Origin of the sequence: Actinopolymorpha sp. B9G3 (genome assembly GCF_040120725.1) — a bacterium.
In the GTDB taxonomy this organism is placed as follows: Bacteria; Actinomycetota; Actinomycetes; order Propionibacteriales; family Actinopolymorphaceae; genus Thermasporomyces.
In genome coordinates this window covers 459002-516672 of the sequence record NZ_JBEEAB010000002.1, presented here as the reverse complement: position 1 = coordinate 516672, position 57671 = coordinate 459002, and the positions used below count along the sequence as shown (strand labels likewise).

The window sequence follows — 57671 nt, the reverse complement described above, 5'->3', positions numbered from 1 at the left end:
GCTCGCCGAGTGGGAGGAGCGGATCCGTACCCACGCCAGACTCGACGACCTGGGCTGGCACGGTGGCGCGCTGCGCCTCGCCGTCACCGCGGAGCTCCGTGCCAACAGCGCACCGATGACGTTCACGCACCGTGGAGACCGCGACCTTCTCCTCCCTCCGCTTCCTGCCGAGGCGCTGCAGGGCCTGGCCGAGGACGACCTCGACACCACGGACCGCCTGCCCCATGCGCGGCTCGACGTCATCCTCCGGGCCCGCGGCAACGCTGCCGAGTTCTTCGTTCCGGTGGCGTACTCCGGTGTCCGCAAGGCGGTCGACGAGTCGGCGACCGCGGCCGCCGCCGGACCGTCCAGTGGAGAGTTGGACGAGCAGTTCCGGCTGATCCTGCAGGGCGAGGCTGAAATCGACGTCTCGACCGTCGCCGGTTCCGGCGCCCTGGCCAGCGGTGTCTGGGACGTCACCGTCCGGCTCTCCGGCTTTGGCTGGACGAAGGACACCCGGCTGGGTGCGGTCAGAGCCACCAAGGCGACCGAGAACTGCGTACCCGCGATCCTCGGCGAACCGCCCCGGATCATCACGCCCCACTGGACGAACCACGCCAACCTGTCCCTCGACGTAGGCGACCACGCCATCACGCCTGGCCTGGAGCTCATCAGGAAAACCAGACCAGTCGTGGCGGGGACACCTCCGGAGGCCACTCTCACCATTCCCTTGCGTGCCGTCGTCGCGGAGCCACGTTCCGGCGCGGCGATCCGGCTGGTCCACGACGGCTCGGGCAAGGTCGCGGAGCTCAACGCCGAGCTCGCGCCCGCGGTCACCGACGGGACCGCCCACTCGGAGCTGTGCGCCCCGCTCATCGAGCGGCTGGATCCCGGCCGTTACTCCGTGGCCGTTCGGCTCTTCCGCCCCGGCGCGAGCACAGCGTCGCGGGGAACGAAGAAAAAGAAGGCCAAGAATCGCGTGGCCGACGCCGACGGGTTCATCAGTCTCCCAGCCACGCTCACCGTGCCCACCAGGTCCCGCCCTCCGGTCGTCGACGTCCTGACACAGTCCGGACCGGATGAGACGTTCGACGCGACCGCCGCGGCGCCGCCACCGGTGAGAGACCGGCTCGCGCGGAGAGGGCGTCGTCTGGCCCGGCGGATCCGCCGCCGCCTCGTCCGCCAGCCTGTCCGCCAGCGCTGAACGAAGCGCCCCTACCTAGCGGAGCTTCTTCGCCAACCGCGGAGCACCAGGTAGCCGGCGCAGGAACGGCGCACGCTTCGCCACCTTGCCGAACAGGTCATTCGGCCGCTGCGACACACGTCTCGACGGCCTCGTGGCGCCCGCCTGCTTCGTCGCCGTGGCCGCATGCTGCGCGGTTGACCCGGCGCCGTTCTGGCTCTGGGTGCCCGAGGCCTTCGCGGCGGCCTTCTGGCGGATGGCGGCGACCATCCGCTGCTCGCCGACCGACGCGGACTGGTCGACCTCACAGTCGCGGCCGGCGGCCGGGTCGGGTAGCCAGTCGGAGAGCTGGGGACGCGACAGGTCGGCGAGATCGTGGTCGATCCCGGCAAGCAGCTGCTCGCGGCCGTACGACGGGTCGCCGGCGTCGCGCGCGGCGACCAGCGCGGACCAGAACGGCGCCGACAGCAGCGCCTCCGGCGTCATCGCGCAGCTCCGTTCGACGATCTCGGGCGGGATCTGCTGGGGGTCCTTGAGCAGGAACGTGTCCATGATCTCGTCGTAGTTGTCCGCGAGCACCGTGTTCGTGGGGTCGAGGCCCAGCACCACCATCACTCCGGTCGGCCTCGTGTCCATCACGGCCAGCCGGAGGTCAGGCCGGTAACGCTGCAGCACCGGGATCATCTTGTAGACGTCACCCGTCCATGCGCCGGTGTGGCGGTTGCGCGCCGCCTCGTCGACGTTGCGCGGCAGCTGGTCGTCGAAGACCACGACACTCGACCAGTCGGCGTACTTCTCGGTGTTGATGAAGTCACGCAGGACGTACTCGAACAGGTGCATGCCGTCGATGAACGCCAGGTCGACCTTGGCCTCTCCCAGGTGCTCGAGCGGTTTCTCGCGGGCGAAGAAGTCGTCACTGGTCTCCCGGACCATGTGGAGGTCACACCGGAGTTCCTTCACCACCTTGAAGGCGGGGTCGACGGCGACCGTGGGAACGCGGGACAGAGTGAGACTCCGGCCGTCGTTGATGCCGATCTCGAAATACGTACGCGGCTGGTAGACCGCGTGCAGATTGCGCAGGAACCCGTGGCGGTGCACTTGCTCTCTCCTCGCCCACTCGACGACTCACACGATAGGGGGACAGAGCCGGCGTCTTGGATCGACTCGCCCGCCGTGTTTCACACGATCGTCGCGAAGGCTGACCGCAGAGCGGCCCTCCAGTGCCTGAGTGGGTTGACACCCAGTTCGGCCCACCTGGCGTGCCCGAGCACGCTGTAGGCAGGTCGAGGCGCCGGGCGCGGGAACTTGTCGGTCGTCGTGGGGTGCACCCGCGCCGGATCAGATCCGAGCAGCTCGAACACGTCCTTGGCAAGATCGCACCAGGTTGCTTCCCCTGAGCTGGTGGCGTGAAACACGCCCGTCGCCTCCGGGTTGGCGCCGACGAGCACCAGCCGCTCGGCGACGTCGGCGGTCCAGGTGGGCTGACCCCGCTGGTCGGCTACGACGTCGAGGGTGTCGCGTTGGCCCTCGAGCTTCGCCATGGTGCGGACGAAGTGTGAACCGTGCGCTCCGTAGAGCCATGCCGTGCGGACGACGACACCGCTGTCGGGGAGGGTCTCGAACACGGCCTGTTCGCCGACCAGCTTCGTCCGGCCGTACGCCGTGCGCGGGTCGGGCTTGGCGTCTTCGGCGTACGGCTCCGTCGCGTCCCCTGCGAACACGTAGTCGGTGGAGACGTGCACCAGCCGGGCGTCGGTCGCGGCGGCGGCCTCGGCGAGTACCCGCGGGCCGATGCCGTTGACCAGCAGGGCGGCACCCTCGTGCGCCTCCGCGTCGTCCACCGCCGCCCAGGCGGCGCAGTTGACGACGACCTGCGGACGGTGCGTGGCGAACGCCGAGCGGACTGCCGCGGGGTCGGTGATGTCGAGGTCCCTCCGGGCGAGAGCGGTGACCTCTTCGCCGTGGGCCCGGAGCCGGGCGACGACGTCCTGGCCGAGCATTCCCGCGGCACCGGTGACGAGCCAGCGCATCACGGCGTCCGCTCCTGCTTCAGGCCCTCCCACCAGGTGCGGTTGTCGCGGTACCACGCGACTGTCTCGGCGAGGCCGGTGTCGAAGTCGTGGCGCGGGCTGTAGCCCACCTCGTCCCGCAGCTTCGTCCAGTCGACGGAGTAACGCCGGTCGTGACCCTTGCGGTCCTCGACGTACTCCACACTGTCCCAGCTCGCGCCGCAGGCCTTGAGCAGACGTTCGGTGAGCTCGCGGTTGGTGATCTCGGTACCGCCGCCGATGTTGTAGATCTCGCCGGCCCTGCCCTTCTCGAGGACCAGCGCGATTCCCTGGCAGTGGTCGTCGACGTGCAGCCAGTCGCGGACGTTGAGCCCGTCGCCGTAGAGCGGCACCTTCTGGCCGTCGAGCAGGTTGGTGATGAACAGCGGGATGACCTTCTCCGGGAACTGGTACGGCCCGTAGTTGTTCGAGCACCTGGTCACCCGGACGTCGAGCCCGTGGGTGCGGTGGTAGGACAGCGCGATCAGGTCGCTCGACGCCTTCGAGGCGGAGTACGGCGAGTTGGGTGCCAACGGATCGGTCTCCGGCCACGAGCCTTCGGGGATCGAGCCGTAGACCTCGTCGGTCGACACGTGGACGAACGGACCGACGCCGTGCCGGTGCGCGGCGTCCAGCAGCGTGTGTGTGCCCACGACATTGGTGACCACGAAGTCCGCGGAGCCCTCGATCGACCGGTCGACATGGGACTCCGCGGCGAAGTGGACGACCGCGTCGTGCTCGGCCATTACCGAGTCCACGAGGGCGGCGTCGGTGATGTCACCCTCGACGAACGCGAATCCCGTCCGGTCACGCACCGGGTCGAGGTTGGCCGGGTTGCCGGCGTAGGTGAGCTTGTCGAGCACCGTGACGTGCGCACCGGCGAGAGGCGGGAACCCGCCGGTGAGCAACGTACGGACGAAGTGCGAGCCGATGAAGCCGGCACCGCCGGTGAGCAGGATGCGCGGAGTCGTGTCAGTGGACGCAGGCACGGAGGAATTCCCTTGGGACGGCAACGGTCAGGAGCTGATCTGGATTCTGCTGTGGTCGCCGAGCACCAGGCGGTGCGCCTTCGGCACCCTGGGCGCGGGCGTCACCTGCACATGGTGGCCGATGAGCGACGCCTCGATCCGGCGTACACCCTCGACGGAGGTGTCGTGCTCGACGATGGAGAACTCGATCTCGGAGTCGACGATCCGGCAGTCGTGCTCGACCGAGGTGAACGGCCCGACGTAGGAGTCGGCCACCGTGGTGCCCCTGCCGATGATCGCCGGCCCGACGATGCGTGACGCCGTGACCGTCGCGCCGGCTTCGATGACGACCCGGCCGATGATCTCGCTCACGTCGTCGACGGTGCCCTCGACCTTGGGCTCGAGCGTTTCCAGGATCGTGCGGTTGACCTCGAGCATGTCGGCGACGTTCCCGGTGTCCTTCCAGTAGCCGGAGATCACCGTGGAACGCAGGTCCATGCCCTGGTCGATCAACCACTGGATGGCGTGGGTGATCTCGAGTTCGTTGCGCCAGGACGGCTTGATCTTGCGTACGGCCTCGTGGATGGCCGGTGTGAACATGTAGACACCGACCAGCGCGAGGTCGCTCTTGGGCTGCTTCGGCTTCTCCTCGAGGCCGACCACCTTGCCGTAGGCGTCGAGCTCCGCGACGCCGAGCTGGGTGGGATCGGGCACCTGGGTGAGCAGGATCTGGGCCGCCGGCTGCTCCCTCCGGAACTCGTCGACCAGCGCCTTGATGCCGCCGACGATGAAGTTGTCGCCGAGGTACATCACGAAGTCCTCGTCACCGAGGAAGTCGCGGGCGATGAGGACGGCGTGGGCGAGCCCGCGTGGTGCGTCCTGCGGGATGAAGGTCACGTCCAGCCCGAACTGGCTGCCGTCGCCCACCGCCTCCTTGATCTCCTCGGCGGCGGAGTCGACCCCGACCACGATGCCGACCTCGGTGATGCCGGTCTCGGCGATCGCCTCCAGGCCGTAGAACAGGACAGGCTTGTTGGCCACTGGCACCAGCTGCTTGGCCGACGTGTGCGTCAGTGGCCGCAGCCGCGTACCAGCGCCCCCGGAGAGCACCAGTGCGCGCATGGTCGGACACCTTAGCCGCTCGACCTGATCGACCTGACCACTCCGTCGCCCGGGCGGGTCGGGGATCGCCTCGCCCGGGCCCGGACCCGCCCACAACGATCCCGGACCAGGCTGACGCCCGGGAACGGCGGGTCCGTTTACGCCGTCGAATTCGATCGGGCAACCTACGGGTAGCGGTCGCACGTCACCAGTCCACGACCGCCCGACGGCGAAGGGAGCCGCCGCGTGCGGAACGACGACGAGGAGGCGTTCGATGCGTTCGTCCGGGCCCGAATGCCCGAGTTGTTGAGGTTTGGCCACATGTTGACGGGGAGTCCCGACGCCGCGGGGGACCTGGTCCAGGACGCGCTCGAGCGGACCCTTGCCGCCTGGCATCGGGTACGCAACCGCGACGACCCCGAAGGCTACGTACGCCGAACGATGGTCAACCGGAACGTGAGCATCTGGCGCCGCCGACGGAGGGAACAGCTGGTCGACGACGTACCCGACCGCGGCCACCACGACGATCCGCAGCTTCCGGACCCCGAACTCCAGCGCGCGCTCGCGGCGCTCCCCCGCAAGCAACGCGCCGTCATCGTGCTCCGGTTCGCCGAAGACCTGTCCGAACGCCGGGTCGCCGAGATCCTCGGATGCTCGGTCGGAACGGTGAAGAGCCAGACGTTCAAGGCGCTCGCGAAGCTGCGTGCGCGCCTGCCGGAGCAGGGGCTTGACCAGCCGCCCCGGCGCGAGGTGCCGCCAGCCGTCGTCAGAGAGTCAACCGCCAAAGAGGCGACCGCACCCGCCTCGGGTCCGACCGCCCGCGGAGGCGACCAGGAGGACACGCCATGGACCCGCTAGAGCACCGCCTCCGAGAAGGACTGCGGGGCGACCGGTGGGGGCTCTCCCCTGACGTGGACGTCCTCGACCGCGTCCACGCCGGCGCGGCCCGGAGGCGCAAGCGGCGGAAGGCCGTCATGGCGGCCGGTGCCGTCACCGCGGTGATCGCCGCATTCGGCGGGATCGGCTACGTCGCGACCGGCGGCGGGCCCACGATCATGGTCGCCGACGGGGCCAGCAGCGGGGCCGGCGCGCCGGCGGAAAAGAGCGCCCCCGACGCCACGGACATGGACTCCGACGACCGAGGAGCGGAATCGGCGCCCGGCAGGGACGGCGACTCCGATCGGAGGCGGGAAGAACGCGCCGACCAGTCGCCCGGGTCGGAGCCGGAGCAGCCGAACGTGCTCTCGGAGATCGCCCCGGTTCCCGGCGACTTCTCGCCCGTCTCGATCACCGCGACCGGACCCGAGACCTACTGGCTGCTGGGCACCACCGACGGCGATCGCGCCGCCCTCGCGGCGACCCAGGACGGTGGGTCGACGTTCATCTCGCTGGCGAGCCCTCCGTCCGCTGTCGCGCGTGGAGACAACGAAGTCAGCGCCAGCACGGTGAGTGACGTCCGGTTCGCTGGCGACGGCCGGACCGGCTGGGCGTACGGCGGTGCCCTGTGGGTGACCCGGGACGCGGGTCGTACCTGGGAGCAGGACCGGTCCGTGCCCGGTCTCGTCAAGCGGCTGGAGGTCGGCGGAGGTTCGGCGTACGCGCTGGTCGACAACGGCAGCGGCTGGACCCTGTGGCGGGCCCTTCTCGGCGAGGGCACATGGCAGCAGCTCGGTGTCGAGGCGCAGGCGCCAGAAGACCTCGCCGTGACGGGCCAGCTGGTCGCCGTCACCGACAAGGACGCCGACGGGACGTCGGTCTGGGCGTCGACCGACGACGGTACGACGTTCGAGACGCACCCGACGCCGTGTCACCAGGACCTCGACGCCGGGCGCCTGTCGGCGACGATCGGCTCTCTCTGGCTGAGGTGCGCGACCGGCACCGGCACCACGCTGCACGTCTCGACCGACTCGGGAGCGAGCTGGACCGACGTACCCGCCGGGGAACCGGCGGCACCGGCGACGGCATCGGCACTCGGCGCCCGCGACGCCGGCCGGGCGATCGTCGCGGTGCCTGGGGAGGCGCGGAACATCGGAACCGATGACACGTCGACGACGCCGGTGCCGGGCCTGGGTAGGCCGGCCTTCGCCGGGTTCACGACCGAGGAGATCGGCTACATCCTCGACCTGGAAGGCCACCTCTTCCGTACCGACGACGGCGGCGCCAGGTGGTCACCGGTCAGCATCAGGTGAGCCTGGTTCGCCAGGAAAGTCTGGCCGGCCAGGGCGACCCCCGGCCGGACCCTGAGGCGGAGGCCGGGTGGCGTACCGGCTCTTCCCGGATGTGCGGCGCGGGTTCGGCGCGGCACCGTGGTCCCATGAAACTTCGCGCGGTCACGCTCGCCGTCTCGATGGCGTACCTCTGGTTGATGATGATCCTGCTGGGCGCGATCGTGCTCGAGACGTTCATGGTCTATCCGAACATCTTCGTCGACCCTCCGGCCTCGCTCGAGACGGCGCTGGAGTTCATGAGGGTCACCGCACCGAACGACTTCTTCCCGCCGCTCGGGTTCCTCTCCTGGATCACCGGTGTCGGGGCCGTGGTCCTGGCGTGGCGGATCAGACCGGCACGCTACTGGGTCGCCTTCAGCGTGCTCATGATCGTGTGCGAGGGACTCTTCTCCATGGCGTTCCACTGGCCGCGCAACGAGATCCTGTTCGTCGAAGGCACCGCGGTGCACTCCGATGCCTTTCTCGTGCAGACCGCGCAGGAGTTCCAGCGGCTGCACTGGTCGAGGCTGGTCTTCAACGCCGCGTCGGCGGTCACGATCTTCGTCGGCTTCCTGAAGGTCTACCGCGACTTCCTCGTCGGCCGATCCGGCGCAAGCCTCCCGACGCCCGCGACGAAACATCCGGTCTGACGGATTCGCCGGCCGATCGTCCTGATCCGAGACGGCGGCCATCGCCTTTCGCCGGAGGTGTCGGCGGGCTGCGAGACCATGGACGGGTGCCCGAGGCTCCTGACGTACTTTCGCGGTTCTCGACCCCGACCCGAGAATGGTTCCGGTCCTCCTTCGCCGCGCCCACTCCCGCCCAGGTGGGTGCCTGGGACGCGGTGAGCCGAGGCGAGCACAGCCTGGTCGTCGCGCCGACCGGTTCGGGCAAGACCCTCGCGGCGTTCCTCTGGGCACTCGACCGGCTGGCCACCGCCGATCCGCCGGCCGAGCGGCAGCACCGCTGCCGGGTCCTCTACGTCTCGCCGCTGAAGGCCCTCGCCGTCGACATCGAACGCAACCTCCGCGCGCCGCTCGCCGGCATCCGGCACACCGCCCACCGGCTGGGCCTGACCGAGCCGTCGATCGAGGTGGCGCTCCGCTCCGGCGACACGCCCGCCGACGCCCGCCGCAGGTTCGTGCGTACGCCTGCCGACATCCTCATCACGACGCCCGAGTCGCTGTTCCTGCTGCTGACCTCCCAGGCTCGGGAGGCGTTGCGGGGTGTGGAGACGGTGATCCTCGACGAGGTGCACGCCGTCGCCGGGACCAAGCGCGGCGCCCACCTCGCCCTCTGCCTCGAACGCCTGGACGCCCTCGTCGCCGGCCAGCCCGCCGGCAGCGACGAACCGCCTCGGCGCCCACCGGTCCAGCGGATCGGTCTCTCGGCGACCGTCCGCCCGGTGGACGAGGTTGCCCGTTTCCTGTGCGGCGCCGCTCCGGTGACGGTGGTCAATCCGGCGTACGACAAGGAGTTCGATCTCCAGGTCGTCGTCCCGGTCGAGGACATGGGCGAGCTGGGAAAGGCGTCCGAACCGCACGCGCTGCGCGCCACCGTCGACGACGGTCCGGACGGTCCGGGCGGGGCGGGCCAGCACATCCGTACCGGCGCGGCCGCCGGGCCGGAGCGCCGGGCATCGATCTGGCCGCACGTCGAGGAGCGGGTCGCCGACCTGGTAGAGGCCCACCGCAGCACGCTGGTCTTCGCCAACTCCCGGCGGCTCGCCGAACGCCTGACGGCACGGCTCAACGAGATCGCCTACGACCGTACGCACGACGAAGCCCTTCCGCACGCCGGCTCCCCCGCCGAGATCATGGCGGAGTCCGGGGCGAGCAAGGGCGCGCCCGATGTCCTCGCCCGCTCCCACCACGGGTCGGTGAGCAAGGAACAACGCGCGCTGATCGAGGACGACCTCAAGTCCGGGCGTCTCCCCTGCGTGGTCGCGACCAGCAGCCTGGAGCTCGGCATCGACATGGGCGCGGTCGACCTGGTGGTGCAGGTGGAGGCACCTCCGTCCGTGGCCAGCGGTCTCCAGCGGGTCGGCCGCGCCGGGCACCAGGTGGGAGCCGTCTCGCGTGGGGTGATCTTTCCCAAGTACCGCGGCGATCTCGTCGCCACCGCCGTCGTCACCGACCGCATGCGGGCGGGCCTGATCGAGGCGACCCGGCTGCCCGCCAACCCGCTCGACGTCCTGGCCCAGCAGATCGTCTCGGCCTGCTCGGTCGACACCTGGGACGTCGACGCCCTCTACGCCTTGGTCCGCCGGGCCGCGAACTTCCAGACACTGCCGCGCTCGGCCTATGACGCGGTGCTCGACATGCTCACGGGGCGCTATCCGTCCGACGAGTTCGCCGAGCTGCGCCCGCGCCTCGTGTGGGACCGGGTGGCCGGCACGCTGACCGCACGGCCGGGAGCGCAGCGGCTCGCGGTCACCAGTGGCGGGACCATCCCTGACCGTGGGCTCTTCGGCGTGTTCCTCGTCGGCGAGAAGGCGTCGCGGGTCGGTGAGCTCGACGAGGAGATGGTGTACGAATCCCGCGTCGGCGACATCTTCACGCTGGGAGCCTCGTCCTGGCGCATCGAGGAGATCAGCCACGACCGGGTGCTCGTCTCGCCCGCACCGGGCCAACCCGGAAGGCTGCCGTTCTGGAAGGGCGACGTGCTCGGCCGGCCGGCGGAGCTCGGCCAGGCGATCGGCGGCTTCGTCCGCGAGCTCGACCGGCTCTCTCCCGACGACGCCCGCGCGCGAGTGCGACAGTCCGGCCTTGACGAGTGGGCGGCCGACAACCTCGTGTCCTACCTGGCCGAGCAGAAGCGGGCGACCCGGCACCTGCCCGACGACCGCACGATCGTGGTCGAGCGGTTCCGCGACGAGCTGGGCGACTGGCGGATCTGTGTCCACACGCCGTTCGGCGGCGGGGTGCACGCACCCTGGGCCCTCGCGATCAACGCCCGGCTGCGCGAACGCTACGGCGTCGACGTCCAAGCCGTGCACGCCGACGACGGGATCGTGCTCCGGATCCCCGACACCGAGGACACCCCGCCGGGGGCCGAGCTCGCAATCTTCGCCCCTGACGAGATCGAACGCCTGGTCACCGACGAGATCGGCGAGTCTGCGCTGTTCGCGTCGAGGTTCCGTGAGTGTGCCGCGCGGGCGCTGTTGCTGCCCCGCCGCGATCCTCGTCGCCGGACCCCGCTGTGGCAGCAGCGCCGCCGGTCGGCCCAGCTGCTCGCGGTTGCCGGCAAGTACGCCTCGTTCCCGATCGTGTTGGAGGCGGTCCGCGAGTGCCTGCAGGACGTCTACGACCTGCCCGGCCTGGTGGAGCTGCTCCGCGGCATCGAGGCCCGGCGGGTCCGGGTGGTCGAGGTCGAGACCAGCGAGCCCTCGCCGTTCGCGAAGTCGCTGACGTTCGGATACATCGCGGCGTTCATGTACGAAGGCGACGCACCGTTGGCCGAGCGCAAGGCGGCAGCGCTGGCACTCGACCGGTCGCTGCTCGCCGAACTGCTCGGGCAGACCGAGTTGCGCGACCTGCTCGACCCGGACGTCATCGTGCGTACGGAGGCCGAACTCCAGCGGCTCGACCCTGACCGCAGGTGCCGCGACATCGAGGGCGTCGCCGACCTGCTCCGCCTGCTCGGCCCGCAGTCCAGTGCGGAAGTCGCCGCTCGGTGCGTCGACCCGGAGCGGTCGGGTCACTGGCTGGCGGAGCTGGAGGGAGCCCGGCGGGTCATCCGGGTGCGTGGACCGGCGCCCGAAGGCCACCCATCGGTCGAGGGTGCGGAACCGGTCGAGCGCTGGGCCGCCATCGAGGACGCCGGCCGACTGCGCGACGCCCTTGGCACGCCCCTGCCGGTGGGGATCCCGGAGGTGTTCACGGAGCCGGTCGCCGATCCGCTGGGTGATCTGGTGGCGCGATACGCGAGAACGCATGGACCGTTCCACGCCGCCGACGTGGCTGGTCGGTTCGGCCTCGGCGTCGCGGTCGTCATGGGCACCCTCCACCGCCTGGCCGCCGAGAACCGGGTGGTCGAAGGCGCCTTCCGTGGTTCGGCTCCAGAGTCCGCCGGTGCGGAATGGTGCGACGTCAATGTCCTGCGTACCCTCCGCCGCCGGTCGCTGGCCGCGCTGCGCAGTGAGGTCGAGCCCGTCGACCCGCCCACGCTCGCAAGGTTCCTCCCGAGCTGGCAACACGTCGGCGGACGCCTCCGCGGCACCGACGGAGTGCTTCGCGTGGTCGAGCAGCTGGCCGGCTGCGCGGTGCCGGCGTCCGCGCTCGAACCGCTGGTCCTCGCCGCCCGGGTGGCCGACTACTCCCCCACCATGCTCGACGAGCTGACCGCGTCGGGTGAAGTGGTGTGGGCGGGTCACGGCACCCTGCCGGGCAGCGACGGTTGGGTTTCCCTGCACCTGGCAGACACGGCGGCTCTCACCTTGCCGGAGGTTGATCCGGACTTCGAACCAGGCCCGCTGCACCGGGCCATCCTCGACGTCCTCGACTCAGGTGGCGGGTTCTTCTTCCGTCATCTGGCTACCGCCGTGAGCACCGCATCGATGGAGGGTGGCGCCGGATCACAGAACGACGACGCCGCCCTGGTGACCGCCTTGTGGGACCTCGTGTGGGCCGGTCACCTCACCGGCGACACGCTGGCGCCACTTCGGGCGCTGCTCGGCAGCGGCTCGTCGGCGCACAGGTCACGGTCGCGGACACCGCGGGCCCGGTTCGCCGGCGGACGGGCATCCTTTCGCGGCGGGGGCCGGCCTGCCATGCCGAGCCGCACCGGACCACCGATCGCGGGCGGTCGGTGGTCCCTGCTGCCCGAACGCGATCCGCACCCGACCAGGCGGGCCCACGCGGCCGCCGAGGCACTGCTCGACCGCTACGGCGTCCTCACCCGAGGGGCCGTGGTCGCGGAGCGGGTGCCCGGCGGGTTCGCGGCGGTCTACCAGGTTCTGAAGGCCTTCGAGGAGTCGGGGCGTTGCCGCCGAGGCTATTTCGTCGCCGGGCTCGGAGCTGCCCAGTTCGGTGTGGCCGGAGCGGTCGACCAGCTGCGTGCCGAACCCTCTGGCGCCTCTCCGACGACACTCGTGCTCGCGGCGACCGACCCCGCCAATCCGTACGGCGCCGCTCTTGCCTGGCCCACCCGCCCCGGCCAGGTGACGGAGGAGAAGAGCGGGCACCGTCCCGGCCGGAAGGCCGGCGCGCTCGTCGTCCAGGTCAACGGCGAGCTCGTCCTCTACGTCGAACGCGGCGGGCGCACATTGCTCACCTGGTCCGACGACCCGGCCACCCTGCAACCGGCGGTCGACGCCCTCGCCCTCGCCGTCCGCGACGGCGTGCTCGGCAAGCTCAGCGTCGAACGGGTCGACGGCGAAGCGGTCCTACGCCAGCGGAACCATCCCGAGGGAGTCAGTCCGCTGGCCAGCGCGCTCGAATCGGCCGGGTTCCACACCACCCCACGCGGACTCCGCCTCCGTGGCTGACACCACGCGACGCACGGAGGACGACCGCCAGCGAACGACGCCGAAGCCAGCGCGGTGCCCGCAGGCAACAGGTCTGCGTGAACGCCCTCTCACCCGGCGTGGAGCGACGGTGCGAGGCTGCCGAGCGTCTGGACCGTCCGGGTCTTCTCCTGCGCGGTACCGACGGGAATCACCAGAATCTCGGTGGCGCCCGCGTCGGCGAACCGGCGCAGACCCCGTTCGACGGCGGTCTCGTCACCGGCGACCACGGCGTCTCCGGGCCCTGCCAACCCCTCCCGGTCGAGCACCGCCCGGTAGCTCGGAAGCTCCCCCGCCCGGCCGAACGTTTCGTTCACCCATCGGCGCGCTCCATCGGGATCGGCGGTGACGCACACGCACACCGATGCCACCACGGCCGGCGAACGTCGTCCTGCGCCCGCGGCCGCCCGCTCCAGCGCGGGCCTGACCATGTCGTCGATCGTCGGGGGTCCCGCCCACGCGGTGATCGTGCCGTCCGCCAACTCGCCCGCGACCCGCAGCATGACCGGGCCGAGCGCGGACACCAGGACCGGGGGCGCGTCGGCGCCCGCCACCCCGATCCCACCTACGGCGGTCCAGCTCTCACCGTGGTACGCCACGGACTCGCCACGCAGCAACGGCGTCAGGGCGGACAGGTACTCCCGCATGTTGCGCCCTGGAGCCGAGAACGACTGGCCGTACTCGTTCTCGATGATCGGTGCGTGGCTCGGCCCTAGGCCGAGGACGAGGCGGTTCCCCGTCGCTGCCTGGACCGTCAGAGCCTGTGCGGCGAGCGCCAGCGGGTGCCGCGGATAGGTCCGGACGATCGCCGTCCCGACCTCGATCTCCCGAACGTGCCGTCCCACCACTGCGAGCAGGGTCAGGGGGTCCCAGCTGCCGACTTCGCCGATCCACGCCCGTGCGTAACCCGCCTCGGCCGCCGCGCTCACCTGCCTGACCACCTCCTCGACAGGTGCCCCGAGTTGTCCCTCGATCCACAGCCCGACCCGCATGCGTACTCCCTCGTTTCCTCATCGTTCTCGCGCCTCACCACCTGACGCCGGCCGGTCCTTCCCCGCACCCGGCGGCCGTCCACGCCTGTCCACCAGCCAACCGGTGGGAAGCTCCGTGACCAAGGCGCGGTTGACCTGTGCAGCGATCAGGAATCGTGATGGCTGCGGGATGACGGGAGGCGGACGTGGAACTCCGGCAGTTGCGGTACTTCGTCGCCGTGGCCGAGGATCTGCACTTCGGCCGGGCCGCGCAACGGATGCACGTCGTCCAGCCCGCGGTGAGCCAGCAGATCGCCAGGCTAGAACGCGAGTTCGGCCTCCAGCTTCTGGACCGTACGTCGCGGACGGTCCGGCTCACCGATGCCGGTGAGCGGCTCCTCTCCGAGGCTCGCAAGGTCCTCGCGGCCGCCGACCACGCCAAGGCGGTGGCCTCGCAGCTGGCGACGGCTGGCACCCGGTTCCTGCGGATCGGGACCAGCCCGGGGCTGGCCGCCACCCTCGAATCCGCCCTCGACGCGCTGAGCCGGCTCGCTCCTGGCCTTCGTACCGAGCTGGACGGTCGACCAGCGCACGACCAGCTGGCAGCCGTGCGCCGTGGCGAGCTGGACCTCGCGCTCGTCCGCGCGGCACCTGCCGATCCGGACCTGCGGACGATCGAGCTGTGGCAAGAACAGGTGTACGTCGCCGTACCCACCTCCCACCCCGCCGCCGGACAGCCAGCGGTACGGCTCGAGCAGCTCGCCGACCTGCCACTCCGCCTTCCGGAACCGGGGTGTGACCGGCTGCTCGGGGACCTGGTCCTGGGCGCCTGCCGTCGCGCCGGATTCGAGCCGCGCACCGGCCGACCGGTGTCGAGCGTGACCAACGCTCTTGTGGAGATCGGATCCGGAGTCGGCGAATGGACGGCGATCTACGCCGACGCGGAGCGCGGCAGTGCACCCAGAAAGGTGGCGGTCCTGCCGATCGACCCGCCGTTGACCGCACCGGTCGCACTCGTCGTACCGGTGACTCAGACGTCGACCTGCGTGGCCGCTCTGTACGAGGCCTTCCGACCCCATGCCCCTGCCGCCGCGGGCCTGCCAGAACCGAACGGCCAGCCCGAACCGACCGGCCAGCCCGAACCGACCGGCCTGCCCGAGCCCGTCGGCGCGGCCGTCGGTTCAGCCCAGGGCGCGGCCGACGGCTAGCTTGCGGGTGTCCGGAGCCAGCAGGCGTTCGGCGTCGGCGCTGAGATCGTCGGGCTTGGTCTGAGACTCACGCTCCGCGGCGACCCGCGCCTGGTAGACCTCCACCTCGTTCCGGATCCGTGCCTTGTCCCATCCGAGAACGTCCGCCACCAGGGTCGCGACCGACTCGGCGGTCTCGGTACCCCGGTGCGGCACCTCGATGGAGATCCGGGTACGCCTGGCGAGGATGTCGTCGAGGTGGACGGCGGCCTCGTGACTGGCGGCGTACCGCGCTTCGACGCTGAGGTACTCACCCGCGCCGGGCAGGGGTTCGAGCAGGCTCCGGTCCGCTTCGGCGAGGTCCAGCAACTCATCGACCAGCGAGCCGTACCGGTCGAGGAGCCGCTGCATCCGCCAGACCGGCAGCCCGTAGGTGTCGGCGAGCGCGTCGACCTGGTTGACCAGCGCGTGATAGCCCTCGGCGCCCGCCAGCGGAACGTGTTCGGTCACCGATGGCGGGAGGGACTGCCCGAGGTCAGGGCGGGCCGCGTCCACCGCATCCTTCGCCATCACGCGGTAGGTGGTGTACTTGCCGCCCGCGATCGACACCAATCCGGGCAGCGGCCGGGCAACGGCGTGTTCGCGGGAGAGTTGGCTGGTCTGCTCGGACTCCCCTGCCAGCAACGGGCGTAGCCCGGCGTAGACACCCTCGATGTCCTCGCGGGTGAGGGGTACGGCCAGGACCTCGTTGACATGCGAGAGGAGATAGTCGATGTCGGCGCGACTCGCCGCCGGGTGGGCGAGGTCGAGGGTCCAGTCGGTGTCGGTGGTGCCGATGATCCAGTGGTTGCCCCACGGGATGACGAAGAGCACCGACCTTTCCGTGCGAAGGATGAGGCCCGCCTCGGACGCGATGCGGTCCCGCGCGACGAGCACGTGCACGCCCTTCGACGCCCGGACCTTGAACCGGCCGCGTCCGCCGGTCAGCCGCTGGATGTCGTCGGTCCACACGCCGGTGCAGTTGATCACGACCTTCGCCCGGATCGTCGTGGTGTCGCCGGAGTCGACGTCACGGACCTTCACGCCGACGATCCGGCCACCCTCGAGGAGGAACTCCGTCACCTCCGAGGAGTTTCGTACGACCGCGCCGTAGCGGGCGGCGGTCCGGATCACGGTGAGGGTGTGCCGGGCGTCGTCAGCCTGGGCGTCGTAGTAGCGGATCGCACCGACGAGCGCGTCCTGACGCAGCCCGGGAACGAGCCGGAGCGCTCCGGTGCGGGTGAGGTGCCGGTGCGGTGGGACAGAACGTCCGCGCGCCATCGCGTCGTAGAGCAGCAGCCCTGATCCGACGTAGGGCCGCTCCCACATCCGATGCTTCAGCGGGTAGATGAACGGCACCGGCTTGACCAGGTGTGGTGCGATCCGGGTGAGCATGAGGTCGCGCTCCCGGAGCGCTTCGGCGACGAGGCCGAAGTTCATCTGCTCGAGGTAGCGCAGGCCGCCGTGGAAGAGCTTGCTGGACCGGCTGGACGTCCCACTGGCGAAGTCGCGCGCCTCGACCAGGGCGGTGTCGAGTCCTCGGGTCACGGCGTCGAGCGCGGTGCCGGCACCGGTGACACCACCACCGATGACCAGTACGTCGAAGGTGTGCTGGCCGAGCCGGGACCAGGCGTCCGCACGTTCCTGCGGACCCAGCCTCGCAGAACTCCTCACAACTCTCGCCTCGAATTCGCCCGGTATGTACGTACGTCTCGACGTCCCCAGCAGATGATCAATCTACTAGAAAGGATCGGCATGCGGAGGCGTGGTGAAACGCCGCCCTGGACGGCCATTCGTGAACGGTTCGACAACGCCGCGAATCCTGTGGAGGGCCCACCGATAGGAGTCATCGCCCTTACCACAACCTGCCAGGTCGTGACTCTCGAATTTCCGTCAGACCCCATTCGGGAATATGCCGGCCCGCCGGCCGATCCCGCGGAGGCGGGGAGCCTTGGCAACGGCCATTGTCCGGCACGACACAGCGAATTTCGTTCCACACAACGTGATGCGCCGCGGCGAGAAGTCGCTCGACACTTGCCATACACCCTCCCCTGCACCTCGCGCCGCTTCGTACGCTACCTGCAGACTCATCGGCCAGCGGAGTGGGAGTGCACATGACCGAACGCAGTGAGGTCATCGACAAACACAGCACCACGGTCATGGGACCGACGAAGGAGGTCACATGACCGAACGCAGTGAGGTCGCCGACAAGCGCAGCAGCACGTATGTCGCTGCCATCGACCAGGGCACGACGAGCACCAGGTGCATGGTCTTCGACCACTCCGGCCGGGTGGTGAGCGTGCATCAGCTCGAGCACGAGCAGATGTTTCCGCGGGCGGGCTGGGTCGAACACAATGCCGAAGAGATCTGGACCAACACCCGCGAGGTGACCGCGGGCGCACTGGCGCGGGCGGACATCAGTGCCGCCGACATCGCCGCGGTCGGCATCACGAACCAGCGTGAGACGGCCCTCGTCTGGGAGCGCGCGAGCGGCAAACCGGTCTATCCAGCAATCGTCTGGCAGGACACCCGTACCGACCGGATCTGTGAGCGGTTGGGCGCGCTCGGAGGCGGCGCGGATCGCTACAAGGACAGGGTGGGGCTCCCGCTCGCGACGTACTTCTCGGGGCCGAAGGTGACCTGGATCCTCGAGAACGTCGAGGGTGCTCGGGAGAAGGCCGACCGTGGCGAACTGCTCTTCGGCACGATGGACACCTGGTTGCTGTGGAACATGACCGGTGGCCCCGCCGGCGGTCTTCACCTCACCGACGTCACCAACGCGTCCCGCACGATGCTCATGGACCTCGCGACCCTGCGGTGGGATCCCGAGATCGCCGCGGACATGGGCATTCCGCTGTCGATGCTCCCGGAGATCCGGCCGTCGTCACAGGTGTACGCCGAAGTACGCAGGGGCGGTCTGCTCCCCGGTGTACCGATCGCGGGCGACCTCGGCGACCAGCAGGCGGCGACGTTCGGGCAGGTGTGCTTCGACGTGGGTACGGCGAAGAACACCTACGGCACCGGCAACTTCCTGCTCCTCAACACCGGTACCGAGCGGGTCAGGAGCGAGAACGGACTCCTCACGACCGCCTGCTACCAGATCGGCGACGAGCCTTGCGTCTATGCCCTGGAAGGCTCGATCGCGGTCACCGGCGCGCTCGTGCAGTGGCTGCGGGACAACCTGGGACTGATCAGAAGCGCGTCGGAGATCGAGGAGCTGGCACGTTCGGTCGACGACAACGGCGGGGCGTACTTCGTTCCCGCGTTCTCCGGCCTCTTCGCGCCGTACTGGCGGTCGGACGCCCGTGGCGTCCTCGTCGGCCTGACCCGCTATGTCAACAAGGGGCACATCGCCCGTGCGACTCTGGAGGCGACCGCCTATCAGACCCGCGAGGTCGTCGATGCGATGAACGCCGACTCCGGCGTGGACCTCACCGAGCTCAAGGTCGACGGCGGCATGGTCGTGAACGAACTGCTCATGCAGTTCCAGGCCGACATCCTCGACGTGCCGGTGATCCGGCCGCAGGTCGCGGAGACGACGGCGCTGGGAGCCGCGTACGCCGCTGGTCTCGCGGTCGGCTTCTGGTCCAGCCAGGACGACCTGCGTAGCAACTGGCAGGAAGACAGGCGCTGGGCACCCGCGATGGACGCGAAGGTCCGCGAACGCGACTACGCGAGCTGGAAGAAGGCGGTCACCCGCACCTTCGACTGGGTCGCTCCGGAGGGATAGCTCGCCTGGATCGATCCGGAGGGGTAGCTCGACTGGGTCGATCCGGAGGGATAGCTCGCCTGGTCGGCCAGGCTTGCGTACGCCGGGACGGGTGTTGACGCCTATTCACGGTTCCGCGGCCCTGCTCAGCGTGGTCATTTGCGGGGAGGGCGCTTGGTCTCAGGTCTCCCAAGCCCGCCGGTAGGGGCCGGTGGAGACCGCTTGACAGGCCTGGTCAGCCTTCGTAGCCTCGGCGAACCGTGAATCGTTTCACGGTGAATGGGGGAACCATGCGACGCGCGAAGCTCCCTCGACCTCGTCGCGAGGGTTGGCGTCACCGCGAGAACTCCGCGGCCTGGTTCATGCTTCTCCCCGCGTTCCTTCCCTATGCCGCGTTCGCACTGGTTCCCATCGCCTGGCTCATCTACTACAGCTTCCACCGGTGGAACGGCTTCACCGAGCCGACGTTCGTCGGTCTTGACAACTACGCCCGCGTCGGTCGGGACAGCCAGTGGTGGGAATCCGTCGTCACGACACTGCAGTTCACCGGAGGACGCCTGGTGCTCGAGGTGCCGCTGGCGCTGGCGCTGGCGTATGCCTTCTTCCGCGGCGTGCGTGGTGGCACGATCCTGCGCACGATCTACTTCCTGCCCTACGTCCTCTCCCCCGCGATCATCGGAATCGTCTTCGGGTTCCTCCTGCGCCACATCGGCGGGCCGTTCAACCAGGTCCTGCTGGCGACCTCGCTCGTCGACTCCCCGGTCAACTTCCTCGGCGACGCGACGAACGCCCTGCTCAGCCTCATCGGCGTTGGCGTGTGGGCGCATGTCGGCATCAACATGCTGTTGTTCTTCGCCGGCATGATGACGATCCCGACCGAGCTCACGGAGAGCGCCGCGGTCGAGGGGGCCGGCGAGTGGCAGACGTTCCGGCACATCGTCCTGCCGATGCTCATGCCCGTCGCGCGGATCGTGGTCCTCATCTCCATCATCGGCATCCTGCGGTCGTTCGACCTGGTCAAGACACTCACCGACGGCGGCCCGGCGCGAGCGACCGACGTGATGTTCACCTACATCTACCGGTTCTTCTTCGAACCGACGGCGATCCCGCAGATCGGGTACGCGGCCGCACTGGGCGTGTCCGCGAGCGTGGTGGTCGGCGTCGTCTCGGTGGCGTACCTGCGTCTGGTCAGGAGGCACGAGGCATGAGCGCGAGGACCGAGGCTCCCGCACGCGAGGAGCAGCAGGTGTCCGCCGGTGCACACCGAGTCCCCGGCCGGCGACCACGACGTACGCCGGCCGGATGGGTGCGGGTGAGCGTCCTCTTGATCCTGCTGACAGTGCTGGCCGCCGGCATGCTCACCCCGCTGGTCTTCGGACTGCTCGCATCGTTGTCACCGCTCGACCAGATCATCTCCACTCGCCCTGGACTCCTTCCGCGCACCTGGGAATGGTCGAACTATCTCGATGCCTGGACACGGTCCAACTTCGCCCGCTACTTCCTCAACAGCGTCCTCGTCACCACGGGTGTCGTCGTCTTCGACACGTTCGCCTCCAGCATGTCCGGCTACGTGCTGGCGCGTAAACGCCTGCCGGGCCAACGGATACTCGAAGCGGTCTACATGGCGACGCTGTTCATCGGCCTCACGACCGCGATGCTCTATCCGCAGTACAAGATCGCCCGCGCGCTCGGCATCGACAACCTGCTGGGCATGACGTTCGTGGAGTACGCCGGAATCATGGTGATCCACGTCTATCTCGTCAAGGCGTTCGTCAGCGGTCTCGGCACGGAGATAGAGGACGCGGCCCGGGTCGACGGTTGCGGCTTCTTCGGCACCTACCGCCGCGTCGCCCTCCCCTTGATGGCACCGATCCTCGTGACCACCATCGTGCTCGGCTTCCAGGCGTCGTGGAACAACTACCAGGTGCCGTTGGCCTTCTCTCTCGCCGCGCCCGACCTGCGCACACTGATCGTCGGAGTCTCGGCACTGCAGTACGACGCGGTGGAAGGAATGGCGGCCTACAACGTCGTGCTCGCCGGTGCCAACATGGCGCTGATCCCGATCGTGGTGGTATTCATCGTCCTGCAGCGCTTCTTCGTCCGCGGCTGGACCGAGGGAGCGGTGAAGGGATGAGCGGGCTTTCGGACCAGGGGGATCGACGGATGAGCGGGCTCCTCGCCGTCGACGGTCTGCCCTACCGCCTACTCGCCGGCTGGGTCGCTCTGCTCCGCGCCAGCGTGGTGTGGCTGCTGCTGTGCCTGCCGGTGGTGACGGCACCCGCGGCCACCGTCGTGTTGGTGCGTACCGTCACGACGATCGCGGACGGAACCTCCACGCCGACCCTCGCCGAGAGCTGGGGGGAGGCCCGCGCCTGCTTCGCTTCGGCCCTGCGCCTCGCCCTTGTCACCGTCGCGGGTTCGGTCGTCACGGCGTCCGCGCTATTCGGTCCCTCGCCCGGTGGCAGCTGGGGCGCCGTACTGCCGATGGTCGTCGTCCCGGTCTCCGTGACCTGGTTGATCGCCGTCCAGTGGAGTTTCCCGCTGCTCGCGGTACGCGGGAACGGCGCGCGTGATGCGCTGCGTTGTTCGTACCTGCGCGCGATCCGGCGGCCCGATCTCGCCGCCCTGTGCGCGGTGGGGACGGCCGCGCTCCTCGTCGTCGGAGTCCTGCTACCGACCACGGTCTGGGTTCCGTACTGGCTCAGCGTTCCGGCGCTGTGGGCCTGGCTCGCCACCGTCACCAGCGGGCGCGCCACTCCACGCCCGGACGCGACCGTCAACGAGTTTTCCCAACGAAGGGAGACAACATGAGATTGCGCAGTGCTGCGGCGCTGACCGCGGCCGGACTCGTCGCGGCCCTCCTGGCCGCCTGCGGAGGTGACGGCGGGTCGACCGGCGACGGGTCCGACGGTGGGGACGTCAAGACCGTCGTGGTGTGGGACCGAGCCGGCGCCGAGGCGAGCGCGCGCCAGGCGTTCTTCAAGAAGTGGAACGCGAAGGAAGGGCGCGAGCTCGGCATCAAGGTGCGGTTCGAACCACAGGCGACCGAGAAGTACGAAGAAATCGTCCGGCTCGGCTTCCAGACAGAACGGTCGCCGGACATCTTCCACGCACCCAGCGCGCAGATGGGTGGCTTCGTCGCGGCGGGCTGGGTGCAGCCATTGGACGGCCTCGTCAACGACAAGTTGCTCGAAGACGCCGATCCCTACCTCCAGGACACCAGCGAGCTCGTGTGGGGCGGGCGGCCGTACGCGATCCCGACGACGACGTTCACCGTACGGCTGGCCATCAACCGTGAGCTCTTCGAGAAGGCAGGGCTCGATCCGGACGACCCACCGACGACCTTCTCCGAGGTCGAGGAGGCGGCACGGGCCATCACCAAGGCCGGCGGCGGCGATGCATACGGCGTCGGTCTTCCGATGGGCTGGGTCGGCTTCCAGGGATGGACGCTCGACCTGCCGATCCTCTCCGCGTACGGTGACCTGGCGCAGAACGGCCTCTTCAACAAGTCCACGGGGAAATTCGAGTCCGAGAAGTACGCATCGAGCGTCGAACACTTCCGCACCCTGATCAAGGACAAGACCGTCTATCCCGGTGCGGAGACGATGGACTATGACGTCTTCCTCTCGTCGTTCGCCGAGGGCAAGGTGGGCATGGTTCTCACCAGCGGGAGCATCGTCGGCGGACTTCAGCAGCTGGATTCGAAAGTCGACCTCGGCACCGGCCCGATTCCCGTTCCCGACGGCACGACCCCGGTCCGGTCGCCGATGAACGCGGGCTTCCCCGTTGCCATCTCCTCCAGGACCGAGGAACCGGAGGCCGCGGCGACGGTGTTCGGGGTGCTGGTCGGCCCGGAGATGCAGGAGACGCTCGCCAAGAACGGCATCCCGCCACTGAGCGAGGAGGCATGGGACTCACCGGTGGCCAAGGAGAACGCCTCTCTCCAGCTGTTCCGGCCGACAGACAACGACCAGCAGTGGCCGAAGAATCCCGGCTCCGTGCTCAGCCTCGAAGGCAAGGACACCGCGACGACGGTCATCGGGTTGATTCTCGAGCCCGACACCGATGTGGACGCCGGGCTGGCCGAGCTGGCCACGCGGTACCAGAAGGCATGGGAGACCGGAGTCGAGAACGGCGAGATCGAACCCAAGGAGTTCGGCCGCTGACCTCGAGTCCGACCGAGGGCACGGCCCCGGCTTGTTGGAGGTATCTCGCCTTCTTTGGCGAGATACCTCCAACAAGGAAGAGGCGGCTACCAGTGACCGCGGTGGACTACGTGGTCGGAGCTGCGGCGGCCGCGTTTCAGTGACGGTGAAGGCCGGTCCGGCGCCCGATGGCCGAGCGCCACGACACCGATCGGCGTGTGGTCCTCGGGTACGCCGAACTCCTTCCGGAAGGCGGCTGTGCGCTCAGGCGGGATCCCGAAGAAGCAGGCGCCGAGACCCTCGTCGGTGACGGTGAGCAGCATGAGCAGGGCAGCCATGCCGGTGTCGATGTGCCAGTACGGCACCGGCCACCGGGTCTCGCCGCGATCGGTCCAGCCCTTGTCGGTTTCGGCGTACCGGTCGAGGTATGCCCGTTTGCACGACAGCGCCACCACCAGCACGGGCGCCCGTCGCATGCCCTCCGACCACGTGTCCGAGCCGCCGCCCGGCGGTGTCGTCGCGGCCCAGAACCGGTCGATCCCCTCTCGAGTTTCCAGCACGAGGAAGGCCCAACCCTGGCTGAACCCCGCCGACGGCGCGCGGACCGCATTGTCGAGGATCCGCTCGACGGCGGCGGGATCGACCGGCCGGGAGGGATCGAAGTTTCGGACCATCCGGCGCTTGCGTACGACCTCGGAGAACTCCATACCGACCAGCCTGCCCGAGCCACACCCAGCGGTGGTCCCCAGGCCTCGTGTCGCGATCACCCGAGCACACTGGTGCGGTTCGTCACAGCCCGGCACCGGTCGCCAACAGGCCGCGCCGCGCAGCACGGGCATGACGGCGCCGGCACGCATCCGCCTGTGGGGAGAATGGCGCATGGCCGAAGGCGTTGGACAGCATGCCCGAGGGTGACACCGTCTGGCTTTCTGGGCGCAGGCTGCATGCTGTCCTAGCCGGGCGTAGGCTCACGGCCGCTGAGCTGCGGGTGCCCCAGCATGCGACCGACGATCTCACCGGCCGCCTGGTACGCGAAGTAGTGTCGCGCGGCAAGCACCTGCTGACCCGGATCGAGCCCGATCTGACCCTCCACACCCATCTCGGCATGGAAGGGACGTGGCGGATCGAACGGGCCGGCGCGCGATGGCCCGGCACTCGCGAGCCGGTGCGGGTGATCCTCGCCAACCAGGCGGCGGTCGCCATCGGGCGACGGCTGGCTCGGGTGGACCTTCTCGCCACCGCCGCCGAGGCGACGGTCGTCGGCCATCTGGGGCCGGATCTGCTGGGAGGTGACTGGGACGCCGACGAGGCTGTCCGCAGGCTTCTCGTCGCACCCGACCGTCCGATCGGCGAGGCCGTCCTCGACCAGGGAAACCTCGCCGGCATCGGAAGCCTCTATCGCACCGAACTGCTATTTCTGCGCGGCGTCCACCCGCTGACACCGGTGCGCGACGCCGGCGACCTGTCGCGGATGGTGCGCCTGGCCAGACAGCTGCTCTGGACCAACCGCGACCATCCCGAGCAGGCGACGACCGGCAACCTACGCCGGGGACACCAGCACTGGGCATACGGACGCGCCGGCGAACCCTGCCGCCGATGCCGGACACCGATCCGGCGCGGCGAGGTCGGCCCGGCGGGCAAGGAACGCGTGGTCTACTGGTGCCCGTCGTGCCAACCCGCCCGATCGCAAAACAGCGCGGGCCCTTCGGAGTAGGTCGAGGGATCCACGGCGGTTCCCGACCAGCGTCAGGCGGCGACCACCACGGCGCGGTGTGCGTTGGCGGCCTCGACGGGGGTGTCGTCGATCTGTCCCGATTCGATCCGGGCCTTGTCGACATGTGCCGGCTCGATCCGGGACTTGTCGATTCGGCGGGTCTCGATCTGGCTCGTCTCGATTCGACGGCCCTCGATTCGCTTGCCCTCGATGAGCTTGGCGTCGATCTGGGACGCTTCGATCCGCTTCGCGGTGACCTTTGTGATCGTCGACGAGGGGACGGTCGCCGGGACCAGCGGGGTCTCGATCTTGTCGATCTCGTCGCTGACCTCGCGGAGCACGTCGGACAGGGGCACCTCGAGAGCGGCACAGATCGCGGCCAGGAGCTCGCTCGAGGCCTCCTTCTGCCCGCGCTCGACCTCGGAGATGTAGCCCAGGCTCACCCGGGCGTCGACGGAGACCTCGCGGAGGGTGAGCCCCTGCCGCAGGCGCTGGCGGCGTAGAACGCCACCCAGCAGGTGACGAACCAGGACCATGGGCGCTCCCCTCTCATCTCCAGGCCGGAAGCCCGAAACCGTCGCAGACGCGGCGCGACCGGACGTGTGCACTTCCCCAAGCTGCACCCACCGTACCCGGGATCGGTTCGCCATGACGACACCGCACCGCCTACGGTCCGCTCAGATGCGTACGCTCATGGCGTAGATCACGACCTTGCGTTGTCGCGCACCACGGTGTCGGCGAGCATCTCCAGCGCGGCCGCGACGGCGGATCCGCGGATCGTGTCCCGATCGCCGGTCAGCTGGTACCGGCGTACGACAGGCCCTCCGGGTCCCACACAGCAAACGTCGACGGTGCCAACAGGCTGCTCGCCATGAGCCTCCGGTCCAGCTACCCCGGTGGTGGCGATGCCGTAGTCGGCGCCAAGTCGGTCCCGCACGCCGACCGCCATCGCCTGCGCCGTGGCCGGATGCACCGGACCGTGCCGCTCCAACACCTCGTCGGGTACGCCGAGCAGGGCCGCCTTCAGGTCGACGGAGTACGCCACCACGCCGCCGCGGAAGACCTTCGACGAGCCCGCCCGGGACGTGAGGGCGGCAGCCACCAGACCACCGGTGAGCGACTCGGCGGTCGCGACCGTGGCACCAACCCTGTCCAGCAGGCCATGACAACGGCCGGCCAGGTCACCGACTGGCGGGGTGCTCAACTCCGCCCACTCTGCCGGAGCCGGAGCGCGCGGATGACGTAGTCCAGGCCGGTGATGACGGTCAGCGCGACGGCGAGCCCCATGGTCAGCTCGGCCAGCAGCCTGGGCAGACCCTCCAGCGGGAGCAGATACAGGCTGATCGCGACCGTCTGCAGCAGAGTTTTCGCCTTACCGCCGGGACTCGCGGAGATGACGCCGTAACGGATCACCCAGAACCGCAGCACCGTGATGCCGAACTCACGGGCCAGCACGAGCGCCGTGATCCACCAGGCGAGCTCGCCGAGTAGCGACAGCCCGACCAGGGCCGCGCCGACCAGAGCCTTGTCGGCGAGTGGGTCCGCGACCTTCCCGAAGTCGGTCACCAGACCGCGACGCCGCGCCAGCTCCCCGTCGAACTTGTCGGTGAGTGCCGCGAACACGAAGACGCCGAAGGCGACATAGCGCAGGGAGGCGTCGCCCGGCTCGGCGCTGGTGAAGAGCAACCAGCAGAAGATGGGTACGAGGGCGATCCGCAGGACAGTGACGGCGTTGGCGACGTTCCACGCGCTCACACGGCGTTCAGACACCTGAGTCACCCGCGATCTCCTCCAGCCGGCACCGAGGCCAGTTCCGCTTCCGGATGACCGTCGTCCGGCGGCAGGGCCGACGCGATCAGGTCAACCCCGTCGGTGTCGACGACGCGGGCACGCACCAGCTCACCTACCGTCGCCGACACCACACCGTCGAGGCGGGTGGTGCCGTCGACCTCGGGTCCCTGGTGGGCGGCACGCCCTTCGACACCACCGTCACCGGCGCTCTCCACGAGCACGTCGACGAGCTCGCCGATCCGGTCCTCCGCCCGTTGCGCGGTGAGCTCCTCGGCCAGCTCGGTCACCCGCTGGACCCTGGACGCGATCTCGTCCTCGTCGAGCTTGCCGGAGTATGTCGCCGCCTCGGTGTTGTCCTCGTCGGAGTAGCCGAAGACCCCCACGACATCCAGCCGCGCCGCCTGGAGGAACTCGCACAGCTCGTCGAAGTCCTCAGCAGTCTCGCCGGGAAAGCCGACGATGACATTGCTGCGGACGCCAGCGGTCGGGTGGGCGGCCCGGATCTGGTCGATCAGCGCGAGGAACCGTGCGGTGTCGCCGAAGCGCCGCATCCGCCGCAGGATCGTGGGGCTGGCGTGCTGGAACGACAGGTCGAAGTACGCTGCCACGCCAGGCGTCGAGGTCATCGCCTCGACCAGTCCGGGCCGCATCTCCGCTGGCTGAAGGTAGGACACCCGGACCCGGGAGATCCCCTCGACGGCGGCGAGCTCAGGCAGCAGGTGGCTCTCGAGGAGGCGGAGGTCGCCGAGGTCCTTGCCGTAGGACGTGGAGTTCTCGCTCACCAGGAAGAGCTCGCGGACGCCTTGCCCAGCGAGCCAGCGGGCTTCGGTGAGGATCTCGGTGGGTGGGCGGGAGAGGAAGGCACCGCGGAACCGAGGGATCGCGCAGAACGTGCACCTTCGGTCGCATCCGGACGCGAGCTTCAGCGGGGCCAACGGGCCGGTGCCGAGGCGGCGGCGGTACACCCGTGGCCCGGCCGCCGGTGCGATGCCGTCGGGCAGGTCCGGTCCCGTGCCGACATCTCCCGTGCCAACGGCTGGCGCCGAATAACCGCGGGTTCCCGAATCACTGTCCGGACGTACGACGGCATGCCCGGGCACGGCGACTCCCCCGGTCGCGGCTCCCCCGCGCGCGGCCGGGGTGAGCGGGAGCAGCTTGCGGCGGTCCCGGGGCGTGTGCGGCACGTGCGAATCGCCGGCGAGAACGCCTCGGAGCCGGCTCGCGATGTCGGGGTAGTCGTCGAAGCTGAGGACCGCGTCGGCCTCGGGCAGCGCCTCGGCAAGCTCCTCGCCGTAGCGCTCGGCGAGGCAGCCGACGGCGACGACGGCCTGCGTACGCCCCGCGTCCTTGAGGTCGGCAGCCGCGAGCAGCTGGTCGACGGAGTCCTTCTTCGCCGCCTCGACGAAGCCGCAGGTGTTCACGACCACCGCGTCGGCGTCCGCGGCGTCGTCGACGAGAGCGAACCCCGCCCCCGCGAGGCGGCCGGCCAGCTCCTCGGAGTCGACCTCGTTGCGGGCGCAGCCGAGAGTCACCATGGCGACGGTGACCGGTGCCACCGTCGTCGGGGTCGTCGTGCCCTCCGCGGTGGAGGTGGCGCCGGGACGAGTCATCGGCGCCCATCTTTCCGTACCACCGCTCGTGCGGCTAATCCCCAGTCCACCCTGCCTCACATATCGGACAAATCGAGCTCCGCTAAAGGCACCCGCGCTCGCTCAGCGCCCGATGCTCTCCAGCATCCCGCGGATGTAGCCGAGCGCGAACAGTCGTCCGTAGAGGGAGTAGCCGGGATGCGCGTTGCTGTCGCCCTCGACCGTCGGCACGTGGTCGGGACGCATCGGCCCGTCGAAGCCCACCTCGTGATAGGTACGCAGGCACTCGAGCAGGTCAGTCGGCCCGTCGTCGTGCCAGGTCTCCACGAAGTCGACAACCGTGCCGCGGACGTCGCGGAAGTGGACGAAGAAGATCTTCTCCTGCCGGCCGAACTTCTTGATCACTGCCGGAATGTCATCGGTCATCAACCGGAAGTTTCCCTGGCACAGGGTGATCCCGTTGACCGGACTGGGCACGAGGTCGAGCAACCGCTGGTAGTTGTCGACGCTGCGCATGATCCGGCCGACGCCGCGGATCGGCGAGAGCGGCGGGTCGTCGGGGTGCATGGCAAGCTTGACGTTCGCCTGCTCGGCCACCGGAACGACCCGGCGCAGGAAGTACTCCAGCGTCTCCCAGAGCGTCTCCTCGCTGAGCGGCCCCGCTTCGGCAGGCGGAGCGGCCTGCATCAACGCATGGTCGTAGCCGCTCACCAACGAGCCACCACGCGACGGGACGGCGGTGTTCGTTCGCAGCCAGTTGAAGTCGCTCATCCACTCGTAGCACCAGACCGGGATACCGAGCCGGCCCATGTTCTCGATCAGCGTGCAAACAGCGTCGATCTCCTCGTCACGGCCCGGCAGCCCTCGCTTCGCCTTGACCAGCGGCGGTCTGGCCTCGATGGCGGCGAGCCCCAGCCCTGCACTTTCGTACCGCTGCTTCATCGACAGCAGCGGCGCGAAATCCCAGGGCTGGTCCGTGCCCCGCCGGTCCGGTCCGTTGGTCTGCGGAAGTCCGCCGATCGCCCACTCGACTCCCGCCTGGACGACGAGCCGGCGCAGTGTCGACGAGTCCGGACCGGGTGGAACCATCTCCGCGAGCTTCATGGCGTACTCCTCGTTCTGCAGGTTCGGCAGGACTTCGGAGGTCCGGCAACCCTGGCGGACCCGGGGCGGATCAGGTGTCGTGGGTCCAGCCGAGGAGTTTGGCGGCCTTGCCGCAGTCGTAGAACCCGGCGTGGCCTTCCAGGGACCGACGGAGTGGAACGTCGGGGTAGAACCGTGACCGCAGCTCCGCCGACGGCACCGACGTCGTGGTTGTGGGCGCGACGACGAAGAACGCCTCGTGGCCGGTGAAGTCGGCGGTCAACGCCGACAGGAACGCCCTGGCGACGGCATGGATGTCGACCCAGCCCCACAGATGCCGCGCCTCCGTCCGAAGCCGGTCCTCGGTGGGTTCCTCCTCCGCGCGCGGCCGGATCCTCGGGTGCTCGGCCCGGGCACCGTGCAGGCGGATGCTCGCGATCGAGAGGTCCGGGTGGAGGCGGGCCATCGCGTCGGCCTGCTGCTCGCCGAGCCACTTCGACAGGCTGTACGCATCCTCGGCGTAGCTCGGATGGTCCTCGTCGACCGGGAAGTAGTCGAACCTCGGCGCCCGGCTGTAGTAGCCGCCGATGGCGTTGATGCTGGACGCCCACGCCACCCGGCGGATACCGACCTCGGCAGCGGCCAGAAAGGCGTGGTAGCTGCCGAGGACATTGTTGGCGTGAACGTCGGCTGCCTGCCTCCCCCACGGACTCGGGATCGCCGCGAGGTGGATCAGCGCGTCGCAGCGGTCGATCTGCGCGGTGAACGCCTCGAGATCGGTGACGTCGAGCCAGGCGACCGGCGCTGCGGCGTCGGTCGTCCCGTCCGGCGTGACGAACGTCGACGGGGGCACGGGGGTGGCATCGGCGGCCGGCCCGGGATCGGGTGGTGCCGCTGTCGCGCGATCAAGGGCAACGACCTCGTGACCACCGGCGAGCGCGGCCGCCACCACCGCGGTTCCGATCCTGCCGCTCGCACCTGTGACGGCGATCCGCAAGCGCTCTCCTCCATGATCATGGTCCCGGTCATGTCGTCGTCAGGGACTCTACAGCCCGACAACCCCGGCGTTTTCTTCGAAGGCGGACGGGCGGACACCGACACCCTGCCGCGTGCGGCAGCCCGCTCCGGCGAAGGTCCTACGACGGTGGCCGGATGTCCTGGCGCAGGTATCCAGAACGCCCTCGGCACGGAGGACGAATTCCCCCGTCCGCCGGTCCCTCGAAGGGGGCACTGTTGACGACGGGTAGCCGCGGTCCGGCGCACCGCCCGCCACCCGGCCCTCCCCCGAATTCGGCGCCAGAGGTGTTCCGATCGTGACGCCATACTCCTTCAGGCTCTATGTGGCCGGACAGACCGAACGGACCGAGGCGGCGGTCCGGGACCTGCGCTGGTTGTGCGAGTCGGCGCTTCCCGGTCGCTACGAACTCGAGATCATCGACGTGGTCGAACGCCCGGACCTCGCCGAGAGCGAAGGCATTCTGATCGCACCGACCGTCGTCCGGTTGATGCCACTGCCGCAGCGCTGGGCGTTCGGAGACCTCTCGGACCGGCACCGCACGGCGGCCGCCCTCGGATTTCCCGTCATGGAGGAGGCCGGATCGGGTGGTGACCGCAGGTGAACCAGGACCCGCGCCACCTCGCTCGTGTCCCGACAGGTATCAGCGGGTTCGACGAGCTTGCCCTCGGCGGGCTCCCCGCGGGTCGTTCCACCCTGGTGACCGGGACCGCAGGCAGCGGCAAGACGCTGTTCGCGCTGGAGTTCCTTGCCCGGGGAATCCAGCGATTCGACGAGCCCGGGGTCTTCGTCACCTTCGAGGAGAACCCGGACGACGTCCGTACCAACGCGGCGGCGCTCGGACTCGACGTCGAGACGTGGGAGAAGGAAGGGAAGTGGGCGTTCGTCGACGCCTCCCAGGACAAGACCAGGCGTGCCGCCCACCTGGGCCCCTATGACTTCGGACCGCTGATCGCCCGCATCGAACATGCCATCCGCAAGACCGACGCCCACCGGGTGGCGCTGGACTCGATGGCCGCGATCCTCACCCGGTTCACCGACGTCGCTGACGTCCGAGACGAACTGTTCCGCGTCGCCTCGGCGCTCGACGACCTCGGTGTCGTCACGGTGATCACCGCGGAGAAGTCCGAGGAGTACGACACGACGTCACGTCACGGCGTCGAGGAGTTCGTCCACAGCAACGTCATCACGATGCGCAACGTGCTCGAACACGAGCGGCGCCGCCGCACCATCGAGATCCTCAAGTTCCGTGGCGCTCCCCACCGCACCGGCGAGTGGCTCTTCGCCATCGATCCCAACGAAGGGATCCTCGTCCTCCCTCTGGCCTTCGTTCCCGCCCGCCACCGCGCCTCGCGGGTGCGCATCTCCTCCGGAATCCGGGAACTGGACGTCATGTGTGGCGGCGGATTCTTCCAGGACGCCCTTGTGCTGCTCACCGGTCCGACCGGCGCGGGCAAGACCCTGACCTGCCTGCAGTATGCGAGTGCCGCTGTCGAGGCCGGCGAGCGTTGCCTTTTCTACACCTTCGACGAGACCCGTGAGCAGCTTGGCCGCAGCGCCGCCAGCTGGGGCATGGATCTCGATGCGATGGAGAGGTCGGGGAAGCTGAAGGTGGTCGCGAAGTACCCGGAGATGTCGTCGCTGGAAGACCACTTCAGCCAGCTACGGCATGCGATCGCCGACTTCGATCCGGCCAGACTCGTCATCGACACCCTGTCGGCGCTCGAACGGGTGGCCACACCGCGCACCCTGCTGGACTTCCTCACCGGACTGGGCTCGGTCCTGCGACAGCGCGACATCACCACGCTCCTCACCGCGCTGCCTCCTGACCGTGCCCGGCTCATGACAACGGGTTCAGCCGCGATCGAGGTCGCGGGTCTCACCGACGTCACGATCCGCCTGCACTACTTCGAGGCCGCCGGGGAGAACCAGCGCACCGTCAGCGTCGTCCAGGCACGTGGCACCGCCCACGACGAACGCATCCGCAGGGTCACGATCGACGAGACCGGCCTCCACATCGGCCGACCGGTGAGCGAGGAGTCCGGGTGGGTCGACGCCGACAGCGGCCGAGGCGTACGCACCGACGGAGACGAGGACGCGGTCCAATGAGCGGCATCAGAGACCGGCGACCAGACGTGCCGCAGCCCGCGGCCCAGCCGACGCCCGGCCCGGATCAGGCGCATCGGGGGCCGCACCCGCCTGACGAGGCCGCACAGGTGGTCGAGGACAGGATCGACGAAAGGCTTGCCGAAGGGGCCGAGGAAGGGCTCGCCGAGACGATGCCGACGGCTACGGTGGACCAGGACGCGGGACAGGTGGCCGTGACTGCCACACCGGACGGAATCGTCGCGATCGGTCCGGACGGCATCATCCGGTTCTGCAACCCCGCGGCCGCGACGTTGCTGGGCCGCCGGGTCCACGATCTGATCGGCGCTCCGGTCGGCTTTCCCATCGTCCCGCACGGGTCGAGCGAGATCGACGTGGTGAGGCCCGACGGTCGGGCCTCCGCCGTCGAGATCCAGATCACCACCACCGCCTGGGGCAACGAGTTGCTCTACATCGCGGCGATGCGTGATGTCACCCATCGCCGGCACGCGGTACGGACCCTCCAGGCCGCCCTCGACCAGCGCGATGTGGTGATCGCTGTGACGGCCCACGAACTCAATGACCCGCTCTACGCCATTGCCCTGTCCCTCCGGCTCCTGCGTACCGCCAGCGGCAAGGACGAGCGTGACGAGCTCATCGACCGCATCGCCGAACGCACCGAACACCTGCAGACGCTCGTCAACAAGCTGCGGACAGCCTCGAAGATCGACGCGCAGACCTCGCAGGTGAGCGCCGAGCCGGTCAACGTGCTGGAGTTCGTCCTCGAACGGCTGGGGGCGTTCGACCGGCGGTACCAGGACGTCGAGCTGGCGTGCAGCCCCGACACCGTGATCCTCGTCGACCGGCACACCTTCTCGGAGATGCTCGCCAACTATCTCGACAACGCGCTCGCCTATGGGCAGCCACCCATCGAGGTGGAGGTCAGCGAGGAGGGCGACGACGTGGAGATTCGCATCCGCGACCACGGACCGGGTGTGCCCAAGGAGTTCGAGCCCCACCTCTTCGAACGCTTCAGGAGGGGGCCGGAGGCTCGCCAGCACGCTGACGGCACCGGGCTGGGGCTGTGGATCGTGCGCAATCTCGCCCAGGCCAACGGCGGCGAAGCGTGGTACGAGCCGGACGACGATCGCCCGAGCTTCTGTCTCCGGCTCCCCCGGGCACCAGGTCAGGAGTCAGCGGAGCCGACTCCGCAGCCGGGGCGGAGAGAACGCGTCAGTCGGAGTCGCCGCGCAGGGTGAGGAGGAACTCCTCCAGGTCGTCGGGCTTGACCAGGACGTCGCGCGCCTTCGACCCCTCGCTCGGCCCGACGACCCCCCGACTCTCCAGGATGTCCATCAACCGCCCAGCCTTGGCGAACCCGACCCGGAGCTTGCGCTGCAGCATCGAGGTCGACCCGAACTGGGTCGACACGATCAGCTCCGCGGCCTGGACGACGAGGTCCATGTCGTCGCCGATCTCGTCGTCGAGCTCCTTCTTGGCCCCAGGTGCTGCGGTGACGTCCTCGCGGTAGGTGGGCGTGAGCTGCACCTTGCAGTGGTCGACGACCTTGCGGATCTCGGCTTCGGTGACCCAGGCGCCCTGGATCCGGATCGGCTTGTTCGCGCCCATCGGCAGGAAGAGTCCGTCGCCCTGGCCGACCAGCTTCTCCGCGCCGGGCTGGTCGAGGATGACCCGGCTGTCGGCCATGCTGGACGTCGCAACCGCCAACCGGGACGGGACGTTGGCCTTGATGAGTCCGGTCACGACGTCGACCGAGGGCCGCTGGGTGGCGAGCACCAGGTGGATGCCGGCGGCCCGGGCGAGCTGGGTGATGCGGACGACGGAGTCCTCCACGTCGCGGGGAGAGACCATCATCAGGTCGGCGAGCTCGTCGACGATGACGAGGAGGTAGGGGTACGGCGTGAGTACCCGTTCGCTGCCGGGCGGAGGCTTCGCTTTCCCCGTGCGTACGGCCTTGTTGAAGTCGTCGATGTGCCGGAACCCGAACGCGGCCAGGTCGTCGTAGCGCCGGTCCATCTCCGACACGACCCACTGCAACGCCTCGGCGGCCTTCTTGGGATTGGTGATGATCGGCGTGATGAGATGCGGGATCCCGTCGTACGCCGTCAACTCCACCCGCTTCGGATCGACCAGGATCAACCGCACCTCGTCCGGCGTCGACCGCATGAGGATCGAGCTGATCATCGAGTTGATGAAGCTCGACTTGCCGGAGCCGGTCGCTCCCGCCAGCAACAGGTGCGGCATCTTCGCGAGGTTCGCGACGACGAAGCCGCCCTCGACGTCCTTGCCGAGCGCGACCACCATCGGGTGGTGGTCACTGCGTGCGACGCTCGAGCGGAGTACGTCGCCGAGGCTGACGATCTCCTTGTCGGTGTTGGGGATCTCGACGCCGATGGCGGACTTGCCGGGGATCGGCGAAAGGATCCGCACCTCGTTGCTCGCCACGGCGTAGGAGATGTTCCTGGTGAGCGCGGTGACCTTCTCGACCTTGACGGCGGGTCCGAGCTCGACTTCGTAGCGGGTGACCGTCGGCCCGCGGGTGTAGCCCGTCACCTGCGCGTCGATGTCGAACTGTTCGAGCACCTCGGTGAGTTTGTCGACGACCTTGTCCGACGCCTTCGAGCGGGCCTTGTGCGGCGAGCCGGGCGCGAGGACGTCTCCGGCGGGCAGGACGTAGGTCACGTCACCGGAGAGCGCCAGCTGCTCGACCCGCTGCGGCAGCGGGCTGTGTGCGGGTGCCTCGCCGGACTTGCCGCCGGACTTGCCGGCCTTGCCTTCGCTCATTGACTCGGCGGTCGCGGCGGCTGGCTCGCCGTCGGCGGCAGGGTCGGTGTCGTCGGCGGTGGTCGCGCCCTTCTTTCCGCGTTTGGCGACCTCTCGGCCTTCCAGGACCGGACTGTCGTAGGGCTTGTCGCCGGTCTCGTCGTCGCCATCCGCACCGGAGCTCGACTTGGCCATCGCGGCGATCCGGCGGCGCGCGGACCGGGACCGGCGCAGCGGCTGGGTCTGCTTGGCGTCCTCGTCGATGCTGGTCTGGTCGCCGGCGCTGTCCCCGGCCTGCGCGGCAGCAGCCTTGGGGTTGACCTTCGCCCACAGTTCCCGGCTGCGCTCGGGCAGGGCGTGTACCGGCGTACCACCCAGCACCAGGAGCCCGAAGAGCGTCAGGAGCACGAGCAGGGGCACGGCGACGTACGGAGTGAGCAGGTCGGAGGGTACCGATGACATGACATAACCGATCGCGCCACCTGCACCGACGAGGTCTTCGATTCCCTTCTCCGGCCGCGGAATGCCGTGCTGGATGTGGACGAGGCCGAGGACGCCGCCGAGGATCGCGACCCAGCCGATGAACTGCCGCCCGCCGGGACCGTTGCGGTCCGGGTGGCGCAGCGTGCGCCACGCGACGAGCAGGAGCAGGATCGGGATGGCCCAAGCGAGTGAGCCGACGCTGCCGGACACGACGACCCGGATGCCTTCGCCGACGTCGTTCGGCATGTTCCACCACACGGCGGACGCGACGACGATCGCGAGGCCGACGAAGAACAGGCCCACACCGTCGCGTCGCAGTCCGGGATCGAGCTCGCGGGCACTGGAACCGATCCGCCGGACGATGGCGCCGATCAGGTGCGCGATGCCGAGCCAGATGCCGGCGACCAGCCGGACCAGCGCCGTGGCGGCGCGCCCGAGGAGGCTCCCCTGGCGGGCGGGTGGGCGGCGGGACTGGGTCATCCGCGTCCTGCCCTGTCCCCTGCCGCGTCCCTTGTTCGCCTTCGCACGGGAACGGGACGTGCTCGCCGAGCGTGCCTGAGCACGTCGTGGGGGCGAGGACGTACGGGGAGACATAGAGAGTCAGGGTACGGGATGGCGGCGCCGGGGACCTGCTATTACACGCCGCCCAGAGCGACTGACCGAGGTCCTCTCGGTGACCTCCCGGCGTCCTACCGAGGGTCCGACACTGGTTCGGCGACGCTCCGGATCGGCCCGATCACCGCCGAAGGTGCGACAGCGCGCGTGCGTACAGTCCGATGGCCGGTGCCGCCAGCAGACCGGTCGTGACCAGCGCGATGCGGATCGTCAGCCGCTCGCCGACCAGGCCGACCGGCGGGCCGCCGAGGATCTGGCCGGCGGCGTCGACCTGTCCGGCGGCCGAGAACACGGTCGCCCGCGTCCGGGGTTCGGTCTGCGCGACCATCCACGTGGACAACAGCGGCTGGCACGCCGACCGCAATAACCCCACGACGAGGCACGCCGCGACGGCGATCCAGAACTCCCCCGCAAGCGCGAAGACCACGATGCCGCCGACCACGACGACCTGTGCCAACACGAGTATCCGGCCCAGCCGTACCGGCCGGAGGGCGTCGATGTGCCGGCGGATGACCTGGGTGAGAGCGATCGATCCCACCAGGCTCGCGACACTCATCGCCCCGAACCACACCACGGGCGTCCCGAATGACGGGAAGTTCAAGTCGTCCAGAAAGTGCGCCTGTTGCAGGCGGTCCCAGCCTTCACTGCCCAGCCCCAGGAAGAACGCAGCCGCGAGCAGGCAGATCAGCACTCCCCGCCCGCGTACGGCCCGGGCGCCGTCGACCACCTGGGCGCGCATGGCGACGAGCGACCCGAGCTCGCGCGACTGCGCGGGTACGAACGCCCGCTCCGGCATGACCGCGACGAGGACGCCCACCAGAAGGAGCCAACAGACAGCGCCGAGGAGGAGCGGGAGACTGAGGTCCACGCCGGCAAGTGCGACGGAGGTGCCGATGCCGAGGACGGTCGCCGCCTGCCCCACCTGGGCGCCGCGGGTGAACGCGTCGCCGACCCGGGCGTCGCCGATCTCGCCGCTCACCCACGCCTCCTCGGCACCGTCGACGCAGACCGCACCGATCCCCCAGACGACGTTGCCGACCACGATCGCGGCGAACTCCGGGACGAGCGCCTGGAGCAACACGCCCAGTCCGATGAGCAGGTACCCGACGATCACCGACAGGCGCCGGCTGTAGAGATCGGCGATGATGCCGGTCGGCACCTGCGCGGCGAACGCGCTCACCTCCATGACCGTGCCCACCAGGACCAGCTCCAGCGGGCCGAGGCCCACGGTCTCGATCTGGTAGACGAGGTTCAGTGTGAACGCGACAGCGGCCGCGAAGGAACCGATGGCACGGATGAGGAGGAAGACGGCGTATGCCTGCATGAGTGCGGACGACCTTAGCCGCGGCCCCACCGTCGGCTCCCCCGATTTACATCTGGGGCCCAGATCCCTGCGAGCCTGACCAGTTCAGAGGCCCCGAACAGCCCTCGTGCTCTGGTTGGCGGGATCTCACCCTGGCTCTGGTGCGTTGTCCAGGTGTCGAAGGTCCAGGAGTTCTTGTGAAGGAGGGCGAATGCCCGGAACGACCAGACCCGCACCGCTGGCGCTCGACCCGAGCTTCTTCACCGATCCGTACGCCGTCTATGCCGCGCTGCGACACGAAGGACCGGTACGCCGGGTCATGCTGCCGAACGGGTGGGACGTCTGGGTCGTGACGAGGTACGCCGAGGCGCGGGCCGCGCTGGCCGATCCACGGTTGCGCAAGGACCCGCGTGTCCTGACCGAGCAGTTCGACGACGACGCCATGCGCGACGACGAGATCGTCGCAGCGTCCCTGCGGGCCCACATGCTCAACGCCGACCCCCCGGACCACACCAGGCTGCGCAAGCTGGTGACCAAGGCGTTCACGGCCCGAAGGATCGACGGGCTCCGGCCCAGGATCGAGGCGATCACCGACCAACTCCTCGACGATCTGGCCGCGCGCGTCGGCGACGGACCCGTGGACCTGCTCGACACCTTCGCCTTCCCACTGCCCATCACGGTCATCTGCGAACTTCTCGGCGTACCCCCTGCCGACCGCGACGACTTCCGCGCCTGGTCGACGACGATCGTGTCGGACGGCACGGACGAGGAGGTACAGGTCGCGTCGTATGCGATGGCCAGCTACCTCGACCGGCTCCTGGCCGACAAGCGGGCCGACCCGGGCGACGACCTGCTGACAGCCCTCATCCACGCCCGCGACGACGAGGACCGGCTGGACGAGCACGAGTTGGTCTCGATGGCGTTCCTGCTCCTGGTCGCGGGGCACGAGACGACGGTCAACCTCATCGGCAACGGCACGCTCGCCCTGCTCCGCCATCCCGACCAACTGGCCCACCTCCAGCGAGATCCGTCCCTCCTGCCTGGAGCGGTCGAGGAACTGCTCCGCTACGACGGACCGGTCAACCTCGCGACGATGCGGTTCACCGCAGAGCCGGTGGTGCTGGGCACCGACAACGGGACCCGTGATGGCGACGGAGCGACGGGCGTGGAGATTCCGGCCGGAGAGTTCGTCCTGGTGTCGCTCGCCTCCGCCGACCATGACGGGTCGCGGTTCGCCGACCCGGACCGGCTCGACCTCACGCGACCGGCCGGAGGTCACCTGGCGTTCGGCCACGGCATCCACTACTGCCTGGGCGCTCCGCTGGCGCGGCTCGAGGGCGAGATCGCGTTCACGCGCCTGCTTGGCCGCTTCCCAGGGTTACGGCTGGCCGGGGCGCCTGCTGAGTTACGGTGGCGGAACAGCAGCCTGATCAGAGGACTGGAACGCCTGCCAGTCCATCTCGCCTGAGGTCGGAGTGTGCGCCTCCGCGAGGGTCCGCCGCGTGGCGAAAACGCCTCGGCATGGCGGGCGAGGACGCCGGGGTCGCCGGGATGAGAGACTTGTGCGCGCGTGCAGCCGCGCGAAAGTCCTGCGGAGCGAACGGCACATCCACCTCCGCACGGGTCGGGGCCGATGCGGGGTTGGGAGAGGAGCCGATGCGGGTTGCCGGCATCGACGTGTGGGTTGTCAACGTCCCCTTGACAACGACGTTCGCGTCGAGTTTCGAGGCCAAGTCCGCGACCACCCGGACGGTCATCCGGGTCCGCACGGACGACGGCCGGGCGGGCTGGGGCGAGACGATGCACGGCCGCCCGACGGCCACCCTCGTGAGGAAGCTCGCCGAGGACTTCGTCGGCGTCGATCCCCGCGCGAGCGCCGAGGTACGCCGCCGCTGCGCCATGGTGCCGTTCTTCTACGGCTACCTCGGCTACTGCGCACTCGCCGGTCTGGAGATGGCGTTCCTCGACCTCACCTGCCGGGCGGCGGACGTCCCGCTGCACCTTCACCTCGGTGGCGCCGCGCGTGCCGTCGTACCCATCACCGCCCTCGTCACGCCCGCCGCCGTGGGCGACGTTGCGCCGGCCGAGCTGCCCAAAGCCCTTGCCACCAAGGCCGCGGAGATCGTGGCGGCGCAGGGGTTCACCGCACTGAAGCTCAAGGGATCCGCCGACGCCCGCCACGACGTGTCACTGCTGCGGGCCCTGCGGGAGAAACTGCCCGACCTCGCGCTGCGCGTCGACCCCAACGCCGCCTGGTCCGTGACCGCCTCGATCTGGGCGGGTCACGAGAGCGACGCCCTCGGACTCGAGTACCTCGAGGACCCGTGCGCCGGGCTGGAGGGCATGGCCCGGGTCCGCGCCGAGATCCGCACGCCCCTGTGCACGAACATGTGCGTCGTCACGCTCGACGACCTCGCCCCTGCCGTACGCATGGGTGCCGTCGACATCGTGCATGCCGACGTACACAAGTGGGGCGGCGTAGGACCGACGATGGACCTCGTAGGAATCTGCCGGGCGTTCGGACTCGGGCTGAACTTCCACAGTGGCGGCGAGCTGGGCATCTCCACCGCCTGTCACCTGCACGTGGCCGCCGCGCTCGACCGGCTCGACCATGCGATCGACGCGATGTACTACCTCACCGCCGACGACATCCTCACCGAGCGGATCGCGATGCGCGACGGCGCACTCGTGGTCCCGCAGGGGCCTGGTCTGGGCGTCGATGTGGACCTGGACCGCCTCGCCCACTACGCCCGGCGCAACGAGGACGAAGGAGACCACACCCAGTGAGCCCCCGTTCGTCGGCAACCGCGGCGAGTACGTCGCCCGAGGCCTTCCTGCGTGCCGCCCGCGACGACAGCGTCTTCTCCGGAGCGGCCTGGTCGGTCGGCACCACGACCGGCCCCACCTTCCGTGGCGTCCTCGGGACCCTGGCGTGGGACGGCGAGCCCGTGGCCGAGGACACTCTGTGGGACCTCGCGTCGGTGACCAAACCGGTCGCGGCACTCGCGGCGATGGCGCTGCTCGAACGCGGCCAGCTCGCGCTGTCCGACCCGATCTCGGCGTACCTCCCCGACTACGCCGGGAGCGACAAGGCCGACATCTCGCTCTGGCATCTGCTGACGCACACGTCCGGGATCCCCGGCCAGCAGCCGTTGTACCGGCGGCACGCCGATCGAGACGGCATGCTCACCGCACTGCGCCAGCTGCCGCTCCGCCACCCGCCAGGCACAGAGGTGGCCTACTCCTCCCCCGGGTTCATGATCCTGGGACTCGTCGCCGAGGCTGTGGCCGGCCAGTCCCTCGACGCTCTTGTGCGGGAGACCGTCACCCGGCCGGCGGCGATGTCCGACACCGGTTTCAACCCGCCGGCGCAGGACCGGGCCCGCGCGGCCGCCACCGAGGACTGTTCCTGGCGCGGCCAGGTCGTCCAGGGCACGGTGCACGACGAGAACGCCCACGCGCTCGGGGGCGTCGCCGCCCATGCGGGACTGTTCGCGCCGCTCGGTGACGTGGAGAGGCTCGCGCTGGCACTGTTGCGCGACGGCGCTGGCGAAGCGGGGCCGATCCTCGCACCACGGACGCTCGCCGTGATGACCCGCCCGGCCACCGATCACCTCAACCTGCGGAGGTGCCTGGGATGGCAGGGCACCCAACCCGCCGGTGCCGGGGTCGGTGACCTGTTCAGCCCCCGTGCGTACGGACACACCGGGTTCACCGGAACCAGCGTCTGGGTCGACCCGGACCTCGGCGTCTATTCGGTCCTGCTGACGAACCGGGTCCATCCGCGCCGGGGATCCTCGGCGATGGCGCGGCTGCGACCAAAGTTCCACAACCTCGCGCTCACCCAGCTCCTCCGGCCACGGTGAAAGCCCGCCGAGCCGCTGGCCCGGAACCGATACTGGGAACGTGCGCCACGGGGGAAGGCGAGTGTCTCGCGCGAGAATCCTGGTGTCGTGCCTTGGCGTGGTCGCGACACTGGCGAGCATGCTGTCCGGGTGCGCCGAGAAGGATCCCGGCCGGAACTGTCCTGGCAAGGGGTGGCGGAATCTGTCCCACCGGGAGGTCGACGGTTCCGAGCTCATCGAACGCCGTCTGCACTGCGCCAACCTCGAGTGGTCCTCGCTGGACGAGCTACGCCTTCAGGAGGTGAAGCTCAGCCGGGCCAACCTCCACGGGGCCAGCCTGCGTAGTTCCTGGTTGAGCAACGTCGACCTGTCCGGCGCCGACCTGAGCGATGCGGTGCTGGAGGGGGCGACCCTGGACGAGGTGGACATGGCGGGGGCGGACCTGCGGGGCGCCTCCCTCGCCGGCGAGGCGACACTCACCGACGTCGGACTGCGCCGGGCCCGCCTCGTGGACGCCGACCTGAGCTCCGCGGTGGTGAAGCGCTCCGACCTCGCGCGGGCCGACCTCACCGGCGCCAACCTCTCCGGCGCGTCGCTGATCAACTCCAGCCTCCGAGGCGCCCGCCTCGACGGTGCGGACCTGACGGACACGTTCTGGTCGAACTCCGTCTGCCCCGATGGTACGAAGTCGCGCGGAGCTCCCGAGACCTGCGACGACCACCTCACGCCCGCGCGTCCGTGAAGTCCGCGTCCGCCGGTGAGATCCGCATCGGCCGGTGAGATCCACGTCGGCCGGTGAGATCCACGTCAGCCGGTGAGATCCGGCTGACGGACAGATCACTGCGCCACGGCGCGGAACGTACGCCACAACGAGTGCACCTGCCAGCCACCGAGCACACAGGTGGCCGCACCGACGATCGGAACCAACGCGGACGCGCCAGCCACCCGGAGAGCGAAGCTGGGGTCGAGCAGGTTCATCGCCGTCGAGCAACCCATCGTGACCGCGAGGACCGTGGCGCCGACGACCACCTGACCGGCGATCACCGGACGCAGGAAGCGCCGCAGCCGACCCGACCACATCAGCAGACCCAGGGTTGCGAGACCGCTCACGCCACCGGCCATGCCCGCCAAGTCGGTGACCTGCGAGAGGAAGATGGCGAGCCGCGGGTGATCACTGGTCAACAACGACGGGACCTCCCGGACGCCGATGGTCCAGGCGAGTGTCCACGCGAGCACGGTCGCCGGCATGGACAGCGCGAAGAGCATGGCGGTGCGCCGGCTCTGCGCGGCGATCAGCTCTGCCCGGTAGGCCGGTGCGATCTCGGCGATCCGGCCGCAGTCGCCGACCGCCTGCGCCTCGGCCTGCCGAGGATCCATCCCGGCCCGGACGTACGCGTCCGCCGCGTCGTGGAGTCCGTCGGCCAGCTCACCCAGCAACTCGGTACGCGTCCGGCGCGGGCCCGGCAGCGCCCGGGCGAGAGCGCGAAGGTATCCCGCGATCGAGTCAACCTGTGGTGCGGCGGACGGATCCGCACGCTGGGTAGGCCTGGAGGGAGCGGCCCGCCGCCGCCCGGCCATCCGTGCGACGAACGCCGTACCCACGGGGAGGGTCATCGCGCCACCACGTCGTTCCACACTCACGCCTGCTCCCCCAGGACGCCACCGATCGCGCTCGTGAACCTGGTCCAGTCGGCGCGCTCCCGGGCGAGCGCCTGCCGCCCGGCCCGGGTGAGCTGGTAGGTACGCCGGCGGCGGCCGCCGACCATGCTCCATCGCCCGCTGACGTAGTGCGCCCGCTCGAGTCGGCGCAGCGCCGGGTAGACGCTCCCGGTGGGAAGGTCGAGGACGCCGCCGCTCCTCGCCTGGAGTGCCTCGATGATGGCGTAGCCGTGCAGCGGGCCGTCCTCCAGCGAGGCAAGCAGGAGCGCGTCGAGGTGTCCCCGGACGATGTCGACCTTCACGAGTAGACAGGCTACCTGTGGCGGCCCCACCCCCGACAAGCGCGCGACCGCGATCTTCGGGTTCTCTCCAGGGTCCCAGGACCTCAGTCCAGGGTCATCCCTGATTCATATGTAGGCAGCCGACATATACAGTCGGGCTGGTTGAGCGACTCTTTCAGGAGGAGATCCGTGCCACCCACCGTTGACCTCGCGGCCGGGACCGCCGGCGCCGCGCCCCCAGCCCGGCAGGTCCCCGGCAGGCGGCCCGGCGCCTCCTTGTGGACCCTGCGGGGCGTCGCCCTCGTCCATGCCGCGGCGGTGGTCGGTCAGCCGCTCCTGGCCGGAAGGTACCTCGGTGGCGATGTCGACTCCCTCGCCGTCCACGGTTTCAACGGCAGCCTGTTGCCACTGCTCACGATGCTCCAGGGCGTGGCCGCGCTGGCGTACGTCTGGCCCGGGGGCGGACGGGGGTGGCCGTTCCTCGTGACCTTCCTGTTGTTCTTCGCCGAGGGGATCCAGATCGGCTTTGGCCACACCCGTGAACTCGCGATCCACCTTCCCCTCGGCGTGGGGATCGTGCTCGTCCAGGTCCTGCTGACGGTGTGGTTGTTCCGGGGCGGCGCTCGTCGCCCCCGTCGCCCGCGTCGCCGGACGCGGGTTCGGCAGGCGGGAGACAGCCATGGCCGCTGAGCACCCGGTCACGCCGGGCCCGCGGACGCCCACCACCGAGCGCCTCTCCGGCGACCTCACGACCGACACGGTGCCGCCGGCGCGACACCCACGGGCAAGCCTGTGGGTCCTGCGCGCCATCGCCGTCCTGCACTGCGGCGTGATCGCGGCCCAGCCTGTCTTCGCCGGCATCTTCCTCACCGGCGATGTGGACGCGATCGCCGTCCACGAGATGAACTCGCACATCGTCAGCCTGCTGGGCTGGTCCCAGATCATCGCCGCCCTCGTCTACGCCGCTCGCGGTCGTGGGCGGTGGTCGCCGATGTGGTTCAGCCTGACCCTCGCCATCGCCGAAGAGGCGCAGAAGGTCCTCGGCTATCTCCGCCTCGCCGATCTCCACATCCCCATAGGCGTCTCACTCATCACCATCCAGGTCCTCTTCACGGTCTGGTTGTTCCGCCCCGACCTGCGTCAAGCCCGGGTTGACAAGACTCGTGGGGGTGGGCGGGCGGCCAACCGAGAGCACCGAACCTCGAGGGAGCCGTACGCATGACCCTGTACAGCCACCGCCCACTCGGCAGGCCCGGTCGGTCGAGCCGTTCGTACGGAGGACCAGGAGCCCTGTCCAGGCGCGGGTTCCTCGGCCTGGTCGGCGCCGGCGGTGCCGCCGCGGCCCTCGCCGGCTGCGGGATCGGCGGGCTGATCGGGCAGACGGCGGAGTTCCTGCCCAGCAGGGCGCCCCTGCCCAAGCCGTTCGGCGTACCGCTGCCGATCCCCCCCATCAAGCGTCCGGTACGGACCGACGCCACCACCGACTACTACGAGGTCGTCCAGCGGGTCGCGAACGCCGAGATCCTGCCTGGCATGCGCACCCCCATCCTCGGCTACGACGGCATCTTTCCCGGACCGACCCTCGTCACCACCAGCGGCCGGAGGACGGTCGTACGCCACCGCAACGAGCTACCCGTGCCCGTCTCCGTGCACCTGCACGGCGGGCACACGCCCGCGGAGAGCGACGGTGGTCCGCTCGACCTCATCCTCCCGACCCGCGGCTGGACCCGGCCTGCCCACGCGGGGCACAGCGGCGCGGCCCCGATGCGCGGAGACGAGTCCGACGGGCAACGTGACTACGTCTATCCGATGCGGCAGCGCGCCGCCACGCTGTGGTACCACGACCACCGGATGGACTTCACCGGACCGCAGGTCTACCGCGGCCTCGTCGGCATGCACCTGGTGCACGACGACGAGGAACGGGCGCTGCCGCTGCCCGACGGCGACCGGGACATCCCGCTGGTGATCTGCGACCGGTCGTTCGAAGCCGACGGGTCGTTCCGCTATCCCGCACTCGACCGGACGCTGCGCACCACGCCTGGCGTCACCGCCGACTACATGGAAGGCGTCGTCGGCGACGTCATCCTGGTCAACGGCGCGCCGTGGCCGGTCTGTGAGGTCGAGGGTGCGAGGTACCGGTTCCGGATCCTCAATGCGTCCAACGCCCGCCGCTACGGACTCACGCTCGACCCCGCACCCCGCGAACGGCCGGCGTTCGTCCAGGTCGGCAGCGACGGCGGGCTGCTGGAGACGCCGATCGAACACGCCCGGATCGACATCGCCCCCGCCGAGCGCTTCGACGTGGTCATCGACTTCTCGGCGTACGCACCAGGCACGGAGGTCACGCTGGTCAACCGGCTCGGCAACGACTCCACCGCACAGGTGATGCGGTTCCGGGTCACCCGCCGGGTGAAGGACGACTCCCACGTTCCCGCGAAGCTCTCCACGATCGAACGCCTGGATCCGGCCAAGGCCGTGCGCACCCGCGTATGGCGCTTCCGGCGCGGCGACATCGGTGACCGTCCCGGCAGCGCCGGCGTGGCCGCTCGACAGGAGCGTGACGGCGATGGCGGGGGCGAGCACAACGGCTGGACGATCAACGACAAGGCCTACGACCCGCGGCGCGCGGACGCCGACCCGGCCCTTGGCGAGATCGAGATCTGGCGGTTCATGACCGACGTCCACCATCCCGTGCATGTCCACCTCGACCCGTTCCAGGTGGTGAGCCGAGGCGGCCACGGAGTCGGTCCGTACGACCACGGCTGGAAGGACACGGTGGACGTCCGGCCGGCGGAGCATGTGGACGTCGCGGTGCGCTTCACCGACTACCGCGGTCCGTACCTCCTCCACTGCCACAACCTCGAGCACGAGGACATGGCGATGATGGCGACGTTCAGGACCACCTGAGCGGTAGGCCGCGCGGCCTGCGGGCGCCGCGCCGTACTCGCCAACTACCAACGATGCATGCCGGATTCGCCGCGCATCGTTGGTAATGATCACGCATACGTGATCATTTTCGCTGGCGCGGCGACGGCGTCAGATCCCGCCGAGGACGCTGGACACGCTCACCCGGGTCCCGCCATCCTCGGCGGAGAGGACGCCCGCTCTCAGCACGGCCAGCAGTTCGAGGGTCTCCTCGGGCGCGATCGGGGGCTTGCCGGTCCGGGCCATCTCCACGGCCGCGCGGACCTGCCCGGCGTAGAAGCCGTCGAAGTCCTTGATGTGCACGGCGTGCCGGCCCTCGCTGCCGTAGGCGGTGAGGTGGAAGGCGTACTTCGCGTCGCGCAGCGTCTGCACGACCGCGCTGGGACCGCCGTCGGCGTAGGACAGCACGGCGATGTCGCGCTCGGGCCAGGTGAACCGCTGCACCCACTCCACGCCCGATCCGGCCAGGGCGAAGAGCTGTTCGACCGCATGGACGCCGTAGTAGTACCACTCCCCCGGGCCCACGCTCACGACCGACGACAGGGTGCCCAGCGCGGCGAGCTGGTCGCGCTCGGCTTCGAGCTCGACCGCGAACCGCAGGGCCGACGAACTGGTGACCGGCGTGCCCTTGTCGGCGGCGAGAGTGAAGAGACCGCTCGCCTCCACCAGGTCGACCGCCATCGGCTTGTCGACGAACGTCGGCACACCCGCCGCCACGAACGCCCGGGCCAGTGGCACGTGGTTCGCGCCCTGTCCGGTGTCGTCGACCACCAGCACCAGATCGGTCTCGGACAGCATCTCGGTGGGCTCGCTGGCGACGTGCGGGATGTCGTAGGTGCGCGCGAGCGTGGTGGCATCGGGTTGGCCAGGGCGCAGCTCGCCACCCCACACCCACGTGATGCGTGCCCCGTCGGCGACGGCGCGCTCGTTGAGCAACCGGGCGAACGCTCCGGCATGGGAGGTGTTGACGCCGACCAGGCCGACGCGCAGGGTGCGCTCGCCGGCATCCGTTCCTTCGCTGCTCATCTTTCGTCCCTCTGCTCGCCGTGGCCCGGATGGTAGGTGAACCTCGGGCAGGTCGTGCCGCACGAGGGGCCGAACTCCCCTTAGTTTAGGGCGTTTCTCCCCCTATCACGGTGTCGAACGTAGACATGCCGTCGTACCGCGTCAATGACGCGCCCACCATGCTGGCCGGCAACGGGTGCGGGTCGTGACGCCCCATACCCGGCCCGACCCTGGCAGACTCGGCGAGCGTGACCGGCGTCGCTTCCCACCACGACGACACCTGCGCAGACCTGCGCGACCTGCTCCGCGGTCGGCTGGTCGCGGCGGCGCTCACGCCGTTCCACCGCGACCGAACAGTCGCGCGGGAGGCGGTCGCGGGCTACGCGGAGGCGCTTCGCGGCGGCGGCTGCGCGGCCATCGCCGTGGGCGCACACACCGGGCGCGGCGCGCACCTGGATGCCGGTGAGCTGCGCTGGCTGGTACGGGAGTTCGGGTCCGCGTCGAGCCTGCCGATCGTGGCCGGAGTCGGCCCAGGGCCGGACCGGAGTGTCAGCGATCTGCTGCCCCTCGCCGCGGGACTCCGCGACGCGGGTGCGGCAGCCCTCCTCGTCGCTCCCGTCCGGGGCGCGTCGCGAGCCGAGATCGTACGCCTGCACGAGCGGCTCGGCTCCGAGGTCGGCCTGCCGCTGCTGGCGTTCGTCCTGTACGACCGGGCCAGCGGGTGCCAGTACGACGCCGACACGGTGGCCGAACTCCTCACCCTGCCCTGGGTCTGCGGCGTCAAGCTCGCCCTGCTCGACGACGCGATGGGTTGCCAGGACATCCTTGACGCGGCCCGGACGGCGGCCCCCGATGCCCTGCTGCTGACCGGCGAAGACCGGATGTACGGGCCCTCGCTGATGTGGGGCGCCGAGGCGAGCCTGCTGGGACTCGCCGCTGCCCTGCCGGACTGGTCGGTGGCCGTCCTCGAGGCGTGGACACGGAACGACCTCCCGGCCTTCGTCGCAGCGTCGGCGCGGGCGGATGCGCTTGCCCGGTTGACGTTCCTGGCACCGATGGAGGCGTACGTCCAGCGGATGGCCTGGGTCGCCGCCTGGCAGGGCATCCTCCCCGACGCGGTCGCCTTCGACCCGTTCGGCCCGTACGCCCAGAGCCCGCCGCCCGGCGAGCGCGACCGGCTGATCTCCGCCCTCCCCACCCTGTCCCGTGATCATGATCGTGATCATGAAACCTCCGCGTAGATATCGCCCCGTTTCACTTCACAGACCGGTTCGCCTTCATGATCACCAGGCGGCGACCATCCCCGCCACAGACCGGTTCACCTTCATGACCACCAAGCCGCGACCATCCCCGCGGGCATGGCTCACGTGGCGCTCCCGGCTCTGGAAGGCCCAGCGACGCCGATACCCGCCGTGATCATGACGGTGATCATGAAGCGAAACCGGACCATGAAGCCGAACCGCGTCTATCGCCCTCTTTGCGTTCATGATCACGATCATGATCACGGGCATGCGGGCGGGTGGCGGGCCGGCGCGCCCGGGTCATGGGCTCAGATGTAGCTGGGGCGTGACTCAGACCTCGACGACCACCGGGATGATCATCGGGCGGCGGCGGTGGGAGTCACTCACCCACTTGCCGACCGTGCGCCGGATGATCTGCTGCAGTTGGTAGGTGTCGTCGATGCCTTCCCGGCCGGCCCGGTCGAGCGCCTCCTCGATCAGCGGGCGGACGGGATCGAAGACCCCATCGTCCTCGGCGAACCCGCGCGCCTTGATCTCAGGGCCTCCGGTCACCTTGCCGGTCACCGAGTCGACGACCACTATGACGGAGATGAAGCCTTCCTCGCCGAGGATGCGGCGATCCTTCAGCGACGTCTCGGTGATGTCGCCCACCGTGGAACCATCGACGTAGACGTAGCCGCAGTCGACCTTGCCGGCGATCCTGGCCACGCCATCGATCAGGTCGACGACCACGCCGTCCTCGGCCACCACGACCCGCTCCCGCCGTACGCCTGTCGCGATGGCAAGGTCCGCGTTGGCCCGCATGTGCCGGATCTCGCCGTGCACCGGCATGACGTTGCGCGGGCGGACGATGTTGTACGCATAGAGCAGTTCGCCCGCCGACGCGTGGCCCGACACGTGGACCAGGGCGTTGCCCTTGTGCACGACGTCGGCACCCCAACGGGTGAGGCCGTTGATGACCCGGAAGACCGCGTTCTCGTTGCCCGGGATGAGTGAGGACGCGAGCACCACCGTGTCGCCGGGCTCGACCCGGATCTGCGGATGGTCGCGTCCGGCGATTCGCGACAGGGCCGACAGGGGCTCACCCTGGGATCCGGTCGAGATGAGAACGACCTCGTTCGGCGCGAAGTTGTCCAGTGCCTTGAGGTCGACCAGAGTGTTGGGCGGTACCCGGAGAAAGCCGAGGTCTCCGGCGACCCCCATGTTGCGGACCATCGACCGGCCGACGTAGGCAACCTTGCGGCCGTGCTCGACGGCGGCGTCCATCACCTGCTGCACCCGGTGGATGTGCGAGGCGAAGCAGGCCACGATCACCCGCCGCTCCGCCCGCGCGAAGATCCGGTCGATCACCGGGGTGATGTCGCGTTCTGAGACGGTGAAGCCCGGCATCTCCGCATTGGTCGAGTCGACCAGGAAGAGGTCGACACCCTCCTCGCCGAGCCGGGCGAACGCCCGCAGGTCGGTGAGCCGGCGGTCCAGCGGGAGCTGGTCCATCTTGAAGTCACCGGTGTGCAGGACGACACCGGCGGCAGTGCGGATGGCGACCGCGAGAGCGTCGGGGATCGAGTGGTTGACCGCGATGAACTCCAGGTCGAACGGACCGAACTGCATCCGCTGGCGTTCCCGGACCACATGCCGGGGAACGTCCTTCAGCCGGTGCTCGCGCAGCTTGGCCTCCACAAGCGCGAGCGTGAGCTGCGACCCGACGAGCGGGAGGTCACGCCGCTCGCGGAGAAGGTACGGCACCGCGCCGATGTGGTCCTCGTGCCCGTGGGTGAGCACGACGGCCTCGATGTCGTCCAGGCGGTCCCGGATCGGCTCGAAGTCGGGAAGGATCAGGTCGACGCCCGGATGGTGGTCCTCGGGGAACAGGACACCGCAGTCGACGATGAGCAACCTGCCCTCGTGTTCGAACACGGTCATGTTGCGACCGATCTCGCCGAGGCCGCCGAGGGGGATGACGCGGAGGGCGCCGGGCGGGAGCGCGGCGGCTGGTCCGAGCTCGGGGTGAGGGTGGCTCATGCGCGTTCTCGCTTCGCTGCGAACCCGCAGGAGCCACCACGCGGGCTGTACTGACTGAGTCGCTCGCTTGGGTCGCTCATGGGGCGAGACCGGCCTCCTGCAAGTCTGTCCGTAGTTGCCGTATCTGATCTTCGGTGGCCGGGATGAGCGGGAGGCGGACGGCGCGGCTCGGCACCAACCCCCGCAGCTCCAACGCGGCCTTCGCCATGATCGCACCCTGGGTGCGGGTCATGATCGCCTGGTACGCAGGAATGAGCCGCCGGTCGATCTCCCGCGCGGCCGCGAGGTCACCTGCGTCGACGGCTCGGATCATCGCGGCGTACTCAGCCGCCGCCACGTGACCGACCACGCTGACGACGCCGACTCCACCCATGGCCAGCAGGGCGAGGTTCCACTCGTCGGCGCCGCTGTAGATCGCGAGGTCGGTGCGGGCCAGCACCTCGGTCGTTCCGGCCATGTCGCCCTTGGCCTCCTTGAGGGCGACGATGCGGCCGTGCTCGGCAAGTCGGACCAGCGTGTCGGTCGCGATCGGGGTGCCGGTGCGCCCGGGGATGTCGTACAGCATCACCGGCAGCCCAGTGGAGTCGGCCACCGCACGGAAGTGGGCGAGGAGGCCAGCCTGCGGAGGCTTGTTGTAGTAGGGGGTCACGACCAGAAGGCCGTGCACACCTGCCTTCTCCGCCTGCTGCGACAGTTCGATCGCATGCTTCGTGTCGTTGGTGCCCGTGCCGGCCATGACGGTGGCCCGGTCACCGACCGCCTCGAGGACGGCGTGCAGCAGGGCCTCCTTCTCGGCGTCGGTGGTGGTCGGCGACTCACCAGTCGTCCCGCTGATCACCACGCCGTCTGCGCCTGCGTCGACGAGGTGGCTGGCCACCCGCTGAGCGGCGTCGAGATCGAGGTCACCCGCCGGTGTGAAAGGCGTGACCATGGCGATGAGGTTGCGCCCGAACGGGGCGCGTGCCCGGTCGTCGGGCGTTGAACTTGGACCCATGGGACCTCACGGTACCGGTCTGAGCTCCGATCGTGACGTCGCATCGCGATGCCTCGGCCGAACGTTCCTGGCCTGGCCCGGGCTTGGTGGGTGATGGCTGGACGGGAAATGGCCGGGAGGTCGGCGAGGAGGACCGGTTAGAGTGGGAGACGTGATTCTTGCGCAGGCCAGGTTCTGGCACACGACGACGCCGCACGTCGCTTCCGGCGACGCGAGCGGCCTGTCGTCGATGACCTGACCCGGCCGTACGCGCGATGGCCCCGGGAGCGATCCCGGGGCATTTCTGCGCCTGGGCTCGCTCCTCCCTCTTTCGAAGGAGCACACCCGATGTCCGTTTTGGCCCAGCCCGCAGACGAGTCCCCACCCTCAGGCCAGTCCCAGGCGATCGACCAGTCCCCAGCGATCGACCAGTCCCCAGCGATCGACCGGTCCCAGGCAGTCGACCGGTCCAGTCCGGCGGAGAGTCCACATGACCATCGCCGTCTCGGACGCGACCTCGACATCTTCACCTCCGACGAGCTCGCCGGAGCGGGCTTCCCGCTCTGGCTCCCGAACGGTGCGGCGATCGTGGCCGAACTGGAGCGGTACATCGTCGAGGTCGAGCGCCGGTCGGGCTACCAGCACGTGCGTACCCCTGCGGTGGGCAAGCGGGAGCTCTACGAGCGGTCGGGGCACTGGCAGCACTTCGGACCGGACATGTTCCCCCCGATGCCGCTGGGCCGTGGGGACAACGACGCCGACGCCGACGCCGATGCCAAGGCCGGCCGGGACGAACTCGTGCTGCGTCCCGTGCTCTGCCCCCACCACGCACTTGTCTTCCGGTCGCGGCTGCGCAGCCATCGCGAACTGCCGCTGCGGATCGGCGAGGTCGGCCCGCAGTTCCGGATGGAGCGTTCAGGCGTCGTGAGCGGACTGACCCGCGTGCGCGGCATGATCCTCAACGACGCCCACGTCTTCTGCCCGTTGGACCGGGCTGCAGAAGAGGTCGCCGCGGTCCTGCAGATGATCGACCAGGCGTACGACGTCCTCGGGATCCAGGCCGCCCACCACAGTCTCTCGCTACGCGGACCGGCCGAGGCCGGCAAGTCGTACGCGGGCAGCGAGGAGATGTGGCGGCAGGCCGAGGTGGTGCTTCGCCAGGCACTCGACCTCCGTGGAGTGGAGTACCGCGAGCAGCCCGGCGAGGCAGCGTTCTACGGGCCGAAGATCGACGTCCAGGTGTACGACGCACAGGGCCGGGAGTTCACCCTGTCGACCGTCCAGGTGGATCTGTACCAGCCTGAACGGTTCGACCTGGAGTACGTCGCGCCAGACGGCAGCCGGCAGCGACCGGTGATCGTGCACCGGAGCGTTCTCGCCTCGATGGAACGCATGGTCGCCTACCTGCTGGAGGCCTACGGCGGAGCCCTCCCGGCGTGGCTGTCGCCGCTCCAGGTGAGGATCCTTCCCGTCGGACCCGACGAGCGCGACGCAGCCCGGAGGGTCGCGCAGCTCGGCCTCGAAGCCGGCCTTCGGATGGACGTCGACGACCGGGACGAGAGCCTCGGCGCACGTGTCCGCAACGCGCAGCTGCGCAAGGTGCCGTACGTGGCAGTGGTGGGTGCGCGCGAGGCGGCGGGCGAGTCGGTCGCCGTCCGCCTGCGCGACGGGCGGCAGGCAGGGGTGGTGGCGGTCGAACGCTTCGTCAGCGGCGTAAGGCATGCCGTCGAGTCACGTACCAGCGACCTAACCCTGCCGAAGTGATCACGCGCGACGGCTCAGGGACTCAGGGCGCGACGCGGCCGTTGCGTTCGAAGGCGGCGTGGCTGATCGGCATGAGTTCCGCCCAGGCGGCTTCCATCTTCTCCGCGACCATCTCGATCTCCCGCTGCGGGAACGACGGGAAGGTGGAGTCATCCCGCCTCACCCGGAGGGAGAGGAAGTTCATCAACGACCGCGCGTTGACCGTGACGTAGGCCGTGGAGTAGATCGTGAGCGGCAGAACGATCCGAGCGACCTCGCGGGCGATTCCGGCGTCGAGCATCCGGTGGTAGCTCGCGTAGGCCTCGGTGCACTGCCGCCGCGTCTCTTCCTCGACGAGCTTGTGCTGGTCAGGCGTACCGTCGACGAAGTAGTAGCGCCCGGGCTTGCCCTCCTGCACGAGCTTGCGGTCAGGCCCGGGCACATAGAACACGGGCCGCAGCTCCCGGTAGCGCCCGGACTCCTCGTTGTAGGACGCCATCCGGTGTCGCATCATCTCGCGGAAGACGAAGATCGGTGCGTGGACGTGGAAGGTCATCGAGTTGTGCTCGAACGGTGACCCGTGTCGGCTCCGCAGTAGGTAGTTGATCAGGCCCTTGGACCGCTCGGCATCGGCTTCGACGTCCTCGATCGACTGCTCGCCCTTGGTCGACACCCGAGCGGCGAAGAGCACATCGGCGTCCCGCGCGGCCGAGCGCACCAGCTCCACCGTGACGTCCGTGCGGAACTCGACCGGCCCGGCCGCCTCGCCCAGCGCATGCTCATCAGGCTGACCGCCCACGGCCGGCTGCTGCCCACCCATCACATTCCTCCCGCTTGTTGCATGTCGCGATCCTCGCGTGGCACGTCCATTCGCCAGCGTAGACCCGGCCCCCGACAGGACCGGTGCGGTGCCGGCATGCGCCTGCCTGACCGGATGAGCTGGCCGGATGAGCTGGCCGGATGAGGCCGGTCGCGCACGCGGGGATCGATGGCACGATCAGTGCGACCGTCCGGCCCCCACACCCCCGACGGGTCCGACGGCCGACCCAGGAGGAACTCATGCCCGAGAGCCAGCAGGTACGCGACGTTCGCGGGTGGGAGGTCGTACGACTGGAGAGTGCCGAGCTCGCCGTCGACGTCGTACCCGGCAAGGGCGGCGACATCACGTCGGTCCGCTGGCTGGCAGGCGACGTCGAGCTGATGTGGCAGTCACCGTGGGGGCTGCGGCACCGCGGAGCGCTCTTCGTACCCGGTGAGACCGAGGCGACTCTGATGGACGCCTACCCGGGCGGCTGGCAGACCGTCTTTCCCAACGCGGGCGACGCGGTCGAGGAGCACGGTGTCCTCTGGGGCATGCACGGTGAGGCGTGGCTCGCGGCGTACGACTGGGAGCCCACCGGACCCGCCGAGGTGACGCTGCGGACGCGCCTGGTCCGCAGTCCGTTCGAGATCGAGCGTCGCATCGGCGTCGTCGGCGCCGACCTCACTGTCACCGAGACGGTACGCAACGCCGGCGGCGTCCCGGTCGAGGCGGCGTGGGGGCATCACGTGGCGTTCGGGCAGCCGTTCCTCGACGGGAGTTGTCGCCTCGACACGCCGGGAGCGACCGTGGTGGTCGACGACGAACGCGACGAGCCGGCGTCCGACCTCGTGATCGGATCGCGGTTCGCCTGGCCCGAGGGACTCGACCGCGCGGGCGGCGTCGTCGACCTGCGCCATGTGCCGGGCCCCGATCCGGCGCGGCCTGTCGAACGCCTCTACTACCTGGTCGACCTGGCTTGCGGCGAGGTGTCGCTCACCAACCAGCGGCTCGGCGTGCGGGCCGCCCTGACGTGGGACACGTCGGTGATGCCGCAGACCTGGATGTGGTACGAGATGCACGCAGGTGCGGGTTTCCCGTGGTACCAGTCGGTGTACGTCCTCGGCATCGAGCCACACTCGAGCTACCCCGGGCAGGGCCTGCACGCGATCAGGCGCAAGACCGGCACTCAGCTGCACTTCGAGCCGGGCGGGTCGCGCACCGCGACCACCACCCTCAGCGTCAACCGGGAGCACTGAGGGTCTTCGTCCGGCACGGCACGCGGATCCGGGTGTTACGGCGCGAGCCCGGCGACGACGTCCAGCAGGCGGTCGACGTCGGAGCGGTCGTTGTAGTGGACGAGTCCCGCCCGGACCGCTCCCCCACCGTCGCGCAGGCCGAGTGCTCCGGTGAGCTCCCAGGCGTAGCTGTGTCCGCTCCACACGTTGATCCGGTGCGCCGCGAGGTGTGTGGCCACGTCGCGCGGGTGATGGCCTTCGACCCGGAAGTAGACGGTCGCGGTCCGTCGGGCCGGCCTGCCGTACGTCGTCACGTGGGGCATCGCGTCGAGTCCGTCCAGCAGCGTCGTGAAGAGTTCCTGTTCGCAGGACTCCACGGCGGCCATCGAGGCGAGCACCCGGGCGCGACGGGTACCGCCGGCCACGGCCGAGCCCAGGTCGGCGAGGTGCTCGACGGCGGCGGTCACACCGGCCAGATCGGCGAGGGGCGCCGTGCCGGTCTCCATGCGTACCGGGATCTCGTCCGGCGCGGGCAGAAGCTTGTCGGGCCGCAGCGTCTCCAGGACCGCAGGATCGGCGGCGACCGCTCCCACGTGCGGACCTGACCACTTGTACGCACTGGTGGCGTAGAAGTCGGCCCCCAGCGCGGCGACATCGACCGGTCCGTGCGGGGTCGCGTGGACGCCGTCGACGTAGGTCAGTGCGCCGGCAGCATGGGCTTTCGCCGTGATCGCCGCGACGTCCGGCCTGGTGCCGAGGATGTTGCTCGCCGCGGTCACGGCGACGAGTCGCGTGCGCGCGGTGAGCAGGTCGTCGTACTGCTGGACCGGGAGTTCGCCGGTCGAGAGGTCCACTTCGGCCCAGCGCACGACGGCGCCCGCGCGCTGCGCGGCCTGGACCCAGGGGCGGAGGTTCGCGTCGTGGTCCAGCCTCGACACGACGATCTCGTCGCCAGCGGCCCAGTCGGCCGCGAGAGTCGTCGCGAAGCGGTAGGTGAGCGTCGTCATGTTCGGCCCGAGCACGACACCCGCCGGATCGCCGCCCACGAGATCCGCGACCGCGTTCCGGCACTCCGCGACGATCGCGTCCGACCGCCCGCTGGCCGGGAACGTCCCGCCCTGGTTGCCGAGCCCGGCACGGTAGGCCGCCACGATGGCGTCGATGACGGACTGGGGCACCTGGGTGCCGGCCGCTCCGTCGAGATAGGCGTACCCGTCGGCGAGCGCGGGATAGCCGGCGCGGACCTTGCTCACGTCGTACCTCACGACACCCCACCGTAGCCGCACCGCACCCGGCGGTGGTCGCTCCCGTGATCATGATCGTGATCATGAAGAGAAAGCGGCCTATGCGTACGAAAAGCCCTCATGATCACGATCATGATCACGGAACGGCACGCGCATTGCCCGGATCGGTGGGACAGCGTCGGGGGTCAGCGCGGCTTCGTGGGGTCAGTGGGAAGTCAAGCGTCGTAGTCGACGACGAGTCGGTCGCTGGTGGGATGCGACTGGCAGGTGAGGACGTAGCCTCGCTCCACCTCGTCCGGTTCGAGGGCGTAGCACCGGTCCATCGTGACCGTTCCCTCGCGGACCTTCGCCCGGCAGGTGCCGCACACCCCGCCCCGGCACGCGAACGGCGCGTCACTGCGTACGCCGAGAACGCCTTCCAGCACCGGCGGTCCGGCCCGGTCGAGCAGAAACGTCGAGCGCCGACCGTCCATGATCGCCGTCACCTCGCAGGCGGCCGCTGAACCGGATGCCCCAGCCGCAACCGCCGACCCCGCCTCGACCGGCAACACCGCCTCGGCCGGCAACACCTTCCCAGCCGGCGACACCGTCTCGGCCGGCGCAGTCGAGTTCTTCGCAGTCGAGTTCGTCGCCGGCCCGACGTGGAAGAGTTCCGAATGCACCCGCTCGCGAGCGACGCCGTGCGCGCGAAGGACCCGCCGCAGTTCGTCCACCATGGCGTACGGCCCGCAGAGGTACCACCCGTGCACCGACTCCGCGTCGACGAGGGTGTCCAGGAACGTTCGCAGCTTCGCCCCGTCGATCCGTCCGCCGAACAGCGACACCTCGGGCTGTTCGCGGGAGAGGACGTGAACGAGGTGGAACCGGTCGGCATACCGGTCCTTCAGATCGGCGAGGTCCTCGACGAACATGATCGACGCGCTGGTCCGGTTGCCGTACAGCAGCGTGATCTGGCTCTTGGGCTCGAAGGCCAGCACGCTCGCGCACATGGACAGGACCGGCGTGATGCCACTCCCGGCCGCGACGAAGCACAGGTGCCGGCCAACCAGCGGGTCGGGCGTGACGCAGAACCGGCCCGTGGGCGTCATCACGTCGACGAGGTCGCCGGCCCGCATCCGCTCCAGTGCGTACGCCGAGAACCCGCCATGCGCGACCCGTTTGACTCCGATCCGCAACCACCGCGGCCCGTCC

At 69.7% G+C, this 57671-nt stretch carries 47 protein-coding genes and 1 pseudogene (2 of these 48 running past the window's edge); 25 read left to right on the top strand and 23 right to left on the bottom strand.

Going from position 1 to position 57671, the window contains the following annotated elements:
* Positions 1-1183, top strand: partial view of a glycosyltransferase family 2 protein gene (locus ABNF93_RS05500; RefSeq protein WP_349326431.1) — the 3' portion only. 1052 nt of this gene lie to the left of the window's left edge; only the last 1183 of its 2235 coding nucleotides appear in the window; its start codon lies beyond the left edge, outside the window; it ends in the stop codon at positions 1181-1183.
* A 15-nt stretch (positions 1184-1198) separates the two neighbouring features.
* Here ABNF93_RS05500 and ABNF93_RS05495 read toward each other — a convergent pair whose 3' ends face one another.
* From ABNF93_RS05495 to ABNF93_RS05480, 4 genes are all read right to left on the bottom strand, one after another.
* The gene (locus ABNF93_RS05495) at positions 1199-2260 is read right to left on the bottom strand and encodes a class I SAM-dependent methyltransferase (protein WP_349326429.1); all 1062 of its coding nucleotides are present in this window, start codon (positions 2258-2260) and stop codon (positions 1199-1201) included.
* Positions 2261-2340: 80 nt separating this feature from the next.
* Positions 2341-3192, bottom strand: a complete 852-nt coding sequence (gene rfbD / locus ABNF93_RS05490) for a dTDP-4-dehydrorhamnose reductase (RefSeq protein WP_349326428.1) — start codon at positions 3190-3192, stop codon at positions 2341-2343.
* Positions 3192-4199, bottom strand: a complete 1008-nt coding sequence (gene rfbB, locus ABNF93_RS05485) for a dTDP-glucose 4,6-dehydratase (RefSeq protein ID WP_349326427.1) — start codon at positions 4197-4199, stop codon at positions 3192-3194. Before rfbB ends, rfbD begins: the two co-directional genes overlap by 1 nt.
* 27 nt (positions 4200-4226) lie before the next feature.
* The gene (locus ABNF93_RS05480; RefSeq protein WP_349326426.1) at positions 4227-5300 is read right to left on the bottom strand and encodes a glucose-1-phosphate thymidylyltransferase; all 1074 of its coding nucleotides are present in this window, start codon (positions 5298-5300) and stop codon (positions 4227-4229) included.
* A gap of 225 nt (positions 5301-5525) precedes the next feature.
* Between ABNF93_RS05480 and ABNF93_RS05475 the strand changes: the two genes are divergently transcribed.
* From ABNF93_RS05475 to ABNF93_RS05460, 4 genes are all read left to right on the top strand, one after another.
* Positions 5526-6137, top strand: coding sequence for a SigE family RNA polymerase sigma factor (locus ABNF93_RS05475; RefSeq protein ID WP_349326425.1), 612 nt, complete (start codon positions 5526-5528; stop codon positions 6135-6137).
* Positions 6125-7468: a sialidase family protein gene (locus ABNF93_RS05470; protein ID WP_349326424.1), complete on the top strand. Its 1344-nt coding sequence runs from the start codon at positions 6125-6127 to the stop codon at positions 7466-7468. The genes ABNF93_RS05475 and ABNF93_RS05470 overlap by 13 nt, the downstream gene beginning before the upstream one ends.
* 125 nt (positions 7469-7593) lie before the next feature.
* Positions 7594-8136, top strand: a complete 543-nt coding sequence (locus tag ABNF93_RS05465) for a hypothetical protein (RefSeq protein WP_349326422.1) — start codon at positions 7594-7596, stop codon at positions 8134-8136.
* Positions 8137-8222: 86 nt separating this feature from the next.
* Positions 8223-12974 carry an ATP-dependent helicase gene (locus tag ABNF93_RS05460; protein ID WP_349326421.1) on the top strand — a complete coding sequence of 1584 codons (4752 nt, stop codon included), beginning with the start codon at positions 8223-8225 and terminating at the stop codon, positions 12972-12974.
* Between the two features lie 89 nt (positions 12975-13063).
* On the opposite strand, the gene ABNF93_RS05455 is transcribed toward ABNF93_RS05460, so the two are convergent.
* Entirely contained in the window at positions 13064-13984 is a 921-nt protein-coding gene (locus tag ABNF93_RS05455) for a TIGR03564 family F420-dependent LLM class oxidoreductase (protein WP_349326419.1), read from the bottom strand.
* A gap of 185 nt (positions 13985-14169) precedes the next feature.
* Between ABNF93_RS05455 and ABNF93_RS05450 the strand changes: the two genes are divergently transcribed.
* Positions 14170-15171 (top strand): LysR family transcriptional regulator, encoded by a 1002-nt coding sequence (locus ABNF93_RS05450; protein ID WP_349326418.1) that lies wholly within the window; start codon positions 14170-14172, stop codon positions 15169-15171.
* Here ABNF93_RS05450 and ABNF93_RS05445 read toward each other — a convergent pair.
* Positions 15145-16863, bottom strand: coding sequence for a glycerol-3-phosphate dehydrogenase/oxidase (locus ABNF93_RS05445; RefSeq protein WP_349326417.1), 1719 nt, complete (start codon positions 16861-16863; stop codon positions 15145-15147). The genes ABNF93_RS05450 and ABNF93_RS05445 overlap by 27 nt on opposite strands.
* Positions 16864-17371: 508 nt before the next feature.
* Here ABNF93_RS05445 and glpK point away from each other — a divergent pair.
* From glpK to ABNF93_RS05420, 5 genes are all read left to right on the top strand, one after another.
* A complete protein-coding gene (gene glpK, locus ABNF93_RS05440) occupies positions 17372-18919 on the top strand; it encodes a glycerol kinase GlpK (protein WP_349326416.1) in 1548 nt (515 codons plus the stop codon).
* Between the two features lie 269 nt (positions 18920-19188).
* A complete protein-coding gene (locus ABNF93_RS05435) occupies positions 19189-20106 on the top strand; it encodes a carbohydrate ABC transporter permease (protein ID WP_349326415.1) in 918 nt (305 codons plus the stop codon).
* Positions 20103-21032 (top strand): carbohydrate ABC transporter permease, encoded by a 930-nt coding sequence (locus ABNF93_RS05430; protein WP_349326414.1) that lies wholly within the window; start codon positions 20103-20105, stop codon positions 21030-21032. Before ABNF93_RS05435 ends, ABNF93_RS05430 begins: the two co-directional genes overlap by 4 nt.
* Positions 21029-21709: a YesL family protein gene (locus ABNF93_RS05425; protein ID WP_349326413.1), complete on the top strand. Its 681-nt coding sequence runs from the start codon at positions 21029-21031 to the stop codon at positions 21707-21709. The genes ABNF93_RS05430 and ABNF93_RS05425 overlap by 4 nt, the downstream gene beginning before the upstream one ends.
* Positions 21706-23064 carry an ABC transporter substrate-binding protein gene (locus tag ABNF93_RS05420; protein WP_349326412.1) on the top strand — a complete coding sequence of 453 codons (1359 nt, stop codon included), beginning with the start codon at positions 21706-21708 and terminating at the stop codon, positions 23062-23064. The genes ABNF93_RS05425 and ABNF93_RS05420 overlap by 4 nt, the downstream gene beginning before the upstream one ends.
* Before the next feature lie 86 nt (positions 23065-23150).
* Here the strand turns inward: ABNF93_RS05420 and ABNF93_RS05415 are convergent, their stop codons facing one another.
* Positions 23151-23750 carry a nitroreductase family protein gene (locus ABNF93_RS05415; protein ID WP_349326411.1) on the bottom strand — a complete coding sequence of 200 codons (600 nt, stop codon included), beginning with the start codon at positions 23748-23750 and terminating at the stop codon, positions 23151-23153.
* 194 nt (positions 23751-23944) lie between these two features.
* Here ABNF93_RS05415 and ABNF93_RS05410 point away from each other — a divergent pair, with 194 nt between their 5' ends.
* Complete coding sequence (locus ABNF93_RS05410) at positions 23945-24757, top strand: DNA-formamidopyrimidine glycosylase family protein (RefSeq protein WP_349326410.1); 813 nt, start codon at positions 23945-23947, stop codon at positions 24755-24757.
* Positions 24758-25059: 302 nt separating this feature from the next.
* Here the strand turns inward: ABNF93_RS05410 and ABNF93_RS05405 are convergent.
* The 6 genes and pseudogenes from ABNF93_RS05405 to ABNF93_RS05380 all read right to left on the bottom strand — a co-directional run.
* Positions 25060-25293: pseudogene (locus ABNF93_RS05405) on the bottom strand (helix-turn-helix domain-containing protein); the annotation flags it as partial.
* Between the two features lie 167 nt (positions 25294-25460).
* Positions 25461-25961 carry a CinA family protein gene (locus tag ABNF93_RS05400; protein WP_349326409.1) on the bottom strand — a complete coding sequence of 167 codons (501 nt, stop codon included), beginning with the start codon at positions 25959-25961 and terminating at the stop codon, positions 25461-25463.
* On the bottom strand, positions 25958-26536 hold the full coding sequence (gene pgsA / locus ABNF93_RS05395) for a CDP-diacylglycerol--glycerol-3-phosphate 3-phosphatidyltransferase (RefSeq protein ID WP_349326408.1): 579 nt from the start codon (positions 26534-26536) through the stop codon (positions 25958-25960). The genes ABNF93_RS05400 and pgsA overlap by 4 nt, the downstream gene beginning before the upstream one ends.
* Positions 26533-28158 (bottom strand): 30S ribosomal protein S12 methylthiotransferase RimO, encoded by a 1626-nt coding sequence (gene rimO / locus ABNF93_RS05390; RefSeq protein ID WP_502877541.1) that lies wholly within the window; start codon positions 28156-28158, stop codon positions 26533-26535. The genes pgsA and rimO overlap by 4 nt, the downstream gene beginning before the upstream one ends.
* A gap of 102 nt (positions 28159-28260) precedes the next feature.
* The gene (locus ABNF93_RS05385; RefSeq protein ID WP_349326407.1) at positions 28261-29241 is read right to left on the bottom strand and encodes a mannonate dehydratase; all 981 of its coding nucleotides are present in this window, start codon (positions 29239-29241) and stop codon (positions 28261-28263) included.
* Positions 29242-29311: 70 nt separating this feature from the next.
* Positions 29312-30217, bottom strand: a complete 906-nt coding sequence (locus ABNF93_RS05380) for an NAD-dependent epimerase/dehydratase family protein (RefSeq protein ID WP_349326406.1) — start codon at positions 30215-30217, stop codon at positions 29312-29314.
* A gap of 316 nt (positions 30218-30533) precedes the next feature.
* Here ABNF93_RS05380 and ABNF93_RS05375 point away from each other — a divergent pair, with 316 nt between their 5' ends.
* Genes ABNF93_RS05375 through ABNF93_RS05365 form a run of 3 tightly spaced genes read left to right on the top strand, consistent with a single transcriptional unit; the run spans position 30534 to position 33579 of the window.
* Complete coding sequence (locus tag ABNF93_RS05375; protein WP_349326405.1) at positions 30534-30839, top strand: circadian clock KaiB family protein; 306 nt, start codon at positions 30534-30536, stop codon at positions 30837-30839.
* A complete protein-coding gene (kaiC, locus tag ABNF93_RS05370) occupies positions 30836-32344 on the top strand; it encodes a circadian clock protein KaiC (protein ID WP_349326404.1) in 1509 nt (502 codons plus the stop codon). Before ABNF93_RS05375 ends, kaiC begins: the two co-directional genes overlap by 4 nt.
* Positions 32341-33579, top strand: a complete 1239-nt coding sequence (locus ABNF93_RS05365; RefSeq protein WP_349326403.1) for a PAS domain-containing sensor histidine kinase — start codon at positions 32341-32343, stop codon at positions 33577-33579. Before kaiC ends, ABNF93_RS05365 begins: the two co-directional genes overlap by 4 nt.
* Here ABNF93_RS05365 and ABNF93_RS05360 read toward each other — a convergent pair.
* Together ABNF93_RS05360 and ABNF93_RS05355 are read right to left on the bottom strand one after the other, a co-directional pair.
* A complete protein-coding gene (locus ABNF93_RS05360; protein WP_502877540.1) occupies positions 33554-36181 on the bottom strand; it encodes an FtsK/SpoIIIE family DNA translocase in 2628 nt (875 codons plus the stop codon). The two genes, ABNF93_RS05365 and ABNF93_RS05360, sit on opposite strands and share 26 nt — an antisense overlap.
* A gap of 142 nt (positions 36182-36323) precedes the next feature.
* Positions 36324-37526: an MFS transporter gene (locus tag ABNF93_RS05355; RefSeq protein WP_349326401.1), complete on the bottom strand. Its 1203-nt coding sequence runs from the start codon at positions 37524-37526 to the stop codon at positions 36324-36326.
* 190 nt (positions 37527-37716) lie between these two features.
* Here ABNF93_RS05355 and ABNF93_RS05350 point away from each other — a divergent pair, with 190 nt between their 5' ends.
* The 4 genes from ABNF93_RS05350 (at position 37717) to ABNF93_RS05335 (ending at position 42092) form a co-directional block, all read left to right on the top strand.
* Complete coding sequence (locus ABNF93_RS05350; protein ID WP_349326400.1) at positions 37717-38973, top strand: cytochrome P450 family protein; 1257 nt, start codon at positions 37717-37719, stop codon at positions 38971-38973.
* Between the two features lie 188 nt (positions 38974-39161).
* Positions 39162-40292 carry a mandelate racemase/muconate lactonizing enzyme family protein gene (locus ABNF93_RS05345; protein WP_349326399.1) on the top strand — a complete coding sequence of 377 codons (1131 nt, stop codon included), beginning with the start codon at positions 39162-39164 and terminating at the stop codon, positions 40290-40292.
* Positions 40289-41371 (top strand): serine hydrolase domain-containing protein, encoded by a 1083-nt coding sequence (locus ABNF93_RS05340; protein ID WP_349326398.1) that lies wholly within the window; start codon positions 40289-40291, stop codon positions 41369-41371. The genes ABNF93_RS05345 and ABNF93_RS05340 overlap by 4 nt, the downstream gene beginning before the upstream one ends.
* Before the next feature lie 61 nt (positions 41372-41432).
* Positions 41433-42092, top strand: coding sequence for a pentapeptide repeat-containing protein (locus ABNF93_RS05335; RefSeq protein WP_349326397.1), 660 nt, complete (start codon positions 41433-41435; stop codon positions 42090-42092).
* Positions 42093-42187: 95 nt separating this feature from the next.
* Here ABNF93_RS05335 and ABNF93_RS05330 read toward each other — a convergent pair whose 3' ends face one another.
* Together ABNF93_RS05330 and ABNF93_RS05325 are read right to left on the bottom strand one after the other, a co-directional pair.
* Positions 42188-42991 (bottom strand): permease prefix domain 1-containing protein, encoded by an 804-nt coding sequence (locus tag ABNF93_RS05330; protein WP_349326396.1) that lies wholly within the window; start codon positions 42989-42991, stop codon positions 42188-42190.
* Entirely contained in the window at positions 42988-43311 is a 324-nt protein-coding gene (locus tag ABNF93_RS05325; RefSeq protein ID WP_349326395.1) for a PadR family transcriptional regulator, read from the bottom strand. Before ABNF93_RS05325 ends, ABNF93_RS05330 begins: the two co-directional genes overlap by 4 nt.
* A 168-nt stretch (positions 43312-43479) precedes the next feature.
* On the opposite strand from ABNF93_RS05325, the gene ABNF93_RS05320 reads away from it, so the two are divergent.
* Genes ABNF93_RS05320 through ABNF93_RS05310 form a run of 3 tightly spaced genes read left to right on the top strand, consistent with a single transcriptional unit; the run spans position 43480 to position 46197 of the window.
* Positions 43480-43980: a hypothetical protein gene (locus tag ABNF93_RS05320; protein ID WP_349326394.1), complete on the top strand. Its 501-nt coding sequence runs from the start codon at positions 43480-43482 to the stop codon at positions 43978-43980.
* Positions 43970-44512 (top strand): hypothetical protein, encoded by a 543-nt coding sequence (locus ABNF93_RS05315; protein ID WP_349326393.1) that lies wholly within the window; start codon positions 43970-43972, stop codon positions 44510-44512. Before ABNF93_RS05320 ends, ABNF93_RS05315 begins: the two co-directional genes overlap by 11 nt.
* Complete coding sequence (locus ABNF93_RS05310) at positions 44509-46197, top strand: multicopper oxidase family protein (protein ID WP_349326392.1); 1689 nt, start codon at positions 44509-44511, stop codon at positions 46195-46197. Before ABNF93_RS05315 ends, ABNF93_RS05310 begins: the two co-directional genes overlap by 4 nt.
* Positions 46198-46326: 129 nt before the next feature.
* Here ABNF93_RS05310 and ABNF93_RS05305 read toward each other — a convergent pair whose 3' ends face one another.
* A complete protein-coding gene (locus tag ABNF93_RS05305) occupies positions 46327-47241 on the bottom strand; it encodes a Gfo/Idh/MocA family protein (RefSeq protein ID WP_349326391.1) in 915 nt (304 codons plus the stop codon).
* 227 nt (positions 47242-47468) lie between these two features.
* Between ABNF93_RS05305 and ABNF93_RS05300 the strand changes: the two genes are divergently transcribed.
* Positions 47469-48461: a dihydrodipicolinate synthase family protein gene (locus ABNF93_RS05300; RefSeq protein WP_349326390.1), complete on the top strand. Its 993-nt coding sequence runs from the start codon at positions 47469-47471 to the stop codon at positions 48459-48461.
* A 330-nt stretch (positions 48462-48791) separates the two neighbouring features.
* On the opposite strand, the gene ABNF93_RS05295 is transcribed toward ABNF93_RS05300, so the two are convergent.
* Positions 48792-50483: a ribonuclease J gene (locus tag ABNF93_RS05295; protein ID WP_349326389.1), complete on the bottom strand. Its 1692-nt coding sequence runs from the start codon at positions 50481-50483 to the stop codon at positions 48792-48794.
* A gap of 76 nt (positions 50484-50559) precedes the next feature.
* The gene (gene dapA / locus ABNF93_RS05290) at positions 50560-51477 is read right to left on the bottom strand and encodes a 4-hydroxy-tetrahydrodipicolinate synthase (RefSeq protein WP_349326388.1); all 918 of its coding nucleotides are present in this window, start codon (positions 51475-51477) and stop codon (positions 50560-50562) included.
* A gap of 327 nt (positions 51478-51804) precedes the next feature.
* Between dapA and thrS the strand changes: the two genes are divergently transcribed.
* The gene (gene thrS / locus ABNF93_RS05285) at positions 51805-53220 is read left to right on the top strand and encodes a threonine--tRNA ligase (RefSeq protein WP_349326387.1); all 1416 of its coding nucleotides are present in this window, start codon (positions 51805-51807) and stop codon (positions 53218-53220) included.
* Between the two features lie 22 nt (positions 53221-53242).
* Here the strand turns inward: thrS and thyX are convergent, their stop codons facing one another.
* A complete protein-coding gene (thyX, locus tag ABNF93_RS05280) occupies positions 53243-54019 on the bottom strand; it encodes an FAD-dependent thymidylate synthase (protein ID WP_349326386.1) in 777 nt (258 codons plus the stop codon).
* Between the two features lie 239 nt (positions 54020-54258).
* Here thyX and ABNF93_RS05275 point away from each other — a divergent pair, with 239 nt between their 5' ends.
* On the top strand, positions 54259-55257 hold the full coding sequence (locus tag ABNF93_RS05275) for a DUF4432 family protein (protein ID WP_349326385.1): 999 nt from the start codon (positions 54259-54261) through the stop codon (positions 55255-55257).
* Positions 55258-55292: 35 nt separating this feature from the next.
* Here ABNF93_RS05275 and ABNF93_RS05270 read toward each other — a convergent pair whose 3' ends face one another.
* Both ABNF93_RS05270 and ABNF93_RS05265 read right to left on the bottom strand, forming a co-directional pair.
* The gene (locus tag ABNF93_RS05270; protein WP_349326384.1) at positions 55293-56501 is read right to left on the bottom strand and encodes a cysteine desulfurase-like protein; all 1209 of its coding nucleotides are present in this window, start codon (positions 56499-56501) and stop codon (positions 55293-55295) included.
* 194 nt (positions 56502-56695) lie between these two features.
* Positions 56696-57671, bottom strand: the 3' portion of a protein-coding gene (locus ABNF93_RS05265) for a 2Fe-2S iron-sulfur cluster-binding protein (RefSeq protein ID WP_349326383.1). It continues 233 nt past the right edge of the window; 976 of the gene's 1209 nt are visible here — the last part of the coding sequence; the start codon falls outside the window, past its right edge — the gene reads right to left on this strand; its stop codon occupies positions 56696-56698.

What these genes read in the sequence shown, in the direction of transcription:
- rfbD (WP_349326428.1), bottom strand. Translation starts at nt 3,192, where the DNA reads ATGCGCTGGCTCGTCACCGGTGCCGCGGGAATGCTCGGCCAGGACGTC.
- ABNF93_RS05480 (WP_349326426.1), bottom strand. Translation starts at nt 5,300, where the DNA reads ATGCGCGCACTGGTGCTCTCCGGGGGCGCTGGTACGCGGCTGCGGCCA.
- ABNF93_RS05470 (WP_349326424.1), top strand. Translation starts at nt 6,125, where the DNA reads ATGGACCCGCTAGAGCACCGCCTCCGAGAAGGACTGCGGGGCGACCGG.
- ABNF93_RS05465 (WP_349326422.1), top strand. Translation starts at nt 7,594, where the DNA reads ATGAAACTTCGCGCGGTCACGCTCGCCGTCTCGATGGCGTACCTCTGG.
- ABNF93_RS05455 (WP_349326419.1), bottom strand. Translation starts at nt 13,984, where the DNA reads ATGCGGGTCGGGCTGTGGATCGAGGGACAACTCGGGGCACCTGTCGAG.
- glpK (WP_349326416.1), top strand. Translation starts at nt 17,372, where the DNA reads ATGACCGAACGCAGTGAGGTCGCCGACAAGCGCAGCAGCACGTATGTC.
- ABNF93_RS05435 (WP_349326415.1), top strand. Translation starts at nt 19,189, where the DNA reads ATGCGACGCGCGAAGCTCCCTCGACCTCGTCGCGAGGGTTGGCGTCAC.
- ABNF93_RS05430 (WP_349326414.1), top strand. Translation starts at nt 20,103, where the DNA reads ATGAGCGCGAGGACCGAGGCTCCCGCACGCGAGGAGCAGCAGGTGTCC.
- ABNF93_RS05425 (WP_349326413.1), top strand. Translation starts at nt 21,029, where the DNA reads ATGAGCGGGCTTTCGGACCAGGGGGATCGACGGATGAGCGGGCTCCTC.
- ABNF93_RS05420 (WP_349326412.1), top strand. Translation starts at nt 21,706, where the DNA reads ATGAGATTGCGCAGTGCTGCGGCGCTGACCGCGGCCGGACTCGTCGCG.
- ABNF93_RS05415 (WP_349326411.1), bottom strand. Translation starts at nt 23,750, where the DNA reads ATGGAGTTCTCCGAGGTCGTACGCAAGCGCCGGATGGTCCGAAACTTC.
- ABNF93_RS05410 (WP_349326410.1), top strand. Translation starts at nt 23,945, where the DNA reads ATGCCCGAGGGTGACACCGTCTGGCTTTCTGGGCGCAGGCTGCATGCT.
- rimO (WP_502877541.1), bottom strand. Translation starts at nt 28,158, where the DNA reads ATGACTCGTCCCGGCGCCACCTCCACCGCGGAGGGCACGACGACCCCG.
- ABNF93_RS05385 (WP_349326407.1), bottom strand. Translation starts at nt 29,241, where the DNA reads ATGAAGCTCGCGGAGATGGTTCCACCCGGTCCGGACTCGTCGACACTG.
- ABNF93_RS05365 (WP_349326403.1), top strand. Translation starts at nt 32,341, where the DNA reads ATGAGCGGCATCAGAGACCGGCGACCAGACGTGCCGCAGCCCGCGGCC.
- ABNF93_RS05360 (WP_502877540.1), bottom strand. Translation starts at nt 36,181, where the DNA reads ATGTCTCCCCGTACGTCCTCGCCCCCACGACGTGCTCAGGCACGCTCG.
- ABNF93_RS05355 (WP_349326401.1), bottom strand. Translation starts at nt 37,526, where the DNA reads ATGCAGGCATACGCCGTCTTCCTCCTCATCCGTGCCATCGGTTCCTTC.
- ABNF93_RS05350 (WP_349326400.1), top strand. Translation starts at nt 37,717, where the DNA reads ATGCCCGGAACGACCAGACCCGCACCGCTGGCGCTCGACCCGAGCTTC.
- ABNF93_RS05345 (WP_349326399.1), top strand. Translation starts at nt 39,162, where the DNA reads ATGCGGGTTGCCGGCATCGACGTGTGGGTTGTCAACGTCCCCTTGACA.
- ABNF93_RS05315 (WP_349326393.1), top strand. Translation starts at nt 43,970, where the DNA reads ATGGCCGCTGAGCACCCGGTCACGCCGGGCCCGCGGACGCCCACCACC.
- ABNF93_RS05310 (WP_349326392.1), top strand. Translation starts at nt 44,509, where the DNA reads ATGACCCTGTACAGCCACCGCCCACTCGGCAGGCCCGGTCGGTCGAGC.
- ABNF93_RS05305 (WP_349326391.1), bottom strand. Translation starts at nt 47,241, where the DNA reads ATGAGCAGCGAAGGAACGGATGCCGGCGAGCGCACCCTGCGCGTCGGC.
- ABNF93_RS05295 (WP_349326389.1), bottom strand. Translation starts at nt 50,483, where the DNA reads ATGAGCCACCCTCACCCCGAGCTCGGACCAGCCGCCGCGCTCCCGCCC.
- dapA (WP_349326388.1), bottom strand. Translation starts at nt 51,477, where the DNA reads ATGGGTCCAAGTTCAACGCCCGACGACCGGGCACGCGCCCCGTTCGGG.
- thrS (WP_349326387.1), top strand. Translation starts at nt 51,805, where the DNA reads ATGTCCGTTTTGGCCCAGCCCGCAGACGAGTCCCCACCCTCAGGCCAG.
- thyX (WP_349326386.1), bottom strand. Translation starts at nt 54,019, where the DNA reads ATGGGTGGGCAGCAGCCGGCCGTGGGCGGTCAGCCTGATGAGCATGCG.
- ABNF93_RS05275 (WP_349326385.1), top strand. Translation starts at nt 54,259, where the DNA reads ATGCCCGAGAGCCAGCAGGTACGCGACGTTCGCGGGTGGGAGGTCGTA.